The sequence below is a fragment of the Thiobacillus denitrificans DSM 12475 genome (genome assembly GCF_000376425.1).
Taxonomy (GTDB): domain Bacteria; phylum Pseudomonadota; class Gammaproteobacteria; order Burkholderiales; family Thiobacillaceae; genus Thiobacillus; species Thiobacillus denitrificans.
Window position 1 is genome coordinate 1 of the sequence record NZ_AQWL01000011.1, and the last position, 57,091, is coordinate 57,091.

The 57,091-nt window shown below is 62.3% G+C and carries 53 protein-coding genes (1 of these 53 cut by a window edge); 30 read left to right on the plus strand and 23 right to left on the minus strand.

Annotated features, from left to right (window positions below; genetic code table 11):
• Positions 1-199 precede the first annotated feature (199 nt).
• The 3 genes from B059_RS0114785 to B059_RS0114795 are packed head-to-tail and all read right to left on the minus strand — an operon-like array spanning position 200 to position 1,114.
• The gene (locus B059_RS0114785; protein ID WP_018079029.1) at positions 200-607 is read right to left on the minus strand and encodes an E2/UBC family protein; all 408 of its coding nucleotides are present in this window, start codon (positions 605-607) and stop codon (positions 200-202) included.
• A gap of 6 nt (positions 608-613) precedes the next feature.
• The gene (locus B059_RS0114790; RefSeq protein WP_018079030.1) at positions 614-859 is read right to left on the minus strand and encodes a multiubiquitin domain-containing protein; all 246 of its coding nucleotides are present in this window, start codon (positions 857-859) and stop codon (positions 614-616) included.
• 27 nt (positions 860-886) lie between these two features.
• Positions 887-1,114 carry a DUF2188 domain-containing protein gene (locus tag B059_RS0114795; RefSeq protein WP_018079031.1) on the minus strand — a complete coding sequence of 76 codons (228 nt, stop codon included), beginning with the start codon at positions 1,112-1,114 and terminating at the stop codon, positions 887-889.
• A gap of 134 nt (positions 1,115-1,248) precedes the next feature.
• Here B059_RS0114795 and B059_RS0114800 point away from each other — a divergent pair, with 134 nt between their 5' ends.
• The 4 genes from B059_RS0114800 to B059_RS20875 all read left to right on the plus strand — a co-directional run bounded on the left by B059_RS0114800 (position 1,249) and on the right by B059_RS20875 (position 4,132).
• Complete coding sequence (locus B059_RS0114800) at positions 1,249-1,848, plus strand: hypothetical protein (protein ID WP_157273737.1); 600 nt, start codon at positions 1,249-1,251, stop codon at positions 1,846-1,848.
• Positions 1,845-2,276, plus strand: coding sequence for a hypothetical protein (locus B059_RS0114805; protein WP_018079033.1), 432 nt, complete (start codon positions 1,845-1,847; stop codon positions 2,274-2,276). Before B059_RS0114800 ends, B059_RS0114805 begins: the two co-directional genes overlap by 4 nt.
• Positions 2,269-3,030, plus strand: a complete 762-nt coding sequence (locus B059_RS0114810) for an ImmA/IrrE family metallo-endopeptidase (RefSeq protein WP_018079034.1) — start codon at positions 2,269-2,271, stop codon at positions 3,028-3,030. Before B059_RS0114805 ends, B059_RS0114810 begins: the two co-directional genes overlap by 8 nt.
• 151 nt (positions 3,031-3,181) lie before the next feature.
• Positions 3,182-4,132, plus strand: coding sequence for a hypothetical protein (locus tag B059_RS20875; RefSeq protein WP_157273738.1), 951 nt, complete (start codon positions 3,182-3,184; stop codon positions 4,130-4,132).
• An 11-nt stretch (positions 4,133-4,143) separates the two neighbouring features.
• On the opposite strand, the gene B059_RS19995 is transcribed toward B059_RS20875, so the two are convergent.
• From B059_RS19995 to B059_RS0114855, 8 genes are all read right to left on the minus strand, one after another.
• Positions 4,144-5,064 (minus strand): ATP-binding protein, encoded by a 921-nt coding sequence (locus B059_RS19995; RefSeq protein ID WP_211206922.1) that lies wholly within the window; start codon positions 5,062-5,064, stop codon positions 4,144-4,146.
• Positions 5,048-7,276 (minus strand): hypothetical protein, encoded by a 2,229-nt coding sequence (locus tag B059_RS19270; RefSeq protein WP_018079037.1) that lies wholly within the window; start codon positions 7,274-7,276, stop codon positions 5,048-5,050. The genes B059_RS19995 and B059_RS19270 overlap by 17 nt, the downstream gene beginning before the upstream one ends.
• 8 nt (positions 7,277-7,284) lie before the next feature.
• Positions 7,285-9,213 (minus strand): phage integrase SAM-like domain-containing protein, encoded by a 1,929-nt coding sequence (locus B059_RS0114830; RefSeq protein WP_157273739.1) that lies wholly within the window; start codon positions 9,211-9,213, stop codon positions 7,285-7,287.
• Positions 9,214-9,290: 77 nt separating this feature from the next.
• Positions 9,291-10,562 carry a tyrosine-type recombinase/integrase gene (locus tag B059_RS0114835; RefSeq protein ID WP_018079039.1) on the minus strand — a complete coding sequence of 424 codons (1,272 nt, stop codon included), beginning with the start codon at positions 10,560-10,562 and terminating at the stop codon, positions 9,291-9,293.
• A 170-nt stretch (positions 10,563-10,732) separates the two neighbouring features.
• Positions 10,733-11,830 carry a ComEC/Rec2 family competence protein gene (locus tag B059_RS19275; protein WP_018079040.1) on the minus strand — a complete coding sequence of 366 codons (1,098 nt, stop codon included), beginning with the start codon at positions 11,828-11,830 and terminating at the stop codon, positions 10,733-10,735.
• 12 nt (positions 11,831-11,842) lie between these two features.
• A complete protein-coding gene (gene lolD, locus B059_RS0114845; RefSeq protein ID WP_018079041.1) occupies positions 11,843-12,523 on the minus strand; it encodes a lipoprotein-releasing ABC transporter ATP-binding protein LolD in 681 nt (226 codons plus the stop codon).
• Positions 12,516-13,760 (minus strand): lipoprotein-releasing ABC transporter permease subunit, encoded by a 1,245-nt coding sequence (locus B059_RS0114850; protein WP_018079042.1) that lies wholly within the window; start codon positions 13,758-13,760, stop codon positions 12,516-12,518. Before B059_RS0114850 ends, lolD begins: the two co-directional genes overlap by 8 nt.
• Before the next feature lie 43 nt (positions 13,761-13,803).
• A complete protein-coding gene (locus B059_RS0114855) occupies positions 13,804-14,223 on the minus strand; it encodes a secondary thiamine-phosphate synthase enzyme YjbQ (RefSeq protein ID WP_026177564.1) in 420 nt (139 codons plus the stop codon).
• On the opposite strand from B059_RS0114855, the gene B059_RS0114860 reads away from it, so the two are divergent.
• Positions 14,201-15,325 carry a hypothetical protein gene (locus tag B059_RS0114860; RefSeq protein ID WP_211206923.1) on the plus strand — a complete coding sequence of 375 codons (1,125 nt, stop codon included), beginning with the start codon at positions 14,201-14,203 and terminating at the stop codon, positions 15,323-15,325. The genes B059_RS0114855 and B059_RS0114860 overlap by 23 nt on opposite strands.
• Here the strand turns inward: B059_RS0114860 and rimO are convergent.
• The gene (gene rimO / locus B059_RS0114865) at positions 15,270-16,601 is read right to left on the minus strand and encodes a 30S ribosomal protein S12 methylthiotransferase RimO (protein WP_018079045.1); all 1,332 of its coding nucleotides are present in this window, start codon (positions 16,599-16,601) and stop codon (positions 15,270-15,272) included. The two genes, B059_RS0114860 and rimO, sit on opposite strands and share 56 nt — an antisense overlap.
• Before the next feature lie 26 nt (positions 16,602-16,627).
• Here rimO and B059_RS0114870 point away from each other — a divergent pair, with 26 nt between their 5' ends.
• Positions 16,628-16,846, plus strand: coding sequence for a hypothetical protein (locus B059_RS0114870; protein ID WP_018079046.1), 219 nt, complete (start codon positions 16,628-16,630; stop codon positions 16,844-16,846).
• Here the strand turns inward: B059_RS0114870 and B059_RS0114875 are convergent.
• Entirely contained in the window at positions 16,778-17,554 is a 777-nt protein-coding gene (locus tag B059_RS0114875) for a ZIP family metal transporter (RefSeq protein ID WP_018079047.1), read from the minus strand. The two genes, B059_RS0114870 and B059_RS0114875, sit on opposite strands and share 69 nt — an antisense overlap.
• 128 nt (positions 17,555-17,682) lie before the next feature.
• Positions 17,683-19,647, minus strand: a complete 1,965-nt coding sequence (locus tag B059_RS0114880) for a DNA repair helicase YoaA (RefSeq protein WP_038058986.1) — start codon at positions 19,645-19,647, stop codon at positions 17,683-17,685.
• Positions 19,648-19,768: 121 nt separating this feature from the next.
• On the opposite strand from B059_RS0114880, the gene B059_RS0114885 reads away from it, so the two are divergent.
• Together B059_RS0114885 and B059_RS0114890 are read left to right on the plus strand one after the other, a co-directional pair.
• A complete protein-coding gene (locus B059_RS0114885; protein ID WP_038058988.1) occupies positions 19,769-20,623 on the plus strand; it encodes an alpha/beta hydrolase in 855 nt (284 codons plus the stop codon).
• Complete coding sequence (locus B059_RS0114890) at positions 20,620-22,920, plus strand: putative bifunctional diguanylate cyclase/phosphodiesterase (RefSeq protein ID WP_018079050.1); 2,301 nt, start codon at positions 20,620-20,622, stop codon at positions 22,918-22,920. The genes B059_RS0114885 and B059_RS0114890 overlap by 4 nt, the downstream gene beginning before the upstream one ends.
• On the opposite strand, the gene B059_RS0114895 is transcribed toward B059_RS0114890, so the two are convergent.
• Complete coding sequence (locus tag B059_RS0114895; protein WP_018079051.1) at positions 22,906-24,585, minus strand: ABC1 kinase family protein; 1,680 nt, start codon at positions 24,583-24,585, stop codon at positions 22,906-22,908. The genes B059_RS0114890 and B059_RS0114895 overlap by 15 nt on opposite strands.
• Before the next feature lie 196 nt (positions 24,586-24,781).
• The gene (locus tag B059_RS0114900) at positions 24,782-25,471 is read right to left on the minus strand and encodes a DUF6781 family protein (protein WP_026177565.1); all 690 of its coding nucleotides are present in this window, start codon (positions 25,469-25,471) and stop codon (positions 24,782-24,784) included.
• 78 nt (positions 25,472-25,549) lie between these two features.
• Between B059_RS0114900 and B059_RS0114905 the strand changes: the two genes are divergently transcribed.
• From B059_RS0114905 to B059_RS0114950, 10 genes are all read left to right on the plus strand, one after another.
• Entirely contained in the window at positions 25,550-26,023 is a 474-nt protein-coding gene (locus tag B059_RS0114905; protein ID WP_018079053.1) for a C40 family peptidase, read from the plus strand.
• 49 nt (positions 26,024-26,072) lie between these two features.
• Positions 26,073-26,669, plus strand: coding sequence for a hypothetical protein (locus B059_RS0114910; RefSeq protein WP_157273740.1), 597 nt, complete (start codon positions 26,073-26,075; stop codon positions 26,667-26,669).
• Between the two features lie 91 nt (positions 26,670-26,760).
• Positions 26,761-27,774, plus strand: a complete 1,014-nt coding sequence (locus B059_RS0114915) for a Fe(3+) ABC transporter substrate-binding protein (protein WP_018079055.1) — start codon at positions 26,761-26,763, stop codon at positions 27,772-27,774.
• 63 nt (positions 27,775-27,837) lie between these two features.
• Positions 27,838-29,460, plus strand: a complete 1,623-nt coding sequence (locus B059_RS0114920; RefSeq protein WP_018079056.1) for an ABC transporter permease — start codon at positions 27,838-27,840, stop codon at positions 29,458-29,460.
• Positions 29,453-30,520, plus strand: coding sequence for an ABC transporter ATP-binding protein (locus tag B059_RS0114925; protein WP_018079057.1), 1,068 nt, complete (start codon positions 29,453-29,455; stop codon positions 30,518-30,520). The genes B059_RS0114920 and B059_RS0114925 overlap by 8 nt, the downstream gene beginning before the upstream one ends.
• Positions 30,521-30,531: 11 nt before the next feature.
• Positions 30,532-33,051 carry an ATP-binding protein gene (locus B059_RS0114930; protein WP_018079058.1) on the plus strand — a complete coding sequence of 840 codons (2,520 nt, stop codon included), beginning with the start codon at positions 30,532-30,534 and terminating at the stop codon, positions 33,049-33,051.
• Positions 33,052-33,116: 65 nt separating this feature from the next.
• Complete coding sequence (locus B059_RS0114935) at positions 33,117-33,842, plus strand: DUF302 domain-containing protein (protein ID WP_018079059.1); 726 nt, start codon at positions 33,117-33,119, stop codon at positions 33,840-33,842.
• Positions 33,843-33,882: 40 nt separating this feature from the next.
• A complete protein-coding gene (locus B059_RS0114940; RefSeq protein WP_018079060.1) occupies positions 33,883-34,917 on the plus strand; it encodes a GDP-D-glucose phosphorylase 1 family protein in 1,035 nt (344 codons plus the stop codon).
• 367 nt (positions 34,918-35,284) lie between these two features.
• Positions 35,285-35,461: a hypothetical protein gene (locus B059_RS20880; protein ID WP_018079061.1), complete on the plus strand. Its 177-nt coding sequence runs from the start codon at positions 35,285-35,287 to the stop codon at positions 35,459-35,461.
• Between the two features lie 95 nt (positions 35,462-35,556).
• Positions 35,557-35,775 (plus strand): tautomerase family protein, encoded by a 219-nt coding sequence (locus tag B059_RS0114950; protein ID WP_018079062.1) that lies wholly within the window; start codon positions 35,557-35,559, stop codon positions 35,773-35,775.
• 226 nt (positions 35,776-36,001) lie between these two features.
• Here the strand turns inward: B059_RS0114950 and B059_RS0114955 are convergent, their stop codons facing one another.
• The 4 genes from B059_RS0114955 to B059_RS0114970 are packed head-to-tail and all read right to left on the minus strand — an operon-like array spanning position 36,002 to position 40,480.
• On the minus strand, positions 36,002-36,766 hold the full coding sequence (locus tag B059_RS0114955) for an MBL fold metallo-hydrolase (protein WP_018079063.1): 765 nt from the start codon (positions 36,764-36,766) through the stop codon (positions 36,002-36,004).
• A 17-nt stretch (positions 36,767-36,783) separates the two neighbouring features.
• Positions 36,784-39,000 carry a CHASE2 domain-containing protein gene (locus B059_RS0114960; RefSeq protein ID WP_018079064.1) on the minus strand — a complete coding sequence of 739 codons (2,217 nt, stop codon included), beginning with the start codon at positions 38,998-39,000 and terminating at the stop codon, positions 36,784-36,786.
• Positions 38,997-39,950: a M48 family metalloprotease gene (locus tag B059_RS0114965; protein WP_018079065.1), complete on the minus strand. Its 954-nt coding sequence runs from the start codon at positions 39,948-39,950 to the stop codon at positions 38,997-38,999. Before B059_RS0114965 ends, B059_RS0114960 begins: the two co-directional genes overlap by 4 nt.
• The gene (locus tag B059_RS0114970) at positions 39,950-40,480 is read right to left on the minus strand and encodes an SH3 domain-containing protein (RefSeq protein ID WP_018079066.1); all 531 of its coding nucleotides are present in this window, start codon (positions 40,478-40,480) and stop codon (positions 39,950-39,952) included. The genes B059_RS0114965 and B059_RS0114970 overlap by 1 nt, the downstream gene beginning before the upstream one ends.
• An 83-nt stretch (positions 40,481-40,563) precedes the next feature.
• On the opposite strand from B059_RS0114970, the gene B059_RS0114975 reads away from it, so the two are divergent.
• From B059_RS0114975 to B059_RS0114995, 5 genes are all read left to right on the plus strand, one after another.
• Positions 40,564-41,358 carry an MlaE family ABC transporter permease gene (locus B059_RS0114975; protein WP_018079067.1) on the plus strand — a complete coding sequence of 265 codons (795 nt, stop codon included), beginning with the start codon at positions 40,564-40,566 and terminating at the stop codon, positions 41,356-41,358.
• A gap of 56 nt (positions 41,359-41,414) precedes the next feature.
• Positions 41,415-41,807 (plus strand): hypothetical protein, encoded by a 393-nt coding sequence (locus tag B059_RS0114980; RefSeq protein WP_018079068.1) that lies wholly within the window; start codon positions 41,415-41,417, stop codon positions 41,805-41,807.
• Positions 41,804-42,751, plus strand: a complete 948-nt coding sequence (locus tag B059_RS0114985; RefSeq protein ID WP_018079069.1) for an MlaD family protein — start codon at positions 41,804-41,806, stop codon at positions 42,749-42,751. Before B059_RS0114980 ends, B059_RS0114985 begins: the two co-directional genes overlap by 4 nt.
• Positions 42,748-43,425, plus strand: coding sequence for a hypothetical protein (locus tag B059_RS0114990; RefSeq protein WP_018079070.1), 678 nt, complete (start codon positions 42,748-42,750; stop codon positions 43,423-43,425). The genes B059_RS0114985 and B059_RS0114990 overlap by 4 nt, the downstream gene beginning before the upstream one ends.
• 243 nt (positions 43,426-43,668) lie before the next feature.
• Positions 43,669-44,178 carry an SCP2 sterol-binding domain-containing protein gene (locus B059_RS0114995; protein ID WP_018079071.1) on the plus strand — a complete coding sequence of 170 codons (510 nt, stop codon included), beginning with the start codon at positions 43,669-43,671 and terminating at the stop codon, positions 44,176-44,178.
• 117 nt (positions 44,179-44,295) lie between these two features.
• Here B059_RS0114995 and B059_RS19280 read toward each other — a convergent pair whose 3' ends face one another.
• Entirely contained in the window at positions 44,296-44,793 is a 498-nt protein-coding gene (locus B059_RS19280; protein WP_018079072.1) for a MarR family winged helix-turn-helix transcriptional regulator, read from the minus strand.
• Between the two features lie 252 nt (positions 44,794-45,045).
• On the opposite strand from B059_RS19280, the gene B059_RS0115005 reads away from it, so the two are divergent.
• The 4 genes from B059_RS0115005 (at position 45,046) to B059_RS0115020 (ending at position 51,710) form a co-directional block, all read left to right on the plus strand.
• On the plus strand, positions 45,046-46,203 hold the full coding sequence (locus tag B059_RS0115005; protein ID WP_018079073.1) for an efflux RND transporter periplasmic adaptor subunit: 1,158 nt from the start codon (positions 45,046-45,048) through the stop codon (positions 46,201-46,203).
• Between the two features lie 11 nt (positions 46,204-46,214).
• The gene (locus tag B059_RS0115010) at positions 46,215-49,379 is read left to right on the plus strand and encodes an efflux RND transporter permease subunit (protein ID WP_018079074.1); all 3,165 of its coding nucleotides are present in this window, start codon (positions 46,215-46,217) and stop codon (positions 49,377-49,379) included.
• A complete protein-coding gene (adeC, locus tag B059_RS0115015) occupies positions 49,376-50,779 on the plus strand; it encodes an AdeC/AdeK/OprM family multidrug efflux complex outer membrane factor (protein ID WP_018079075.1) in 1,404 nt (467 codons plus the stop codon). The genes B059_RS0115010 and adeC overlap by 4 nt, the downstream gene beginning before the upstream one ends.
• A gap of 118 nt (positions 50,780-50,897) precedes the next feature.
• Positions 50,898-51,710, plus strand: a complete 813-nt coding sequence (locus B059_RS0115020; protein WP_245538813.1) for a DODA-type extradiol aromatic ring-opening family dioxygenase — start codon at positions 50,898-50,900, stop codon at positions 51,708-51,710.
• A 116-nt stretch (positions 51,711-51,826) separates the two neighbouring features.
• Here B059_RS0115020 and B059_RS0115025 read toward each other — a convergent pair whose 3' ends face one another.
• Entirely contained in the window at positions 51,827-52,249 is a 423-nt protein-coding gene (locus tag B059_RS0115025) for an FKBP-type peptidyl-prolyl cis-trans isomerase (protein WP_245538814.1), read from the minus strand.
• Between the two features lie 172 nt (positions 52,250-52,421).
• Between B059_RS0115025 and pgi the strand changes: the two genes are divergently transcribed.
• Positions 52,422-54,074, plus strand: a complete 1,653-nt coding sequence (gene pgi / locus B059_RS0115030) for a glucose-6-phosphate isomerase (protein WP_018079078.1) — start codon at positions 52,422-52,424, stop codon at positions 54,072-54,074.
• Here pgi and B059_RS0115035 read toward each other — a convergent pair.
• Positions 54,064-55,506 (minus strand): DUF4139 domain-containing protein, encoded by a 1,443-nt coding sequence (locus B059_RS0115035; RefSeq protein ID WP_018079079.1) that lies wholly within the window; start codon positions 55,504-55,506, stop codon positions 54,064-54,066. The genes pgi and B059_RS0115035 overlap by 11 nt on opposite strands.
• Positions 55,507-55,607: 101 nt before the next feature.
• On the opposite strand from B059_RS0115035, the gene B059_RS0115040 reads away from it, so the two are divergent.
• Together B059_RS0115040 and B059_RS0115045 are read left to right on the plus strand one after the other, a co-directional pair.
• Positions 55,608-56,900 carry an EAL and HDOD domain-containing protein gene (locus B059_RS0115040; protein ID WP_018079080.1) on the plus strand — a complete coding sequence of 431 codons (1,293 nt, stop codon included), beginning with the start codon at positions 55,608-55,610 and terminating at the stop codon, positions 56,898-56,900.
• A gap of 40 nt (positions 56,901-56,940) precedes the next feature.
• Positions 56,941-57,091 carry the 5' portion of a 3'-5' exonuclease gene (locus tag B059_RS0115045; RefSeq protein ID WP_018079081.1) on the plus strand. 626 nt of this gene lie beyond the right edge of the window, so 151 of the gene's 777 nt are visible here — the first part of the coding sequence; the start codon lies at positions 56,941-56,943; its stop codon lies beyond the right edge, outside the window.

Consider the following 57,091-nt stretch of genomic DNA (forward strand, 5'->3'; position numbering starts at 1 on the left):
ACATCAAGGCTTTCTGGCTTTCCGTGTAATAGATCCGAGGTCTTCGTTTCATCTGCAACACTCCTTCTGCTTACGCAGTCTCTAGTGTGTTGCATCCACCGGTTGAATCCGCCAGCCCTTTCATGACTTTCAGGGTGAGATTCTAGGTAGGTGGTGACGGCATCATGTTGCGAGCCGAGCAATGTGATTCTTGCCCCAGTCATTTCTTGGCGTCCGGATTACCGAGAGCCCACACGATGCGGCCCAGGATCGTGACGACATTGTCCTTGCCGGGCTTCCATATGACTGGCGCATGATTCCAGTGCCGCGACCAGCGGCAGAACTCCTTGCCGTCAAAGGTTCTGTTGTCGCCGCCGCCGGGCCGGTTCATTGCGGGGATGGGCTTGCCATCATTGCGCGTCAGGTGGGGAAACGTCCAGAACATATCGATACCACCTTGGTTGTAGTTCTGCGGGATGATTACAAGAACGTCACAGATCTTCTCGTGGTAGAGCCCTTCGGGCAGAAGAAAGTTACGCAGCACCAGAAAGCGCTGCGCTTCATCTTCTACGTAGTCGAGGCCGCATTCCAGGATTTCCGCATAGTCGGTGTCAAGAAGCAGCGGCATATCGGATCACCCCGCCTGCGAGCCGACCGGTTGCGTCCAGAACCGCTCTGGTCCCTTCTGCTTGGTCAGATCAACGACTGTATCGTCCTTGATTTCTTGGTCAGGATGGCCGGGAACCTTATGAAAAATTTGGACGTCATCCGGAAGCGACGCAAGAACACGAATCTGCCTGCCGGTGATGGTGTCCTCATCCCAGTCGTAACGCTCGTTGTCAATGAAGAGTTCGGGTCGGTTGGATTTTTCAATACTCATGATGCTGGCCTTCTTTACTTTAAGTGTTCAGCCTTTCGGCGGGAAAGGGTCGTGCCCGTGGCTGTCGCGGCTCTGGATCTTGCCGTCACGCCCGTGAACGATGAGCTCGGTTCCTTGGTTTCGGCTGATTTCCCGAGCCCGCCCGACGGCCTGACTCTTTGTGGAGAGGATCTCGGTCGCCCTGCTGGATCCCGCCCCCGTCACCGCCCAATCCTTTCCGCTAGGGACCACATGCTGATTACGCTTAGTTGCCATCTTTTATACTCCTGTGAAAACGAGCAATGCACGCTCAATTACCTAAGGCGCTGTCCTCCAGAAATCCGGACAAGAAATTTATGTCCGGGCATGCGGAACTCCCCGCCTTAGAAATAACGACAGGAGGATTCGCGTTGGAAAGCAACTACGGAGCTCCGGCGACGCTGGAGCAAATCGAGCAGGCCATCGTCGGCTTGAGCGATATCGAGTGGATCCGGCTTCGCAAGATGGCCTGGGGCCACCTGTGGGGAACCCGCTTTGAGGGTCCGGATGAACTCATCAACGAAACTATCGAGCGGATGATCGCCGGCAGGAGGACTTGGAACATCGGGATGGCCTTCGTGCCTTGGATGGATTCGGCGATGAAAAGCGTCGCCAATAACCTGCGCACCCTCAAGCGGCAGCCGAAGGTGGCTCTCGCCGGAGACTTGGTGGATAGCGGCGACGACCCACCGGAAGAGGCCCTCGATATTCTCAGCGAGGACGGAGAAACGCCCTTGGATGCCCTCCTGACGCAAGAGGCTCGCGCCATGGCCGAAAAGGACCTCGCCAAGATCGAAGGGCGGTTCAAGGACGACCAAGAGGTCGGATGGATTCTTATGGGGCTTGAGGATGGGCTGGGGGCGAGCGATATCCAAGCCATGGGCGAGATGACCAAGACACAATACGAGACGGCGAGGAAACGGCTGCGCCGAGAGCGCGAGCGGCTGTTCCCTGGCGGGAGAAAATCATGAAAGAGGCGAAAGGAATGGGGGCAGAAACCCAAATGGCTGCCCTCGAGCGGCTCATTTCCGAGGATCTACTGGCGATGAGCGACGAGGATCTGCTCAAGGAGGCGATCGAGGACGGTATCGATCCCGCCGCAAAAGCTTCCGAGTTGCGGTCCTCCGCATTGGCGAAGATCAACCAAGCCAAGCGCGAGAAGCTGACAGCAGCTCGCCGAGGCTATGACGCCTCTCTCCGGGAATCCCCGGTTGCCAAGGCAAGGCCCACGCTTGAGGAGATCAAGCGCCAGATCCAGGCTCTGATCCGTGGCGGGGCCTCTAATGGGCTGTCGCTGGCGTTCCGCAAAGGGGAAACGATGTCGGATGCCGACTGGGAAAGCCTTTGGGATGACATGGTGGAAAGCGGCCTGATCGGAGACTCGAGGAAGGATGACTGATCATCGAGCGCTTTCGAAAGGCGAACTGATCCTCAAGAGATTCGGGATAGATAGCCCGGAGCAGATCGATCTAGAGGCGATCGCCTTTGACCTCGGTGCGAAGGTTCGCTACCGGAAGATCGATGGGAGTGAGGCCCGCATCGTCGGGAATGGGGCCTCCGCGATCATCACGGTCAATGAGAACCACAAACCGACTCGGCAGCGCTTCTCCATCGCCCATGAGCTCGGGCATTGGGTGGAGCGGCATGGGAAGGGGGGATTCGTCTGCACCAAGGAGGACATCTCGCCCCAAAACGACGCAGCCAAGAGCGCGGAAGCCATCGCGAACGGCTTCGCTTCTCAGCTGATCCTGCCCTCGTATCTGTTTGACTCCATCGCAGCGGGGATGCCAATAACCTTGGATTCGGCAGACAAGATCCGAATGGATTTCAAGGCCGGGCTCACGACCACGGCGCTCAAGCTGGTCAAGGGGACGGGAAAAACCGCCGCGATCGTCTGCCATGGGCTGCAGGGGCGGCAGTGGTTCGCGCTGAGCCCCGGATGGCCCGAATATCTGAGGCTCGCCGCGGAGCTCAACTACGAGACGGAAGCCTTCGAACTTCTCTATGCCGCCGACAAGCGCGGTAAGACGACGCTTCGCCAAGAGGCCGCATCACGATGGATTTCCGGCAGGCAAGGGCAGGAGCTGAAGGTGCGCTCCCAGTCCGTGAAGCTCGCAGATGGTGTTGTGCTTAGCGTGATCGCCGTGACTTAACGTCTTTTCATACAGCAATATACGGACCGAGCAGGGAGGAAATCGTGCAAAAACAACAAAATAGAGGGCCCTTTAGGCATGCCTCCTCGCTAGTAACATACGGCCCCCTGCGTCCGTGTATTAACTGTTGGGGCTCTTAGGCTGAGCGCATATGCAAGAAAAGCTACTTCTACTCACATCGAAACAAGTTGCCCGTCGATTGACCGAGGTATTTGATTTCGTATGGCCCACTGCCACAGCAATCTGGAATCTCCGGTGGCAAGTAGCCGGCTATGTCTCCGCGTCTCCTGCTGCCACGGTGAGTGAATTGGATGGACGCTTTGTTGCTGGAAGCGGTATTCGAGGAGCCAATTTGCGCCGTTCCTGCATTGACTCTTCTTGGGAAGATCAACAGCAGGAGTTTGCTCGCTTTCTACTGTTCGAGTTTTGCTCCCTATATGAAGCTTGGTGCGAAGGCACGCTCAATGAACTCGGTGCTGCCGCATCGCTATCGAAACATCTGCAATTTCCAACAACATTTACAAATGGCGCCCCTACAAAGGGTCTCCGCCATGCTGTCAATTCGATAGTGCAAGGTGGTTCACCGATCATGTCTGGGTCGATCTATCCTGCTATCACCAAGAACAAAAAGAACTCGCCGCTGCATATCGAGCAACTCTTGGTCTGCTACCGCTATTTCAAAGAGGCAAGAAACTCGCTCGTCCACGCCGGTGGTAGCACATCAACCCAATTTGTTTCGGCAGAAGCCGCATATAACCAGCTTACGCCCGTGCAAGTGGGGCTCAAGGAAGTGCCGGTTATCAATGGGCATACGGCGGGCAGTCCGATCGAAATCAGCCTTCGCGGTGTTGTCGGCTTCGGGGATATTGTCCTTCGCCTTGTATCAACGCTTGATGCCGAGTTCTCTAAGTCCCCAGGGGCTGAGCACGCTTTCTTGCAGCGCTGGAGGGCGTGTCACGGCGGCTCTGCCGTTCAGGTATCTGCCAACCCAAACTTATGTCGTGAGCGAATCAAGCGGCTTGTGCGGAAATTGGATCTTCCGACTCCGGCGGTTACGGCTCAGTTTGAAACTTGGCTCCGAAACAACCAATGCATCGTCTGATTCGGTCATTTTTAGCTCCTATCTTTCTTGCCCACGATAGGGTTGACATTACCTTTCGCCGCGACCTTCTTCTTAAGTTGCCGAAGGAGCGCGTCGGTTGGTACCCAACTTGCCTTCATGCCGTGCAGTACGGCCGAAGAAACACCGTGAAGGGATTTCCCGTGTCCCGCTGCCTCGACAACTTCGTAATCAAACCCAAGATCGACGTAGGGCTTGATATCCTCCACCCCGGAAAAGACGTTGGTGACAACCACATGAGCGCCCGCAGCAAGGGTATCCTTGGTCTGTTGCAAGCACCATGCGTGGGCCTCGGGCAGCTTCTTCTCGACAAAGGCGTACTCGCCATCAACCTCAAAGAACATATCCGCCTCGAAGTGCTCATAGCCCTTTTTCTTGTAGCCTTGAGCGCGCGTGGTCTTGCCACTGCCCGGCAGCCCGCGAATCAGTACCAAACGCGGTAACGGCTGGGCTCCTTTGGAAGGCAGGCTGGCTACCTTGTGCAGTTCCCTCAATTCCTTGCGGGATTGCGCAACCACTTTTTCCAATTGCTTGGCGTTTTCTTCGGCGGTCATGCGCGCTGTGAAGTGCGCCGCGATCTGCAACTGCAGGAGCTTTTTCTGCGCTTTCTCCTGAGCGAGATCGGCGCGCAGGTTCTGAATCAGTTGGGTATAGGTAGTCGGATGCGTTGTCTTGCCGCCCTTGGAAAGACGGATCGCTTCCCGCACCTTGGGATAGCGACACTCATGCATTGCAATCAGAGTGCGCGAGTGACCGGCTTCCAGCGATACATTTACAGCATTAACCGCGAGCTTGCCCTTTTTCTTGAGCAAGGCTTTCAGGGTCTTCTGGGTGGGCTTGCCATCTACAAGACGCTGCAGTGCGTCCATAAAGGCCTGCTCGATGGGATCAAGAACTTCAGTGGACTCGGGCAAGGGCATGATCTTCCTTCAGCGTCATCTTCACCTGCCGCTCCAACGCCTTCATGTCTGCGCCCACTTTCTTGAGTAACTTGCCCGCCTGCTGTGCGCGGTCCAGAAAGACGCGGAACTGGCCTCCACTGGTCTCTCCCCGTTTCTCTGCCTGCTTGTAGGTGATCCAGTTCTGTAGATAGCGCTCCTGCCAGAAAGGAATGTGACGGTAATCTATGGCGAAATTGTCACAACCGGCACATAGGCTTGACTCCCGCGTGGCGTAGTTGGGTTTCAGGCGTAGACCAACGGGTGTGTGTGCCTCGTCATGGCAGCGCATGGTTGAAGTGTGAATTGGTAGACAGGTGGCGTAGGGACTAAAGAAGATCGTTAGGCCCTGCTCATCGCAGAACTCGACGGTACGCTGCCAGGCTTCACTTATGGGTAGGTTTTTGAAGTCCTCGGTGAGGCCGCGGGTGGCTCGCTCTATCTGTTCGCCCATTTTTCCTGCGATGGGAGAACGGCCCATTATGGTCTCGAAGACCATAAGGTTACGCTGCTGTTCGGCCACTTGATTCATGCTCGTCATGAGCAGCGGATTGGAGCCAATATAACCCGTATCTGTCATAGCCAGCGAAAGGTGGTGGAACTGCAACTGAATAGCTGGCGCTAGGGCAGGATCGACGGCAAAGACATACTGTGCCCAGCTCTTGCGCAGCATGTGCGTAGTAAAGATTGTCCCTTTGGACTCCCGCCACGCCACTAGATCGTTGTCCCTGATCTTATGCTTGCTTTCGTCGGGTAGACCGGACAGATCCACCCAGCGCTCGAAGAAACGCTTCATTCCCCCTGTCATTGTTTGACTAGTCATAGCAGACTGGCTGGTCGTCTTGAGACGAAATGTTTCTCCACCGGTATCCATTATGAACAGGCGGCTAGTATTGGCCCAAGGCCGCCAGGGCTCATATAAGCGATTCAGCAGGCGCAGTGCGCGCACCGCCAGCGGCTCCTCGGTCGAGTCTTTGGGTCGCAGACCAAGAACCCAGTCGACCTCTCTCGGGAGCCCCTTCTCAGTCTTGGCCAGTTCAGTCCGGATCAAGTAGACGTCATACAGACCCGTAGCCGAGCTCTCGATGCGTACGCCCAACGGCAGATCAGTTACCGGGTCTAGCCCAGCCTTGATACCCATCAATTCTGAGATCCGCATTCCGGTCGTGCCCTGGATGTTGATCGCACAAGCCTCTCTTACCGCCTCAAACAACTGCCGAACGCGCGCCGTCGGCGTCATGCCCCTGCTGGCTTCGTAGTTTTCATTGAGGGGGGGATGCCAGGGATGCGTGTCACCAGGCAGCGTGCTGAACTGGAATGAATCCAGAAACTTCTTTGCACGTCTTTGGCGCGGAGCTGGCCTTTTCCCGGGCTTTCGACGGCGGATATGCTCTTTCCCCTTCATTACCACCACAACCTCTATGCAGTCGGAATCGGCGATTGGGTCACGCACAACATCAAGCAGCTGGATCACATCTTCAGCGGGTGTGTTGAGGAACCAAGCGGCCTTGTTGAACATCGGAATAGCGACTTCATCCGGCAACGGCTGGATCCATCCTCGTGTCTTCGTGGCGATCTGCTTCGCGTGAGAGCCTGCGCTTTTGGTGCCGAACGGATTGACCGGCATCGAGGGGACACCCCACAAGGTGAGGACACGTCTCTCTGTCCAAAGACACGTCAGTATTTTTAGGCCAAGCGCGGCTTGACTGCCAGAAATCCCCTCGCTTTCCTGATGATCCAACAAGATGCGGGGTAGGTCTTCTAGGTAATGACTTACCACGTCTGGCGTCAATTCGTGAGGGTGATGGTAGCCGTGGTTAGACATCCACGAAAGCAGCCACTGGAATCCACGCCTGAAGCTTCCGGTCGACGCGACCGCTGGACCGAAACAGTCGCTAGGCGCCTTAAGTAGCACTGCCATCAGCTTGCGAGCCCACAGGAGGCGCCTAGAATTCTGTGGATCGGTAAGGCGGGTACCGTCAAACAGTTCGATGCCCCAGTTGAGTCTTCCAATACTCTCACGCTGCCCCGCCGTGGTAGGTTTCCGTTCCCAGGTATGGTCGAGGAACGTGCTGAACTCTGTTACGCGGAGCATATGCAACTCCTCGTCGGAATATTCCCACAGCGGCTTTAATTGATCGTCGGCCCGATTCGGGAGGTCTGTGAGGATTCTTGATTCGATAGTCATGCTCGACCTCAACCTACGTTGGGAAGCTCAACGCGGAAGCGCCGCGATTCGACCAGCACAGACTCGGGAACCAGCACTATCAGCGCCTTGAGGTCTGCAGCCACCGGCGCCCATCGCTCCATCCACATGGGCGCAGTCATTGTAGAAACGCTGCGATGGATTGCCCTCTGCAAAGCCTCCCAGTACATGACCGCCGTTGGATTGAAAGGTTTTACTGCCACGAGCGGACAGGCAGGACATTCCCCGTAGGCACGACACAACCGCCCCTTATTTTGGTTAGGCCGTGGCGAATCGAAGGGGTCGAGGCAATCGAAACCGGGGCTCGCGCTCGATTTGTCCGAGCCGATCGGCGTTGTGCGCGGATCGATGCGGCCGCCGGTATCGATCCAGCGCTCACGCGTAAGCAGTATCTCGCCGGTACCCTCCTGCAGTAGCCGGCGCATCAGACCTGATGTGTAGTGAGTCCACGTTGTGATGCGCCCTTCATGATTGCCTACTTGCCGTGAAGCCTCCAAGCTGCCCCGATTGACCAGTTGCACATAATCGAGCAGCGTAAATCGGATTTGCTTTAGGCTGAATTTCGGCAGGTCGTGGTCTTTGCAGAAATTTCGGAGGGAACGACACCAGACGTTATCTCCCGAAGGCGAGTCCCTAGTTCTTCCATATCCTTTGGGTCCACTGTAATTTTTCGAAGCAACGTATATGAACAGCCTGTCTTGGTGATCAGGCAGCAGTTCCGGCCGGATTCGGTCTGTCAAGTCACGCAGTAGATCGAGAACCAAGCTCAGGCTTGCCTGGGATGGATCGCTCGCGGTCGGATCAAGCAGACGACGAAGCATACGGCTGGCACGAGGCTTAACGCCCTGGATAGACAATAGAGGTTCCTCTTCTTGATCGGGCGCTACCGATCCCTCGGTATAACCCTCGACCGCCTCTTCAGCGCAAATTCGCACCGCGGCGGTCCCAAGACGGTCGACCTCTCGGTCGACATTTTTCCATTCGAGTGACAACAGCGTATCCGGGTTAAACGCTGTAGCGAACCCGAGCAGCAAGACCAGTGGCACAAGGTCTCGGCTGGAGGCATACAGGTACCCCGTAATTTCGTCCCGCCCAAAGGCATATTTGACCGAATTCCCCATCGAGAGATTTGTTGATTGAATGCTGGCCAATTCCGGGACGACGCTGGGGAAGGCCGCATCGATCATAGCCAGACAGAGGGCGAGGTTTGCATCAGACGTAGACTCAGCGCTATCTCGTTCCTGCTTCCCAGGATTCGGCACCAACCGGTGCCCTTGCGCCCACAACCGGCGTCCCTGTGTTAGCAACGTTTGACCACGCACCCAACGGTCACGCAGAGCGAAGGTTTCCTTTTCCGCAGCCTTCCAGATCGCCATAAGTATGGGCCACGAAATACCCTCCGTCGGCGTCGTTTTGCGGATAGCCCCGCGCGGACCAGCGGGAACACGTGCGGCGATGGATTCACCCGCTGAAATCGTCCTGAGGGTGGTCCTAACAGATTCGAGCGCTTTGCGGATGGTATTGGGGTGAAGCGGCTGTCCGTTTTTTTTGGTTCTCGTGTGCAGCCATTGATTGAAACCGGCAAGCACGTCCTCCTGAACTCGCGCCGGAGTTATGAAGCGTTGGTCAAAATTGGCCAAAAACACAAACCAATAACGTAATTGTTTTACCCGCTCCAGCCGAGTTCCGTTGGTCTTGCCGCGCCCCCATGCGAGGAATCCCTGGGCAAACAGATCCGTCAATCCCGGGAATTCAAGCAAAAGAGTGATATCAATACGATGTGGTTCACCACCGCCTTTTCTCGGGAAAATGGCCGTTAGTGTTGGATTGCCATTCTCATCGAAGCCTTCTTCCAGGCGGGTTGTGGGTAGTTCGGCGACACGCTGCTCATTTTCCGCGCGCACCTTAGACTGTTTCACCACCGACTCGGCGGATGATCGTTTCTTCCTGCTCCTCGGTTGTTGGAACTGCGGATCGAAGTCGTCGCGCTTTATGGTTATATCCTCAGGAGTCTGCGAATGTCGGTGATGCCGTGCTTCTCCCCAAAGAGTTCGACGTAGGCAAGATAGGTGTCCACGGTGACCTTGAGTGACTTGTGGCCTAACTTGACCTGCACGGTCTTCCATGGCTCGGAATTTCCACGAGCCTTTTCCGCATGGTAGGTTAGCACAGCGCAGTTGTGCCGGAGATCGTGGAAGCTGTGCTTTGGAGCGACCCTCTGAATATTTTTCCCAGTCTCAGGATCTACCCTCTCCACCATCTCGACGATCCCCGCCTTTTGGCAGGCTAGCGCGATCATCTTCTGAATCGCGCTGTGGCTTATGGGTTTCCCTGCACCCCTGCTGTCAGCGTGCCCGAGAAACAGTCTTGTTTCCGCCTTGGCATGCCTGACCTTTGTCGATTTTTCGCGCTCGGTCTCGATGTAATGCTGTATGTCGAGGACCAACCATCCCGGTACACTGACCAATCTAGCGACCTTGCCCTTACTCTTCTCGACAACCACAGGGAAGTCCTGAAACTCCTGCCCCGGCTCAACCGTGAGACTTAAGAACTTTAGCGTGGTCAGGTGCAAGACGTCATTAAGACGCATCCCGCACACCCAGCCGCAGTCTAGGATGATGCGATCTCTTACCCGGCGCATGTCGCCTTGACGATCGTCTGTGCTCGGGCCAACGCTCGCGCGTAGCTTCCTCAATTCTTTCACCAAGAGTGGTCGTACAACGTCATTTCGTCCGATCTTGCGCAGAAGCGGATCTTTCTCAACCCTCCTCCCAGTTGTCGAGCGAATGTGCGCCAATGCGTCAGCGTCAATTGGACTATTCGAAATATGAATCATCTGCACGGATTCCCCGATGTCGCCCGAATACCACCCATGCTGGCGCGCAAAGCCATAGAAGGCGCGAACGGTGGACAGCCTCCGATTTGTCGTTCCCTCCCCGAACTCGTGTCCCGTGCGCGAAGAAATCGACTGCGAATAGTCGTCAGCAAACGCTGCCCGATCGTGCTCGCTAGCATCGCGCCAGTGCCCGCCCCTCGCCTGAATGTACTGAAACCAACACTTCATATCGTGCGCGGCCGCAGCCCAGGTGTGCTTACTCGCAGTACCGGCACGGGTCACATAGTGCTTGTGCAGAAACCACGTTGGCTCCTCAAATAAGGTCACAGCATTAGCTCGCCAGAGAAAAAAAATCGGCTGCCCCTTCTTGACATCTTCCCTTCTCTCTGGCGAGAAGAATATGGAAACCTCAGCGTCAGAAAAATTGTTCATGCGAACGCCATAGCTTTAAGCTTTTGTGTGAACAATGCAACACCAACACGTGACAAAGTCATTACAGTTAGTGGACATGTTAACTTCTATGAACATAATAACGACTTGTTTAATACTAGTTCTGAAAAACTTTTTTCAGTGCCTCGTCCGTTGAAAATAGGCGATATTCTTCACATTGGAGAATTCCACATAACGGCCGACAGCACCGCCCACGGATCGATCAGCAACACGGCAAACAAAGCCCACGCCAGTGCCGAAAAGGGACGCGGTTCGCGGCGCCCCCAGAATGCCAGCGCCAGCACGCCGAGCATGAACAGGGTGCGTTGCGCCGGCACCTGAAAACCGGCCAGCACGGCATAGGCGCACGCCGCCATGACCGCGGCCAGCAGCCCCGCCTGCCGTGCCGGCAGCCGCTCCGCCGCACGCGGCCAGCGCCGCCAGCCGAACGCCAGCACCCAGCCGGCGAGCGCGGCGATCATGGTGACGTGCAGGCCGGAAATCGACAGCAGATGATTGACCCCGGTGCGGGTGAACGCACGCCATTGCTCGTGCGGAATGCCGCGCTGGTCGCCGATCACCAGCGCCGCGATGACGCCGGCATAGGGCGCATCCCCCAGCGTCGAATTGATCCGCTCGCGGATCGCGGCGCGCGTGGCGGCAATCCAGGCAACCGGTGTGGCCGCGCGTGCATCGAGGCGGCGCGGCAGAGGGTGTTCGCGCACGTATCCGGTAGCGGCGATGCCGCGCTCGAGCATCCAGGCTTCGAGATCGAATCCATGCGGGTTGTGCGTGCCGTAAGGCCGTTTCAGCCGCACCGTGAACTGCCAGCGTTCGCCCGCCTGCACGCTCGGCGTGCGCGTCACAGCATCGCGCAGCCAGTAACGCGCGAGCTGGATGCGCCGCAGGTTCGGCGCAGCCGGCGTGACGACCCGCTCGATGTCGAGCTGGAAGCGCTCGCCGCGCGGGTCGGCCTGCGGCAAATCACTCACCACACCAACCACGGTGATGTCCACGCCCTGCCAGTGATCGGGCAGGCGATCGGCCAGTTGCAGTCCGGCCCGCCAGGCCGCCCAGCCAAAGCCGAGCGCGGCGCACAGCAGCGCCACCGCCAACCGGCGCAGCGTTTCCGGCAAAACCCTGGGGAAATTCGGGACCAACAGAACGACCGACGCCAGCGGCAGCAACCACAAGCCGCGCGCGGCAGGCAACGTCGCCTGCTGTTGCAGCAGCCATACGCCGAGACAGAACGCGATGAGATAGGCCCGCATCGCGTCGAACGTTCAGACCGGTTGCAGCGCCCCGTCCACCAGTCTCAACTGCCGGTCCATGCATGCGGCAAGCTCGCTGTCGTGGGTGACGACGATCAGGCTGGCACCCTCTTTGCGGTTGAGCTCGCGCATCAGGCCGAACACGGCATGGGCGGTATGACGGTCGAGATTGCCGGTCGGCTCGTCGGCGAGAATGCACGCGGGTCGCGTAACCAGCGCACGCGCAATGGCGACGCGCTGCCGCTCGCCGCCGGAAAGCTCGCCGGGGCGATGGGAAAGCCGGTGGCCCAGCCCGACTTCGCCCAGCACCTCGGCCGCGCGCGCCAGCGCCTGGGCGTGCTCCAGGCGACGGACGATGAGCGGCATGGCCGCATTTTCCAGCGCCGAAAACTCCGGCAGCAGATGATGGAACTGATAGACGAAACCCAGCGCGGTGTTGCGCAGCTCGCAGCGCGCCGCTTCGGAAATGGCGAACGGATCGCGTCCCAGCAGTTCGACCTGGCCGCAGGTCGGCGCGTCGAGTCCGCCCAGCAGGTGCAGCAAGGTGCTTTTGCCCGATCCCGAGGCGCCGACGACGGCAAGCGACTCACCGGCGCGGACTTCGAGATCGACGCCCGTCAGCACCGGAACGTCATTCTTTCCCTGGCGGAAGGTTTTACCCAGACCGCGGCAGCGCAGCACAGCCTCATTCATAGCGCAGCGCCTCCGCCGGATTGATGCGCGACGCGCGCCAGCTCGGGTACAGCGTCGCAACCAGGCTGATCAGCAGCGAGACCCCGCCGATGATGCCGACATCGCCCCACACCAGTTTGGACGGCAACTGGCTGATGTAATACACGTCCGCCGGAAATAGGTCCATGCCGGCCAGACGTTCGATGAAAGGCACGACGGTTTCGACGTTGAGCGCGAGCAGCACCCCGCTGGCCACGCCGAGCAGGGTTCCGAACACGCCGATGAATGCACCCTGTACGATGAAAATCGCCATGATGGACGCGGGTCTGGCACCCAGCGTGCGCAGGATGGCGATGTCCGACTGCTTGTCGGTGACGGCCATCACCAGGGTGGAGACGATGTTGAACGCAGCCACCGCCACGATGAGCAACAGGATCAGGAACATCATGCGCTTCTCGATCGCCACCGCACGGAAGAAATTGGCGTGGCTCTGCGTCCAGTCGGTGAGGTAATAATGACCGGACAGGCTTTGCGATAGCTCGCGCGTGACAAACGGCGCACGGAACAGCTCGTCAAGCTTCAGCCGCACGCCCGACACTTCGTTGCCCAGCCGCAACAGCTTTTGCGCATCCTGCAGATGAATCAGCGCAAGCCCGGAATCGTATTCGAACATGCCGGCTTCGAAGATGCCGGTGACGGTGAACTGTTTGACCCGCGGCATCACGCCCGCCGGCGTGATATTGCCCTGCGGCGTGAGCAGCACCAGCTTGTCGCCCGGGTAGACATTCAACGCACGCGCCAGCTCCGCGCCCAGAACGATGCCAAAATCGCCGGGCCTGAGATCGGCCAGCTTTCCCGCCTTCATGTGCTGCGCAAAGTCGGCCACCCGGCTTTCCAGGTCCGGCAGCACGCCGCGGATGATCGCGCCGCGCACCAGGTCGCCGTTGGCCAGCATGCCCTGCGCGTTGACATAGGGGGCGCCGGACAATACCTCCTTGTTCTGCTTTGCTTGCGCCAGCACGCCGCGCCAGTCGGCCAGTCGATCCGCCGGGCCGCTGATTTCCAGATGCGCCGCCACGCCGAGAATGCGCGCACGCAGTTCTTCCTGGAAACCGTTCATCACGGAGAGCACCACGATCAGCGCCATCACGCCCAGCGCAATGCCCGCCATCGAGACGATGGAAATGAAGGAGATGAAATGATTGCGGCGCTTAGCGTGGGTGTAACGCAGGCCGACCAGAAGCTCAAAGGGAAGCAAAACGCGACTCGCTGAAGGAATGGCTGGAGTATGCCACAGCCCCCTACTCGCCCAGCAGGTGCAGCACCACAGTGCGGGCCTGCACGGCGCGCCGGTGCTCGAATACGTAAATTCCCTGCCAGGTGCCGAGCAGCGGTCCGCCGCCCGCGACCGGGATCGCCAGATGAGTTTGCGTCAGTGCCGCGCGCACGTGCGCCGGCATGTCGTCCGCGCCTTCCAGCGTGTGTTCGTAGATCAGGTCGCCTTCCGGCACCAGCCGCGACAGGAAGCGTTCCAGATCGGTCTGCACGGTCCGATCGCAGTTTTCCTGAATCAACAGACTCGCCGAGGTATGGCGGATATACAGGGTGAGCAGACCCTGCCTGATGCCGCTCGCCTGCACCCAGTCGCGCACCTGCGGGGTAAAGCCATACAGGCCTTTGCCGCGGGTGGGAACGGTGATGTCATGGAAGATCTGGCGCATCCCCGCCATTCTAGCGAATCCGCTTTGTTACACTCGCCGCATGCTGTTCCTCGTTCCGCATCTGTTCCCGTCTGCGCGCCTGCTGGAAACGGCGACACAGGACCTGCCCCTGCCCGCGCTGGAAACGCTGCTGGCACGCGGCGCCCTTCATTCCGGCCCGGCCGAGGGCGTGGAGGCTGCGCTGTGCGGGGCATTGGGCATCAAGCGCCAGCAGGACTGGCCGCTCGCGCCGATCACGCTGGAAGCGGACGGCGGGATGGCCGGAGACGCATATTGGCTGCGCGCCGACCCGGTACACCTGCGGGTCATGCGCGACCGTATCGTGCTGGCAGACAGCCGCGATCTGGCACTGCCGCTGCAGGAAGCCACAACCCTGGCTGCCGCGATTGGCCGGCACTTCGGCGCAGACCTGAGCCCGATCCCGCTCACCGCCAAGCACTGGTATCTGCGCTTTCCGCAGGCCCCGCGCCTGACCACCACCGCCCCGTCAGTCGCGGTGGGCAGCGATATCGATTCTCTGTTACCGAACGGCGCCGACGCAATGCGGTTCCGCGCGCAATTGAACGAACTGCAAATGCTGCTGCATGAACATCCGGTCAACCAGGCGCGCGAAGCACGCGGCGAATTGCCGGTGAATTCGCTGTGGCTGTGGGGGGGCGGCACCAAGCCGGCCGTATCGGCAATCCGCATGCCCGTATATGCGCGTGATGGCGAGGCGCACGCGCTGGGGACATTCTGCGGCGCGCCGCTGCATCCGCTGCCGCGGCGTCTGGAAAAATCCATGCTTGAAACGGAATGCGTGATCCTGCTCGAGGAATTGACGAACGCCGGACAGTACGGCGATGCCTACGGCTGGCGCGAGGCCATCCGCGAACTGGAAGCAAACTGGTTCGTGCCGCTGCTCGGCAGCCTGCGCACGCTTGGCCGGCCGGGGCTGTGCCTGGCCGACCCGGTCAGCGGCAGAATGCTGCATCTGCAACGAGCGGACTACTGGAAAATCTGGCGGCGGCCGCGCCGCCTGAACGCAATGCCGGATTGCGGGGAACTCAGAGCGGCACCGCCCACAGGTCGTGCTCGTCAGCCTCTTCGACCCGGACCTTGAGGCGCGTGCCCGGCTGCAGATCGAACACGCCCTCAAGATAGACCACGCCGTCGATTTCCGGCGCATCGGCATGGCTGCGCGCCAGCGTGCCCGCCGCGTCTTCTTCGTCGACGATCACCTCGATCTCGCGGCCGATCTTGGCATCGAGTCTGGCCGCCGATATTTCCGCCTGCGCCTCCATGAAGCGCTCAAGCCGCTCCTCTTTCAGCTCTTCAGGCACCGCACCGGGCAATTCGTTGGCAGTCGCGCCCTCGACCGGCGAATACTTGAAGCAGCCGACACGATCGAGTTGCGCCTCCTTGAGGAAGGCCAGCAATTCCTCGAACTCGGCGTCGGTCTCGCCGGGAAAGCCAACGATGAAGGTGGAGCGCAGCGTGAGATCGGGCACGGCGGTACGCCAGGACTGGATGCGATCCAGCGTTTTTTCGACCGCGCCGGGGCGCTTCATCAATTTCAGGATGCGCGGACTGGCATGCTGAAACGGAATATCGAGGTAGGGCAGGACGATGCCGTCGGCCATCAGCGGGATTACGTCGTCCACGCTGGGATACGGATAGACGTAATGCAGCCGCACCCATGCCCCCAGGCTACCCAGCGCGCCTGCGAGCTCGGTCATGCGGGTCTTCAGCGGGCGGCCGTTCCAGAAGCCGGGGCGGTACTTCACGTCCACTCCGTAGGCGCTGGTATCCTGCGACACCACCAGCAATTCCTGCACGCCTGCGCCGACCAGGGCTTCCGCCTCGCGCATCACCTCGCCGATCGGGCGGCTCACCAGATCGCCGCGCAGCGACGGAATGATGCAGAAGGTGCAGCGGTGATTGCAGCCCTCCGAAATCTTCAGGTAAGCGTAATGGCGCGGGGTGAGCTTGATGCCGCCGGGCGGAATCAGGTCCTCGAACGGGTCGTGCGGTTTCGGCAGCGCGGTGTGCACCGCCTCCATCACTTCGTCGAGCGCATGCGGGCCGGACACCGCCAACACCTTGGGATGCGCCTCGCGCACCACGTCGCCCTTGGCGCCAAGACAGCCGGTGACGATGACCTTGCCGTTTTCCGCCAATGCCTCGCCGATCGCCTCCAATGATTCCTGCACCGCAGCGTCGATGAAACCGCAGGTGTTGACCACCACCACATCGGCATCATCGTAGCTGCCGACGATGCCGTAGCCTTCGGCGCGCAGCCGGGTAAGGATGCGTTCGGAATCAACCGTCGCCTTCGGGCAGCCGAGAGAAACAAATCCGACGTTCGGCGAACGGGCGCGTTTAGCTTTGGTTACCATGACGTTCTATCCTGATGGAGCATGAGATGTATATCGTAGCGATTGGCTGGGCCTACGTGATCCTGATGATGGCGATCACTGCCAGCAGTGTCGGCAAGGCGCTGGCCGTCCTGATTTTCCTGGGCGTGCTGCCGCTGGCACTGTTTGTGTATGTAGCCGACCGGCCGCGGCGGCGCTCAGTGGCCGCTTCCAATCAGATGACCGACCAGCCCGACACTGCCGATTCCCAGTCCGATCAACGCTAGCTGCTGCAAGGTTGCGCCGATTTCCGCACGCTTGTGCAGACCCGGTATCAGATCGGACAAGGCCACATACAACATGCTCGCCCCCGCCATCCCCAACAGCACCGGCATCCAGCCTTCCAGCATCGACAGTGCGTAATAACCGACCAAGGCACCGATCAGCGTTGCCACCCCGGTCAGGAAATTGAGCAAAAGCGCCTGAGTGCGGGTATAACCCGAGTGCAGCAGGATGAGAAAATCGCCGATTTCCTGCGGAATCTCGTGTGCAATGATCGCCAGCGCAGTGACCGCTCCCAGGCGGAAGTCGACCAGAAAAGCCCCTGCAATGATGATGCCGTCGACAAAATTGTGGAAGGTGTCGCCCACCGTGATCATCATGCCGGAACGCCCGTGGTCATGGCTGTGGCCATGACTGCCATGGGCTTCGCAGACCTCGTCGTGGCAGTGCCGCCACAACACCAGTTTTTCCAGCAGGAAAAACAGCAAGATACCGCCGAGCAAGGCCTTGGCGACGGTTTCGATGTCGCCCCCCATTTCGACCGCTTCCGGCAATACCTCCAATAGCGATGCCCCCAGCAACGCGCCAATGGCATAACTCACGAGAACCGGCACCCAGCTGGGACGGGCCGAGAAAGCCAGAACCGCCGCCAGCAGCAAGCTCAGCAAGCTGCCCGCGGCAGTTGCGATCAAAATGATGGCGAGGGTGGACATGGGAAACCGGAGAGACCAGGAAAGGGGGGATTATACTGGGCCGGGGCATAAGCGGCCGCCGACTTGCCCGAATGGATGAATCGCCTTTGTATCCCGCAGCATTTGCCGGTCACGGGATACGTCAATGGCTAGCCAGCCTGCTCCACCCCCTGCTGCTGCTTCCCCTCCACAGCAAAAAACCGCTCCACCACCCCCATCTTTCGTGTCCGCGTCATCGCCGGCAACGCATTCAGCAGCAATCGCCCATAGGGCTTGTCCGCCAACCGGGTGTCGCAGATCATCAGCACACCACGGTCGGTCTCGGTGCGGATCAAGCGCCCCGCCCCCTGCTTCAAGCTGATCGCCGCATGCGGTAGCTGGTAATCCATGAACGGCTTGCCACCGTTCTTCTCGGCCTGGGCAATGCGCGCAGCCACCACCGGGTCGTCGGGCGGCTGGAAGGGCAGTTTGTCGATGATGACGACCGACAGCGCGTCACCCGGCATGTCGACACCTTCCCAGAAACTCTGGCTGCCCAGCAATACGGCGTTGCCGGCTTTCTGGAAGCGCGCCAGCAGTTCGTTCTTCGGCGCGTCGCCCTGCACCAGCAAAGGATAGTCCCAGCCGCGGAACCTGAAGGCGTCGGTCAGGAGGCCGCGAGCCTTCTCCAGTGCCCGCAGGCTGGTGAACAGGATGAAGGCGCGTCCCTGGCTGACTTCCAGTACCGGCAAGGCGGCGTTGACGACGGCGTCGGTGAACTTGGGCGTGTTGGGCGCGGGCAGGCCCTGCGGCACATAGAGCACGCCCTGGCGCGGGTAGTCGAAGGGGCTGTCGACACACAGCATTTCCGCCGCATCTATTCCCAGACGGGTTTTGAGATGAGTGAAGTCGCCACCGACGGCGAGCGTGGCCGAGGTGAGAATCCATGCCTGGGCGCGTTCCGTCAGTTTGGCGCCGAACATCGCACCGATCGAAAGCGGCGTCGCGTGCAGCAGCAGTGAGCTCAGCGTGGTTTCGAGCCAGCGCACGCGCGGGGTGTCGGGATCGTCGTCACGCTGCCAGCGGGTCAGGACAGCCTGTATGCCTTGTGCGCGCTCGAAACAGTTCTTCAGCTCGGCGTCGCGCTCGGCCTGGGTTTCGAGCAGCCTGGCCATGTCATCCAGTGCGGCGGACAGGGCTTTCAGTGCAGCCGGCCATTTCTCGTAGCGCGCCAGTTCGGCGAAAGTGGATTTGACAGGGTTCTGCGGAAACGCCAGGCGCAGGTCGCGCGTGGCTTTGGCCAGATCTTCCGCTGCGCTGCGCAGCACCGGGAAATCGCCTGCTTTCACCGCCGCCTGACGCTTGGTGTCGCCCGCCAGATCGAGCAATTGCGCGGTGGACAGCGTTTCGCCGAAGAACTGTGCAGCGGTTTCGGCGAGCTGGTGGGCTTCGTCGAGAATCACGGTGTTGCAGGCGGGCAGCAGTTCGGCGACGCCTTCATCCTTCAGCCACAGGTCGGCAAAGAACAGGTGGTGGTTGACCACCACGACTTCGGCGTCGAGCGCGGCCTTGCGTGCCGCCATCACGAAACAATCCTTGAAATGGCTGCACTCGCTGCCGAGGCAGGTGTCGCGGCTGGAAACCGCGTACTGCCAGGCTGTGGCATCCTCCGGGATACCTGCGGCCTCGGCACGGTCTCCGCTGACGCTGGTTGCGGCGAAGCGGGCGATTTTGGCGAGCCAGGCTGCATCGTCGCGGTGGGCGAAACGGCCGTCGCTCAAGTTACGCTGCAGGTGATGGTGGCAGACGTAGTTGGCGCGGCCCTTCAGTAAGGCCACTTTGACCGGCGATTTGAGCGCGCGCCGCGCCGCCGGCAGGTCACGATGGAAGAGTTGGTCCTGCAAGGCCTTGGTGCCAGTGGAAATCACCACCTTGCCACCCGACAGCAGCGCGGGAATCAGGTACGCCAGGGTCTTGCCGGTGCCGGTGCCGGCCTCGGCCAGCAGCACGCTGTTGCCGGCGATTGCGCGCTCGACCGCTTCGGCCATGGCGAGTTGCTGCGGACGCGAACGCCAGCCCTGCAGCACTGCGGCACACGCACCTTCGGATGAAAAAATGTTTTCCAGATCAAGCATATCGCGATCGACTTCAAGCGCAGTGTAACACCCGGCATCGGCTGCATCGGCTGTGCGCAACCTCAAGTTTGCGCGTATTGCTGCCGTTAGTATCGCAGGTGCGGCCTACTCCATTCTGCTCATGCGCATATCCTTGTTCTGCTTGCTGCTGGCACTCGTCCCGATCTCAACCCACGCTGCGATCGTCCACCTGGAGATGCGCCCCGGAATTGATGCCAGTGCCGAATATCTTGCGGGGCAGCGCAACAAACCTGCAGTACTGCTGCTGCACGGTTTTTTGCAGACACGCGAGTTTCCGACGGTCGCCACGCTGGCGCGCGGCCTGCAGGATGCAGGCTATCCCGTACTGATCCCCACGCTCAGCCTCGGCATTCCCAACCGGGTGCAAAGCCTGGCCTGCGAAGCGGCGCACCAACACGACCTGGATGAGGATGTCGCCGAAATTGCGCGCTGGGTGGGCTGGCTGAAATCGCGTGGCCACCGTTCCATCATCCTGGTCGGCCATAGCTTCGGCAGCATGCAATTGCTGGCCTATCTGACAGCCGGGCCGGACGCCGCGGTAAAAGGTTATATCGGCGCCTCACTGATCGAAGTCCAGATCGGCACGACTCCGCGTGCCTCGCTCTTCGCCCAGCTGGAAAGCCGCATTCAGCGCAGCCAGCGCGACCTGGTCACCCAGCATGTGTCTTATTGCAGAAAATACCGGTCGACGCCGAAAGCCCTGTTGTCGTACGTGCGCTGGGATCAGGCGCGCACGCTGGCGGCATTGAAGCACTCACCGGTCAACGTAAAACTCATCATGGGAGACGCCGACGACACGCTTGGCAAGGGCTGGCTCAAGATGTTGCAGCAGATACAAACCCCCATGGTGATCGTGATGGGCGCCAACCATTTCATGGATGGCGAACACGAATTCGATCTGCTGGAACATACCCTCAAATCCATGGAACCCACCCAGCGGCCCTTGCCTCGATGAAATGGTCTGAATCCATCTCCATCAGGCAGATCGCACTCGCTTTCGTCACCGGGCTTCTGGTGCTGGTGAGTTTGATCGGTGGCTTTGCCGCCTACCAGACGCGCGCCGTCACGCGCAGCCTGGAACAGCACAGCCGGGAAGCCGCGCAGTCCGAGCTTGCCGCCGGGGTCGAGCGCTTGCTGGCGCAGACGGAGGATTTTGCGAACAATCTGGCGCATTGGGATGAAACCCGGCAACAATTGGTGACGCCCGAGTATTACACCTACTGGCGAGACCAGCGGGTATACGAAAGCGGCATGCTGAACAGCCATTTTGCCCGGGCGGCACTGTATACCCGCGACGGCACGCTACTTGCCCCCAGACCGGCAAAAACCAGGCTGCCGTCGAAACTGCCCGCTGGCCTGCCGTTGCGGCAGACCATCAGCTGGCTGAGCAACGAGGCCGGCACCATTGCCCTCTATCACGCGTTTCCGGTATATGGAGACGAGCGTCGGCAAACCCTGCTCGGCCACGGGATGATCCGGATCGATTTCATGCCGGCACTGGTGCGGCAGGCAAAATTCCATTTCACGGACACGTCAAATCTCAAACTGGCACTTGAGCCGGGCGAAACGCTGGCCGCGTCGCAGCTGTTTTCGCGCCTGAACTTCGGCGCCCGCCCCGACCCCGATCAGCTCCGATTCCAGACGATCCTGTCGCGCACCCTGCTCGCGCTGTTTGTGCTGCTGCTAAGCGCTTCACTGCTGGGTTTCGTGGCATACAACCGTCTGTTGGTACGCCCGCTGGGACGCCTGACGCAGGATATCGATGCCATGCAACACGGCCACTTCAGCCACAATCCATCGCGCTCGCAGCCGATGCGCATCAGCGAACTCGAAAACATCCGCCGCTCGCTGCATGATTACCAGCTGCAATTGCGCGAACTGCATGGCTCGCTGGAACACCAGAACCGCGAATTCCACTCGCAGGCGCGGCAGGATGCACTCACCGGCAGCCACAACCGGCGCGCCTATGAAGAAGACTGGGAAAATTTCCGCCAGCAACTGAAAACCGCGCCGCAGGGCGTGGCTTTCCTGTTGTTCGATTGCGACCGCTTCAAGACCATCAACGATACTTACGGCCATGCCAAGGGCGACCGCGTACTCACCATCGTCGCCGATGCGCTGGTGATGGCGCTGCGCGCCAACGATCGCCTGTACCGCCTCGGCGGCGACGAATTCGCCACCTTTCTGTCGCACACCACGCCTGCCCAGGCCAAGCAGATCGCTCAACGCTGCCAAAGCCTGCTCGAAGCGTCCGCCTTCAGCGACCTGGGAATCAGCGAACCGGTCGGGATCAGCATCGGCATTGCTTTCTGCGCGGCCGATCAGCTAGTGCACATCGACGAACTGCCCAAACAGGCCGACATCGCCATGTATACCGCCAAGCAGCCGGGGCGCAGCCGCATCGCACTGTACGGCGAAGACACCGAGCGTGCCGCGCAGGCTCTGGTGGCAAGCCGCGAGACCAGCGCACTATTCCAGGCACTGGCCACGCCCGGCATGGTCGAGCTGCATTACCAGCCCATCCATGGCCTGCCCGGACGCAAAGTGGCGTATTACGAGGCGCTGGCGCGTATCCGCTACAACGGCGAACTCATCATGCCGGGCGCCTTCCTGCCGGTAGTCAGCAGCCGCCGGCTGGAAACCGAATTCGATCTGGCGGTGCTGCATCAAGTCGACGCTGACCTCTCGTCGCAGCGAATGCCGCCAGGAAGCGGCGTCTCGATCAACCTGTCGGCACAAAGCATTTCACGTCCTGAAATCGTGTCGCTGCTGCTGGAACTGTCGCGCCACGGCACCCGCCATCCCCTGATGCTGGAGATCACGGAAACCTCGCTGATCACCCAGATGATCGAAGTGCGCACCTATCTCGATTTGCTGCACACGGTCAACTACCGCATCGCCATGGACGACTTCGGCACCGGTTATTCGCCGCTGCGCTACCTGGTGGATTTGCCGGTGGATGTGGTCAAGTTCGACATTTCGCTGGTGAACAAGCTGGGGCAGGACAACCGCGCCGGCCAGGTGGTGGCCGATTTCGCCCGCATGATGAAAGACGCCGGCTATGCGCTGGTGGCCGAGGGCGTGGAGACCGAAACCGTGCTGCAGAAAGTCGAAAGCCTGGGTTTTGCCCATGTGCAGGGTTATCTGCTGGGGCGCCCGGTCCCCCTGTCGCAGCTGACCGTGCAACCCGGCGCCGCCGGCATGGGAGCGCCGTATCCTCCGCTCGGCGAAGACGGATCAGTGTTTGCCTGAACGCCAGATGGAAAAGATGATCCACAGGCTGTTGAAAAACGCGATCAGGAATCCCATCAGCCCGAAAAAAGGCAGGCCGAACAGTTGAGGGCCGCCTTCCACTGTCATGATGATGCTGGAGCCGACGACCAGCGAGGCGGTCAGAATGCCCATGGTCAGCCGGTTGCTGGCGCGGTCCAGCTGGTGGCCGAACTGGTCCAGCCGTTTCAGGTCGAGATCGACCTTCACCCGCCCGCGCCGCATGTCGCGCAGCAGATGACGCAGGTCGCGCGGCAAGTCGGCCAGCACGTCCAGCGTTTCGCGCATGCTTTTGCGCCCGCGCGCCAGCAATGCCTGCGGCGTGTAGCGCCGCTGAATGACGCGTTCCACGAACGGCGTCACGTGGTCAATCATATGAAACTCCGGATCGAGCTGCTGCCCCAGCCCTTCCAGCGTGATCAGGGTCTTGAATAGCAGGGTCAGATCGGCCGGCAGCATCAGGTTGTTGTCGCGCATCAGCGCCGTGATGTCATTCAGCAATGCTCCGATCTTGACGTCCTTGAGCTGCAGATCGTCGTAGCTGTACAACAGTTCCGCTACGTCGTAGGCCAGGCGATCCTCATCCAGTACCGACTCGCCGCTCCAGTCGAGCAGTATCTGCAGCAGACCTTGCTCGTCCTTGCGCGCCAGCGCGTGCAGCAGGTCGACAATCTGGTGGCGGCGAGGATTGGTCAGCATCCCCACCATGCCGAAATCGATCATGCCGATGCGGTTATCCGGCAGGAACAGCACATTGCCCGGGTGCGGATCGGCATGAAAATAGCCGTGTTCCAGCACCATGCGCAGCACAGTATCGGCGCCGCGCGCAGCCAGCAGTCTGGGGTCGAGTCCGCGAGCGCGCAGCTTGTCGGGCGCCACGCCCGCCATGCCGACGATTTCTTCCTGCACGTTGACGCGGTCGCGGGTGAATTCCCAATACACCCGGGGAATCTTCACCAGCGGATCGTTGGCAAAGTGGCGTGCGAACTGGTCGATGTTGCGCGCCTCCTTGGCCAGGTCGAGTTCGCGGTTCAACGAACGGCGGAACTGCGACACCATGTGCACCGGATCGTAGCGCCGGAAATCCGCAACTTCGCTGTCCAGCAGCTTGGCGGCATGTTCGAGGATGCGTAGATCGGCCCGGATCACCGCCTCGATGCCGGGGCGGCGGATTTTGACGACGACCGGCGTGCCGTCCTTGAGCGTGGCGCGGTGCACCTGCGCGATGGACGCGGCCGCCAGCGGCAGCGGATCGAATCCGGCAAACACCTCAGTAGGCTCGCCCCCGAGCACTTCGACCAGATCGGCGTGCAGAATTTCATAGGGGACCGCAGGCACCTGGCTATGCAGTTTCTCGAATTCGGCAATCCAGTGCGGCGGAAACATGTCCACCCGGGTCGCCAGCAGCTGCCCGAGTTTGACAAAGGTGGGGCCGAGTTCTTCCAGTGCGCGGCGGATGCGCACGGGCGCATCGAGCTGGCTGATTTCGCTGGTGCTGTGCCAGTGCAGCACCCGTCCGGCGCGTTCCAGAACGCCGCTGATACCCAGCAGGCGCACCAGATCGCCCCAGCCATAGCGAATCATTACCGAGGCGATTTCATGCAATCGCGGCAGGTCGCGCACGACCGAAATGGTTTCCCAGAGCATCGTTGGTTGTTGGAATCGGTAATGCCGAGAGTGTACCCGCAAGGGGCACGCCGGATTCGTAAGCCGCTAAACCGGCAACGACTCCGCTGTACCCGCAAGGGGCACGCCGGATTCGTAAGCCGTTAAAACGGCAACGATTCCGCTGCAGCCGCGGGGGGCGCAATGGGCGCGCTTCCTGCTGCCGGGTGGCGGGTCGTCAGGAACGCAGGCGCTCGCTCTGCCGTTTGAGCGATTCGGACAGCGCAGCCAGGATGCCGCTCGCCACCTGCGACAGGCGCTCGGTGGCCGTGCTGGCCGACTCGCCCAGCCCGGCGCGTCCCGCCGTGCTGCTGGCTTTCACGCCGCTCGCCATCTGCCGGAGCGATTCGAGTACCTGCTCGCCGGTACGGGTGCCGCTGATCTTCAGGTGATCGCTCAGATAGCCGAGTTCTTCCTTCAGCTTGCCACCCGACTGGCTGGCGGCCTGCTTCAGCGCCTCGACAATCTGCCCCTCCAGGTCGCGGAGCTGCTCGAGACTGGCTTTGAGTTCGTTGTCCCTGAAGGCCTGACCCTGGGTGGCCGCTTCGCGCAGGGTGTAGGACGCCGCCTGCGCTGCGCTGCCGACGGCCTCGTCCAGGCCGGCTATCGCCTGTTTGAGCCCATCCTTCATTTCGCCGCCGCGCGACGTCAGGCCGCTGCCCACGCCGGAGGCAATCGCGGCGACGATCTCGCGCAGGTCGCCCAATGCCATGCGGCGTTCGTGCAGCGCGCGCGCGGTCAATTCGCGTACGCGTTCGCGCAGGTCGGGCGTGGACACGGCTGCTGCGGCTTCGTCGTGCAATTGCATGAGTTGCGTATTGTCGGGGATACTGGTCTGGCTTGAAACTGGGGTTTGCGCGTCATTCATGGTGCTGTCCTCGGGTCAAGATTCGCTACGCATAGCCGTAATTCGCATTTCAACCACTATAGAGCAGATTGTCATTCGATGAAGTCTGTACTGCTGTTCCTGCTGGCCTTGCTGTCGACATCCCACGCATTGGCGGCACCGGAGGACGATATTCATATGTACGCCGTCAGCCTGGTAGGCAGCCCCTACCGACTGGGCGGCAGCGCGCCTGGCAGCGGACTCGATTGCAGCGGTTTCGTCGGCCACGTATTCAGGCAGACGACCGGCATCCAGCTCCCGCGCGACAGCCGCGCGATCAGCGAAGCGACGCAGCCGCTCGCGCTGGCCGAACTCCAGCCCGGCGATCTGGTCTTCTTCAATACCCTCAACCGCGCGTTCTCACATGTCGGCATTTACCTGGGCGAAGACCGTTTTGTGCACGCTGCGAGCAGCCGCACCGGGGCGGTCATGGTCTCCAGCCTCGGCGACCGTTACTGGCGCGAACGCTTCGACGGTGCCCGCCGCGTCGTCCCGGCCGGTGACGTTTCGCCCGCGATTGCCGCGCTGCAATAAGCGCTGCCTGGACACGCTCCGGCACGGCGTGCTGGCAGCGGTGTTGTTGATGCATTTTGCGCATGCGGCAACCGATCTCAGCCTGGAAAGCGCGGACGCCGTCAACGAGGGGCAGCTGCACTTCCTCGAAACGCCGCCCGCCAAACCCCTCCATCATCACCAGAATCACATCCGCATCGATACCGACAGCCTGGCTACCGGCTGGGTCGGGCTGTATCAGTGCCACGACCAGCTGGACGCCGTGCCGCTCCTGCAGATCACCTTCCGCGAGGACTTTGTGCGCGATCTCAAAATCGACCTCGCCCGCGGCATCGAACACGCCCAGGTCGAAGGTGCCAGCGTGCAGCTGCGCAATATCGAACCCGGTGCGCGGCTGTGCCTGTCTGCGCAAGCCCGTGCCCTGCGCAACACCGGAAACGGCTATTTCAGCCTGTTCAGCGGGCCCTACATGCGCAAATTTCTCGACGGCTATTACCCCATGCGAGTGACGCTCGACGTCGATTACCCCGCTGAGTCGCTCCAGCTGATCGACGCCAGCCCTGCGCAGCAACCCGGACTGAGTTTCGCCGAACGGCCCGGCAACATCCGGCTGGATGCCCTGTTCGAAGGCGAACTGCGCCTCCTGCTCCAGTTCGAACGCCACTGACCGATGCCGGATGATTATATTTACCATGTATTGATAACCGTTCTCATTTTTAGTACGATCGCACGCATCGACCCAACCGAGAAAACCCGAGATGAAACCGATCCTGACCCGGCTGCTTGCCGCCCTGGCATTCACCGCCGCCACCCTGCCTGCGCTGGCCGAGGAAGTCGTGGTGTATTCCGCGCGTAACGAGCAGCTCATCAAACCCTTGTTCGACGCCTATACCCGCGATACCGGCGTACAAATCAAGTTCATCACCGACAAGGAAGGACCGCTGATGGCGCGCCTGAAAGCCGAGGGTAAGAACACGCCGGCCGACATGCTGCTGACCGTCGACGCTGGCAACCTGTGGCAGGCGTCCGAAGAGGGCCTGCTGCGCCCGATCCAGTCGAAAATCCTGCAAGCCAACGTGCCGGCCCATCTGCGCGACCCTGACAGCGAGTGGTTCGGCCTGTCGGTGCGCGCCCGCACCATCGTGTACAACACCGGCAAGGTAAAACCGGCCGAGCTGTCGACCTACGAGGATCTGGCCAAGCCGCAATGGAAAGGCCGCCTCTGTCTGCGCACCTCGAAAAAGGTCTACAACCAGAGCCTGGTAGCGATGATGATCACCGAATACGGCGAAGGCAAAACCGAAGACATGGTGCGTGGCTGGGTCGACAACCTGGCGACCTCGCCCTTTCCCGACGACACCAAGGCAATGGAAGCGGTGGCTGCCGGCCAGTGCGACGTCACGCTGGTCAACACCTATTATTTCGGCCGCCTGATGGAGAAGAGCCCCAATCTGCCGCTGGCGATTTTCTGGCCCAACCAGAATCTGAAAAACAAGGCGGCCGGCGTGCACGTCAACATCTCCGGTGCCGGGGTCACGCGCCATGCCAAGAACCCGGCCGGCGCGCAGAAACTGATCGAATGGCTGTCGTCCGACAAGGCGCAAAACCTGTTCGCCGACGTCAACCTGGAATACCCGGTCAATCCGAAAGTGTCGCCCGACAAGACGGTCGCAGCCTGGGGCGGCTTCAAGCAGAACCTGATCAACGTAAAAGAGGCTGGCAGCCTGCAGACCAAGGCCGTAAAATTGATGGATCGCGCCGGCTACAAATAAGCATCCATCTTGTCTGACACTGTTGCAGTTCCAACAAAAGCGCCCTCAGCGGGCGTTTTTGTTTTGCCTGACGCCCGCCCCCGCATCGGCGGCTGGATGCTGTTCGCCCTGGCGGTCGCCGCGCTGGTGCTGGTGCCGGTGGCGGTCACCTTCTCCTCGTTCGCCCAGGTCGAGGGCGACATCCTCGCTCACCTGACCGAGTTCGTGCTGCCCGAACTGGTGGGCAACACGCTGTGGCTGGTGCTCGGGGTGGCAGTCGGCGTCGGCGTACTGGGCGTGTCGCTGGCCTGGCTCACGGCGATGTGCGAATTTCCCGGCCGCCGCCTGTTCGACTGGGCGTTGCTGCTGCCGCTGGCACTGCCCGCCTACGTCACTGCCTTCGTCGCGATCGGCCTCTTGGACTTCACCGGCCCGCTGCAGACCTGGCTGCGCGAAGGCTGGGGCCTCACCGGCCTGCCCGAAATCCGCTCGCGTGGCGGCGTCATCCTGGTGATGTCGCTGGCGCTCTATCCCTATGTTTATCTCATTGCAAAAAATGCCTTCGCCACCCAGGGCGCGATCGCGCTGGAAGCGGCGCAGTCGCTCGGACTCTCCCGCACCCAGGGCTTCTTCCGGGTGGCGCTGCCGATGGCGCGGCCGTGGATCGCCGCCGGGATGATGCTGGCGCTGATGGAAACCCTGGCCGATTTCGGCACCATGGCGATCTTCAACTACGACACCTTCACCACTGCCATCTACAAGGCCTGGTACAGCCTGTTCTCGCTGCCGGCAGCGGCGCAGCTGGCCTCGATCCTGATCCTGTTCGTGCTGGTCGCGGTGGTGTTCGAGCAGCGCTCGCGCACCCGGATGCGCTACGGCACGGTGGGCCGCAGCGCCGCTTCTCGACGTATCAAGCTGTCGCCGGCGCTGGCCGGGCTGGCCCTGCTGTATGCCGGTGCAGTACTGGCGGTGGCCTTTCTCATTCCGATCACGCAACTGGCACTGTGGACACGCGACGTCATCGCCGACGATCTCGATAGCCGCTACTGGGCATTTGCCTGGCATTCGGTGCTGCTGGCCGGCATGGGCGCGCTGATGGTGGTGGCCATGGCGTTGCTGCTCGCCTATGCCGGGCGCCAGCGCCCCGGTACGGTGATGATGTGGGTGCAGCGCCTCGCCACCCTCGGCTATGCCTTCCCCGGCGCGGTGCTGGCGGTGGGCCTGTTCATCCCGGTGGCGGCGCTGGACAACTGGCTGATCGACACCGGCCGCGCCTGGTTCGGCTTCGACGGCAGCGAAATCCTCAAGGGCACGCTGCTGGTGATGCTGCTGGCCTACCTGGTGCGCTTTCTCGCGGTAGGCTTCGGCCCCATCGACAGCGGACTGCACCGCATCACCCGCAACGTCGACGAAGCCGCGCGCAACCTGGGCACCGGCGCGGCTGGCCTGCTCACCCGCATCCACCTTCCCATGTTACGCGCCAGCCTGCTGACCGCCGGAGCGCTGGCCTTCGTCGACATCATGAAGGAAATGCCGATCACCCTGATGACCCGCCCGTTCGGCTGGGACACGCTGGCGGTACGGGTATTCGAGATGACCGCGGAAGGCGAATGGGAGCGCGCCGCGCTGCCTTCGCTCGCCATTGTCGTTGCCGGTATCATCCCCATCATTCTCATGACCTGGCGCGGAGCGCATTCCCATGGCTGAGTTGATCCTCGATTCGGTTTCGCAGTCGTACGCCAAGCGGCAAATCATCGCCGACCTCACCTTCACCCTGCCGGAAGGCGCGATCGGCTGCCTGCTGGGCCCGTCGGGGTGCGGCAAGACCACGGCGCTGCGCTGCATCTCCGGCTTCGAGCCGATCCAGAGCGGCGAAATCCGTATCGGTGGCGAAGTCGTCAGCCGCCCCGGCTGGATGCTGGCCGCCGAAAAACGCCGCATCGGCATGGTGTTCCAGGACTACGCGCTGTTTCCACACCTCAGCGTGGCCGACAACGTCGGCTTCGGCCTGCGCAACGACGCCAGGGCCGCACGCCAGGCGCGTATCGACGAACTGCTCGTATTGGTGGGACTGTCGGCCCACGCCGATCAGTACCCCCATCAACTATCCGGCGGCCAGCAGCAGCGCGTGGCACTGGCGCGCGCGCTGGCGCCGCGGCCGCGCCTGATCCTGATGGACGAGCCGTTCTCCAACCTCGACGTGGAACTGCGCGAACGCCTGTCGCTCGAGGTACGCGACATTCTCAAGCGCGAAGCCACCACCGCGCTCATCGTGACCCACGACCAGCACGAGGCGTTTGCGCTGGCCGACTGGGTCGGCGTGATGCACCAGGGCCGCATCCAGCAATGGGATACGCCCTACAACCTGTACCACGAACCGGGCAACCGCTTCGTCGCCGATTTCGTCGGCCAGGGTGCGCTGGTGCCGGGAGAGGTGATCAACGACCATCAGGTGGAGATCGAGCTCGGCGTACTGGAAGGGCACATCCCGGTCGAATGCGACGCCAGCGGCTGCGAGCACTGCGTGCGCAACTGCCACGTCGACGTACTGCTGCGCCCGGACGACATCATCCACGACGACGACAGCCTGCTGCTGGCCGAGGTCGAAAACAAGGCCTTCCGCGGCGCCGATTTCCTCTACACGCTGAAACTGCCGAGCGGCCAGCACGCCCTGTCGCTGGTGCCCTCGCACCACAACCATGCCATTGGCGAAAAGATCGGCATCAAGCTGGCGGTCGACCACGTCGTGGCGTTCCGGCGCGAATAATCCTCCAGCCCATGCTGCCCTCTCCGCTGCGCGGCTTGCTGTTCAATGTGGGGCTTGGTTTCACCTCCGCCCTGTTGCTGATGCTGGCGGTGATCGGGCTGGGGGTCACCCAGATGGAGCATCTGAACGCCGAGCTGGCCAATGTGGTTTCGGTCAACAACGTCAAGACCCGGCTGGCCTCGCGCATGCGCGACTCCATTCGCGACCGGCAGATGCTGATGCACAACATCGTAATCGCCGTCGATCCCTGGGAAAAGGACGCGCTCTTCATGCAATTCCAGGATTACGGCGAACGCTACGCCAAGGACCGCGGCCAGTTGGGCACCATGCTCAGCACGCCGGACGAGAAACTGTTGATGGATGAACTCGACGTCCTCACCTCCTTCAACCAGCCGATCATGTTCAACGTGGTCCAGGCGGCTCTCGACGAGAACAATTACAGCGCCCTCAAGCAGTTGCAGGAGGAGGCCATTCCCCTGCAAAACGAGTTGATGGAATCGCTCAACAACATGACCAGCCTGCAGCGCGAGGCCAACGAAGCGGCGCTCGGCAAAACCTTCACCGCCTATCAGGCCACCCGCAACCTGATGCTGGTGCTGGGCATCAGCGCAACCCTGCTGGCGACCCTGGTTGCGGTTCTGGTCAGCCGCCGCATGCTGACGCAGACGCGCCAACTCGAAACTGAAAAGCAGAAATACCAGACCCTGTTCGAAACCAACTCTGATGCCGTCGTCATTCTCGACGACAAGGGTTTCACCGACTGCAACCCCGCCACGCTATCGCTGTTCGGCATGGATTCGGTCGCCACCTTCCTCGGCAAATCCATCTCCCAGCTCGGCACCCCGCTCCAGGCCCATGGCATGAGCGCCCACGATCACGCCATGCAGGCGATCCGCCAGGCACGCAGCCAGGGACATGCGGTGATGGACTGGCAGGGGCGGCGCCAGGACGGCTCCGTGTTCTCGGCCGAGATCGCCATGCACGCAATGCAACTGGAAGGCAGGCCGGTGATCCAGGCGATCATGCGCGACGTGTCCGAACGCCGCGCCGCCGAGGCCGCCAAGGAAGCGGCGCGCGAAGCCGCCCTGCAAATGGCGCATGCCAAATCGGGGTTCATCGCCAACGTCAGCCATGAAATCCGCACCCCCATGCACGGCATCCTGGGGATGAGCGGATTGCTGCTGAAAACCCCGCTCGACGGACAGCAGCGCGAATACGTGGCAACCCTGAAAAGCTCGGCGGAAGGCCTGCTTACCATCATCAACGACATCCTCGACTTTTCCAAAATCGAGGCCGGCAAACTGGACATCGAGCAGGTCGCCTTCTCGCCGGCAACGCTGGCGCAGGGCGTAGCCACGCTGTTCCAGGCGCGCGCACTGGAAAAGAACCTGCACCTGAAGCTGACCCTGCCCGAAGCGCTGCCCGCCGCCCTGCTGGGCGACCCTACGCGTATCCGCCAGATCCTGCTCAACCTAGTCGACAACGCCATCAAGTTCACGCACCAGGGCGAAGTCGAGTTGCGCGCGGAATTCGAGACGGTGGAAGGAGCAGTCAATTGTCTGTTCACCGTCCGGGACAGCGGCATCGGCATGAACGCCGAAACGCAGGCGCGCCTATTCCAGGCCTTTTCACAAGCCGACTCGTCGACCACGCGACGTTACGGCGGCACCGGCCTGGGGCTCGCTGTCAGCAGCCAGCTCGCTGAATTGATGGGTGGACAGCTCACAGTCGAGAGCGAGCCCGGTAAGGGCAGCCGCTTCAGTTTGGCGCTGCGCCTGCCGACAACGACGCTGCCGCTGGTTGAGCTGCCGACGCAGGCCGCCATCCGGCTGCAGGGGCGCATCCTGGCTGTGGAAGACCATCCGGTGAACCAGAAAATGCTGGCGCACCAGCTACGCGAAATGGGTCTGCAATATGCCATTGCGGCCAGCGGAACGCAGGCACTGGACATGCTGGAGAAGGAGCGGTTCGATCTGGTGCTGATGGACTGGCAAATGCCGGAAATGGACGGGCTGGACGCCACCCGGCAGATCCGCCGGCTGCCGACCGACGTCCGCCATATCCCCGTCATCGCGCTGACCGCCAATGCCAACACCGATTTCCGCGAAGTCTGCCTCGCGGCCGGGGCGAACGATTATATGAGCAAGCCCTATACCGAGGCTGCGCTGGCGGCATTGCTGAAGCAATGGCTGCCGCAGGCCAGACCTGCCGCCCCCCCCGTTCCGCTGCTCGACCTGCCCGCCCTGCACGCACGTTACCCAGGCAATCCGGAACTGGTGAACGATCTGGCCACGGTCTTCGCCAGCACCACCGAAGCCAGCCTGGCGGCGCTGAAGCGCGCGATCGGGCAGGGCCATATCGAAGCATGCCGCAAGGAAGCCCATGCCCTGAAAGGCGCTGCAGCCAGCGTGATGGCCACGGCCATCCAGCAAGGTGCCGCCCGTATCGAAAGCAGCGTGCAAAGGGGCGACTTCACCGCCGCCGCCACCGAACTGGCGGCGCTGGAAAACACCTTTCGCAGCCATGCCTGACCGCGCATTGACGCGCGCGCTGCAGCGTGCGTAGGATGAGAAGGTCACAGTCCAGGAGACACGCCATGCTGCGCATCCTTTCATTCCCATTCGTTCTCGCCTGGCTTTGCAGCCTGCCGGCGTTCGCTGCCGAGCCGCCCGCTCCCCCAGTCGACCGCAATCCGCAGGGTGCGCCAGCGCAGGGCTGGATCGGTGTAGAACCGACGCCCTACGGCCCGATGCTGATCCAGCAGGCATCACCGCCACCTTATCGGGACTACCAGATGAATCGCATTCTGACGCCCGAGGAAAAGAAACGCTGGCGGCAGACGATGATGCCCATGATGGCCAACATGGCGCAGATGGATCCGCGTGAAACGATGAACTATTTCACCGTCAAGTACAAAGCCAAACCGGGCGTGTCGTTCGATGAAGTGGTCGAATCGATGATGCTGCGCGCCAACCAGGTGAATCTGAAACACGTCGGCAGCAATTTGATGTGGAAGGATTTCCAGACCGTCCTGGGAGACAACAACGCGCCACGCGTCGAAGTGTTCAGTTTCTGCGACATCGCGATTGGCCGCGAACTGCTGAAGATCATCCCGGAAATGGTGGTTTTTCTTCCCTGTCGCATCGCGGTGATGGAAGACGCCGACAAAAACATCTGGGTGATGATGATGGACTGGGATGTGACCGCGCTGCAGCTGGTAGGCAACCAGAAGGGCATCCCTGAGGAACTGCGCAAAGATGCCATCACGATCCGCGAAAAGATGGAAAACGTGATGCGCGCCGGCGCCAATGGCGAACTCTGAGTTTTCAATTCGCCGAATGCGGTCGCCTGCTCCGAACCCCATGCCGCTGCCCTGCCATCCGTTCGTCTCCGCTGCGCCGCTGCAACAAGGTTTTGCCGACGGACTGGCCGCGATGCTGGAAAAGCATTCAGGACTGGGCGCCTACATCCTCGTGCTGGCCAATGCCGCCTACGACCCGAAGCTGTGGGCGCAGCTCTCGCCGGCACTGTCGGCACGGCATGCCGAACTCGCCACCGCACTCACGGACACGCTCCGGAACGGCCAGGCGCTCACCGAACCGGATGATGACGTGCAGGTCTTTCTCAAGCTCCTCGCCATCGGCTTCGATCATCTGAGGGCCATGGAAAGCCGCCATGCCGGGCCATGGGCGCTGCTCTTCAACCCCATCCGTGCGCTGCGCCCGCCGCGCAGCAGCGGAATGAAGTTTGAAAGCCTGCTGTGTCCCTTCGACACCTCCGGTTTCCATTTCAACAAACCGTTTCTCGCCAAGGAAGTTTTCTGGGAGGGCGAACTTGCCGGCAAACCGGCGCGCCTGCTGTACAACAAATTCCCTTTCGCCCGTCTGCACGGCTTGCTGGTGCCGGAGCCCTTGCGCCAGGCGCCGCAATATCTCACACCGGAACTGCACGGCTGGGCCTGGGACGTCTGTGCGCAGTCCAGCGTGCCCGGCCTGTGCCTCGGCTACAACAGCACCGGCGCCGGCGCGTCGGTCAACCACCTGCATTTCCAGAGCTTCGTGCAAACAACTCCGCTGCCGATACAGGATGCCTGTTTTTCCCACAATGGCGGTGTCAAGCCCTATCCGCTGCCCTGCCGGTGTTTCACCGATGCCGAGCACGCATGGATTCATCTCGACGAATTGCATCAACGCAACCTCCCCTACAACCTCATCTACAGCAAGGGGGGGCTTCACCTCGTTGCACGCGTACCGCAGGACAGCAGCACTCTCAGTCCGCAAAACCGCGGCTATGGCTGGAGCGAAATGGCTGGCGCCGTCACCCTGTTCAGCCGGGAGGCGTTTGAAGGCTTGAATGCGGCGGCGTTTGAGGCGGAACTGGCGAGCTTTGCACCCTGAAAGGGGGCGATGTGTCCTTATTATCACCGGGCCCAAACGGACCATAACCCACACATCGCCGTGTCAAGATCCCACCGATAAGCTCCTCCGGCCCTACCTGAGGAGAAACGGCCATGCGCGAAAGAATGCATGCCCTGACGCTGATGCGCGCGCTGAGCGCAGCTTTCCCTTCGGCTACCTCAGCCATCAGCATTGCAGGTGCCAATGGTCCATTTGCCTCCCTTCCTGCAGTGGCCACCTCCATTACGGGCGCAGACGGTCCGCTTGCACCTGCCGCTGACTACGCCCTGCCCTACCGTGCCGCTGGCATTTTGATTTATCCGCGATCGATCTTGGTGCCGGCATCACGCTCCGCTTCGATTCGCAGATGCAGCGCGTGAAGCTGCTTTCGCTGGGCACCATCATGATCGCCGGCGTGATCGATACCACTGGAATCAACCTTGCACGGGAAGCGCCAGGGCAAGGTCTTATCTCGGGTTCGATCTCGACGGACACCTTTTCGCTTATGGCGCCTCCGACGGGGGCGATCACGTGCGTGCAGTAAAAGCGTATTTATACGTATTACAGCCCTCACTCGGATGCCTTATAAAAACCGCTCGCAGCGTATTTTTTTGCGATAACCCTCAAAGGAGACAAGACATGCCGTTTATCAATATCAAGATTATCGAAGGGGTTTTTACCGACGCGCAGAAGCAGGAAATCATCAAAAAAATGACGGATACCATGGTCTCGATCGAAGGCGAGAACATGCGGGGGGTGACCTGGACGGTAATCGAGGAAGTTAAGAGCGGAGACTGGGGTATCGGTGGAAAAGGATTGACGTCTGAGGACGTCAAATCGCTGGCTGCGGGTAAATAGTGTTTCCCGCCGCAGACAGATAGGCTTCCCGGGCAACGAGCCAAAGTCTCTCGACAGGCAACGCAAACGCTCTATCGATAGGTAACTCGAACCAGTAGAAAATTTGAGTGATTACCCTTAGGCTTGCGAAACTCGTGCCCGGGGCCGGCCTCTGCAAAGAACCTCGCACCAACCATGTCACCTGGCATGGTTGGTACTGCGGAAAGTCCGGCTACGCGCATCTTCCCTATAAGACAATTACCTGTCCTTGCTGCAAAGCCTCCAGCCCCCAATTTGGCGCAGCGATGCGCAATTCATCCATGATCGCCGACTCGTTGCCGGGTTTCAGATGCGTGATCCAAACTTCTGGACGGACGCTGAGCATGTGCAGTTCCGCTGCCAGCGAATCCGGCCAGTGATGTTTCGACACCTTGGCGATCTCGACCAGTTCGTTTTCGAATGAGGTTTCGATGATGAGATGGCGCAAGTCGGGGATGGCGTTGAGCGCGGCGACGAAGGCGTCGCTGTGGGTCGTGTCGCCACTGAATGCCAGGCTGCCCGCTGTCGTCGCTACATGCAAGCCGCATGCCGGCACCACGTGATTGGCCGGCAATGGCCGGAACCTCCGTCCTTTCAGGGTGAACGCTTCGCCCGGTCCGAGCGGTTCGAAGCGCAGCCACGGTGCCTCCTCGCTCGGTATCTTGCGAAAATCGGGCCACAGCTGCCAATTGAACAAGTGGATAGACAGCACGTCCAGCACCTCGGGTAGCGCATGCACCGTCACCGGCGTACTGCGCAGGTCGCCGACGCTGTCGAGCAGCAGCGGCAGGCCCAGCACATGATCGAGGTGGGCATGGGTGAGGAACACGTGGTCGATCTTCAGCAGCTGTTCGAAGTCGAGCGTAGTGAGGCCGCTGCCGGCGTCGATCAACACGTCGTCGTCGACCAGCAGGCTGGTGGTGTGGCGTCCGCTGCCGATGCCGCCGCTGCAGCCCAATACGGTGAGTTTCATCGCTGTTTTTATCGTGGCTATTTGGTTGTGTAGACGAACACGCCGTCCCAGTCGGCGGGCGGCGGCGTTTCGCGGAAATGCGCGATGCGTTCGAGATAGATATCGTACAGCGTGCGTGGCGTGCGGGCATTGAGCGCGGTGAGCGCCGATTCGGCCGCAACCCAATCCTGTGACTGATAGCGCGCGAAGGCAAGCTCGAAATCGGCGGCGCCCTGACGCACCGACTCGTCAAGGCTGGCCTTCCCGCCCAGCGGTTCGTATATCGCCACCGGAGTTTCCTTGCCCTTGACGCGCACGTCGTCGATCTTCATGAAGACATGATCCGGATCGGCCTCGACCGTCGTCTGCGTGACCAGGATGCCGACGCCGTATTGCTTGGTGATGCCTTCGAGGCGCGAGCCGAGGTTCACCGCGTCGCCCATCACTGTGTAGGCCATGCGGAATTCGGAGCCCATGTTGCCGACGCTCATGCGCCCGCTGTTGACGCCGACGCCGATCTTCACCTCGGGCCAGCCGCGCGCGGCGAACTCCCGATTCAGTTGGGGCAGCGCAGCCTGCATGTCGAGCGCGGTCTGCACCGCGCGGGAAGCGTGGTCACTCAGATCGACCGGCGCGTTCCAGAACGCCATGATGGCGTCGCCGATGTACTTGTCGATGGTGCCGCGCTGCTGCTGCACGATGCGTGTCATGGTCGACAGGTAGGCGTTGAGCACTTCGGCGAGTTCGGCCGGCGGCAGCTTTTCGGAGAAATTGGTGAAGCCGCGGATGTCGGAAAACAGCACGCTCATGTCGCGCGACTGTCCTTCCATCGTGTAATGCGCGGGGTTCTGGCTCATTTCGGCCGCCAGCTCGGGCGGCACATACTGGCCGAACAGTTTGGTGATCTGGCGCTTGCTGCGGGTGGCGGCAAAAAAACCGTAGGCGGTGTTGAGCGCATACAGGCCGAGCAGCGTCAGCATCGGCGCCGCCATCGGCACCACCATGAAGCGCGACCACGCTGCGCCATAGGCGGCCAGCAGCAATGCCAGCAACGCAATACTGGCTGCCAGCCCGATGGCCGGCCCGAACCGTAGCAGCACTGCCGTCAGCAAGGCACCCAGCAGCAGCACGGCGATCAGCCGCGCGTCGTCCGCCCACGGCGGGGTGGCGCGGGTGGTGCCGTCGAGCATGCCGGTGATCAGGTGGGCATGGATCTCGACTCCCGGGAAGGCGTTGGAAAATGGCGTCACACGCAGGTCGGCCAGTCCCGGCGCGGTCGAGCCCAGCAGCACGATGCGGTTTTCCAGCTGCTCCGGCGGCGCCTTGCCGTCCAGCACCCGGGCCACTGAAATGTAGGGGAAAGGCGAACCGGAACGGTACGGCACATGCACACTGCCGTCCGCACTGAGCGGGACGCGAAGGCCGCCCACCTCCACCCACGGCGCAACGTACTGCCGCCCCAGCAAGGTCTGCCGATCGACGCCGGCATGAACCGGCTCGCCGCCGAACGCCACCCGCAGGGTAGCGGCCGACAGCGCCAGGTAGTAGCCTGCGCCATACGGGCTGACCAGATTCATCTGGCGCGCCGTGCCATCCTCGTCGGCCCGCATGTTGAAAAATCCCGCGCCCTGGGCCGCATTCTGGAAAACCGCCAGGTTCGCGCCGTAACCCGTCGGCGGCGGCATACCCGGCCGCAGCGGCGCGAACGCCGCGGCAGGCAGGGAGGGCGGCGGCAACACGCCGCTTTTGGCGTTGCCGTAGCCCTGCGGAATGAAGTAATAGCCCAGCGACAGCGGGCGTTCGGCGAGCATCTGCGCGAAGCGGGCGTCGTAATCGAGACGCGGCGCAAGCCGTTCGAGCGCCGCCCGGAAATCGCGGCTGCCCGCCAGATCGCGTTGCGCCAGTTGTTGAAGGGTGGCGAGCCCCGAGCTCGTGTCCGGCTCGGCAAACACCACGTCGAAGCCGACCGCCGCCACGCCATAGCGGTCGAACAGCTGCCCGACCAGCGCGCTCATGGTGTCGCGGCTCCACGGCCAGCGGCCGAGGCTTTTCAGGCTGGCCTCGTCGATGTCGAGGATGGCGATGCGGTCGTCCGCCCCGGTTGGCGCGGTGCGCTTCAGCCAGGCGTCATACAGCCAGGCCTCGGCGCGCTGCATCGGCGCGATGTGGATCAGTCCCGCGACATGCGCCGCTATCAGCAGGACAAACAGTGCAGACAGCCCGGCCTGCACCAGCCTGGATAAAACGCGCTTCACCGAATGCGGTAGAAACGGTCGGCCAGTTCCTTGCCGCGAACGGCATCGAAACGCCCATCCACGGCTTCACCCAGCGCAGCGAGCCGCTCAGCCGGATGCGGATGGGTTTTGTAGAGCAGGCTGGTGCGGTTGTCCTTGGCAGGCAGCCCTGCCATGTCCTGCAGCACTTCTGGCAGGCCCCACGGGGTATAGCCCGCGCGTGCGGCATAGACGACGCCGATGCGATCAGCCTCGAATTCGGCATTCTTGTCGAGCCCGCGCGCCATGATTTCGGCGCCGTTGCCGATCAGGTTCTGCACCGCCTGATCGCTGCCCTTCGCCTTGCTGCTGGCGGCCTGCCCCAGCGCACCGATCAGGCTGGATTGTTTCAGTACCTTGAGATGATGCTTCTGGCTGACATGGGCGATTTCATGTCCCAGCACGCCGGCCAGCTCGGCCTCGTTGGTGAGGCGCCGGTACAGGCCCTTCGTCACGAACACATAGCCGCCGGGCGCGGCGAAGGCGTTGATGTCTTCGGTGTCGAGCACGCCGAAGTGCCAGGCAATGTCCTTGCGCCCGCTCTGCAGCGCCACCCAGTTGCCCACCAGGTTGACGTAGCGTTGCAGTTTGTCGTCTCGCACCAGCGGCACCGCGCCCAGCAGGTTGCCCGAAATCTGCTTGCCGATGCGCATTTCCTCTTCGGGAGAGTAATCGCCGAACAGGGCAAACCCCAACTGGCGGGCATCGATTTTCTGCTTGGCCGGAGGCGGGGGGGCGGCGGCGTCTTGTGCCGTTGCGGGAGCCTGAGTTGGGGACGGCGCCGGCTGCTGCGCAGGCGCCGGCTGGCTTTGCTTGTCCTTGTTCAATTCCTGCTTGATGCGCTCTTCCAGCAATTTTCCCAGATCGAGACCGGCGGACATCCCGCTGAAAGAAGCCAGCGAAACCGCCAATACCATCAATTTGATTTTCATCAGTTGTTCTCCCACGGTGACGACGCCTGTTGGGGTCTGGGCTCGGGTAAGCCCGGCACATTGACCGCCGCCAGGCCGGACTGGCCGGCAAAACTTCTGGCCTGTGCGGTCGTCGCCGCCCAGTTGTCCAGCCGCGCCAGTTCGTCGCCATTGAACTTGGCCTGCTTCAACTCTTCGTCATTCAGGCCGCGCAAGCCGGCCACCGCGACCACGCGGCTGGGATCTGACTTGGTGGTGGCGGCGCCCACCACGTCGCCCAGCCCCGCGCCGCCGATCCCGCCGGCACCGGCACGCACCGACAGCAGGCGGATCCAGCCGGTGGTTTTGCCCGAGCTCACGCGCAGCCAGCCGCCCTGCTTGGCGAGGATGTTGACGCTGGCGCCCTTGGCCGCGCTGCCCGTCACCGTGGAGGTGGCGCTGGGTTGACTGTAGAGCTTGTCGTTGCGCAAGACCGTGCCGGACGCAGCCCAGGCGGATGCGGCGCTCACGCACAGCGTCAATGCCGTTAGCGGAATCAGGAAATTTTTCATGGTGTGTCTTCTCCGTCTGAGGCAAAACTGTATGGCCTGCCACCCGATGGCGCAAGCGCCTTTGATGACGTTATGATGCCGCGATGAGTTTTCTTGCGGCTTCCATCGAATCGCTCGGCGCCAAAGTCGCCGGCTGGTTCACCGTCGGTTACGGCATGTTCGCCTTCCTGGCCAAGGCCGCTCTGCTGCTGCTGGACCGCACCACCTGGAACCGCGCCACCTTCGACGTGGTGGTGAAGCAGGTCTACTTTACCGCGGTGCAGATTCTGCATGTTTTTCTCGGCTACGCGCTGGTCATTTCGTGGCTGATCATCACCATCATCCTGTCGACTGCACGCGACTTCGGCCTCACCGAATTTGCCAGCGAAATGACCATCCGCGTGCTGGTGCTGGAACTGCTGCCCTTCCTCACTGCACTCTTCATCGCACTGCGATCCGGCAGCGCCATCAACACGGAAGTCGCGCTGATGCAGGTCAATAACGAATTGGATGCGTTGGCACATTGCAAGGTTCCGCCGATGCAGTTCGAGTTCCTGCCACGGCTGATCGGCGGCGTCATCTCAGTCGTCACCCTGGCAAGCCTCGCCGGCCTGCTCGCGCTGCTGATGGGCTACCTCGCGATTTACGGTACGAACGCAGCGGGTTTTGCGCCATTCACCCAGACCATCGCCAAGATTTTCGACTTCAAGATCATGGCCGGACTGCTCGTCAAATGTGCGCTGTTCGGACTGGCCGTCACCCTGATCCCGGTCACCGCCGGCCTGGAAACACCGAAAAAGCTCTTCATGGTTCCGGTCTCCGTATTGCGCGGCATGATGCGGGTGTTCTTCGCCATCGTGGCGATCGAGGTGGTGTCATTAGCGCTCAAATACGTCTGATCCCGTTTGCCGACCGTACCGCACTGCTGGCAGCGACCGCCGCCCTGCCCGACGACGTGGCGCGCGTTGCGCCCGATCTGCCGCTGCGTGCCAACCTGTCTGCGCTCGACAACATCGCGCTGATCCCGCTTTATCAACGCCATTACAGCGCAGCGGAATCGAACCGTCAGGCACAGCAATTTCTGGAACAGCTCGGCCATGCCGACATCGCACTGCTGCGTGATCCCGACATGACGGCGGCGCAGCGCTTCATCGCCAAGCTGGCGCGTGCGCTCATCCTCAGGCGTCCCCGCCTGGTCATCGACCACCCCGGCGCCATGCTTTACGATGTGCCCTACCCGAGTTTCATCCGGCAACTGGCGGCGCAGGAAGAGATAGCCGGCACCTGGGAAATTTACGACTTCAGCTGGAACCAGACTCTATACAACCAGGCACTTCATCCGGAATGAACAAACTGCATTTCAAAGTGGGATTGTTTGCTGCGGCATCGCTGCTGCTGGCAGGCGCCTTCATCGTTTACCTGCTGCATGCGCGCGGATTTTTCGAAGACACCTTCCACCTGCAACTGGCGGCATCGAGTGCCGACGGCGTCGCTCCCGGCGTGCCCATCGTGTTTTCCGGCATCGAAATCGGCCGCGTCACCACGCTGGGGCTGAACGACGCCGGCGGCATCGTCATCCATGCCGAATTCCTCGGCCGCAACGCCAAATGGCTGAAGCAGAACAGTACCTTCACGCTGGACAAACCTCTCGTCGGCGGCGCCAGGATCCGCGTTGACTCGCCCGACCTCGACGCGCCCGCCCTGCCCGACAATTCCACCATGCTGCTGCTCACTTCCGACATCAGCAAGGAGATTCCGCTGCTGGTCGAGCGGGTCAAGGCGATTCTGGCCAACGTCGAGCATCTCACCCGCAAGGATGGCGAAATCAACGCCACGCTGGCCAACGTGAAGACCGTAACCGGACGCATGACCGGCGAATACGGCGTGCTCGAAGGCGTGCTCGGCAGCCCCGAAAAAGCCCGCGCCGTCACCGATTCGCTCGACAAGACCCGCGCCCTCATCGGCAAGCTCGACAGCCTGGCCCTGAAAGTGGACGGCATGGCCGGCAAAACCGACCGATGGCTGTTTGCACCCGACGGCGTGGCCGAGCAGACGCGCGAATCACTGGCCCAGGTGCGGCTGATGCTGGACGATGCACAATCCAGCCTGAAGAAAGCCGACGCCCTGATGACGAACGCGGTGGCGATTTCCGCCGACGTCAAGGGCGGCACGCAGGATATCGCCAGGCTGCGTGCCGAGATCGACGATGCGGTGCGCAAGGCCAACGCGCTGGTCAACGAGATCAACAAGAAGTGGCCGTTTGCGCGGGATCCCGAGGTGAAACTGCCATGAAGACCCTCCTGCTTGCACTCGTCAGCCTGCTTGCGCTCGCTGCCTGCGGCAGCGGCGGCCCGCCGCCGCCGGACTGGAAAACCGATGCAGCCGACCTGATCGGACGCTATCAGAGGCACGCGCTGATGGGCGAAAACAGTCTGGCCGAGCGCTATTTCCAGCAGGCCGTCGCCGCCACCGGTGGTGCCGGCCGCGTCGCCGAGACGGCGCGCCTGTGGCTGGTGCGCTGCGCCACCCGCCGCGCCATGCTGATCGACGATGCCTGCAGCGAGTATGCCGAGCTGGCGCCACTCGAACCCAACGCCGCCGATCAGGTTTACTACCATTTCGTCACCCTGCGCTGGGAAGCCGTCGCAACGGCCCAGTTGCCCCGCCAGCACCGCGATCTGGTGAACGCAGCGGCCGGCAAGCGGCACGAGGTGCTCGGCAGAATCGAGGATCCGCTGGCGCGCCTGCTCGATGCCAGCCTGCTGGTGATGCGCAGGGAAGCCGATGCCGCCACGCTGGCGCTGGCTACGGAAACCGCTTCCGCCCAGGGCTGGCGGCAGCCCCTGCTGACCTATCTGAAGCTGCAGGAAAAACAGGCCGTGGCCCAGGGCAACGCCGCTGAACAGGCCCGGCTTGCCAGACGCATCCAGCTGGTCGAGCAGAGCTTCGCGCCCGGCGACAAGTAAAGTCCGCCTTCAAACGCGGGCCACCATGACATGCCTTGGCGACATTCTTACGCCGCATTTTAAGTGCTGGTGGGCTGCGCCTGGTTTCCCGGCGACCGAGTGGCTTCCACTGCCCCGCCTGCGGGCTGGCAGGCCGCATTGACAAGCCTGCACGGCATGATTAACGTGCAGCCTCGGAGAGTTTCCTCTTCGTATATACAAATAAGTTGTAACCCAACATTCAATCAATAAGGAGGAGGTACCATGAAATACACGCCAATCGCACTGGCCGCCCTGGCAGTATTCGCCACCGCTGCGCACGCTGCACCCGCCATGATGTCCACCGACTGGACCGCGCAGGCCTGCGACGCCTGGAACAAGGATGCTGCCCTGACCGGCGGCCTGGGCGACAAGTGGATCAAGAACGACAAGGAACGCGGCTACAAGATCATTCACCTGTATCGCACCGACTGCGGCGAGGCAACCCAGACGGAACTGAAGATCGTCCACAAGGACGGCAAAGCCATGTGCGTCTACGGCGGCGCGGTACAGAACGCCAAGATGGATTACGCAGTCGACTACACCATGCACGCCACCACCGAGCGCTGGAATGAAATGGGGGCGGGCGAATACGGCCCGATGAAAGCGATGATGTTCGGCCGCCTCAAGTTCACCGGCCCGAAAATGGAAGCCATGGGCGTGATGGGACCGTTCGAGGCCTTCCTGCGCCTGCCGGGCAAAATCCCCGGCGACCAGGCCTGCCCTGCCAAGTAAGCTCGCCGCACTACAAGAAAGCCGGGGGATTTTCCCGGCTTTTTTTACGTCGGTACAACAGGAGGTGGTGCCAGGCGCATGACCGGGAACCGGTTCGGCAGGATCCCTGGCCGTTCGCTAATCCGAGGCGGCCGTATTCACCAGCTTGGTGAGAAGCGAGACCAGTCGGTGGTTCTCGGCGCCCGTCAATGACCGGCGCATCCAGTCGCCTATAACCGTATGCAGTTCAGACATTGCCTTCTCCAGAACGGGCATCGCCTGAGCGGTAAGCGCAACGGGCTTGACGCGACGATCGGCGTGCTGCATCGAGCGGGTGACCAGGCCCCGTGTTTCCAGTTGCCGCAATACCTTGGTCAGCCCGCCGGAGGTGATCAACACCGCGCGTTGAATCTCCGACGGCGTCAGCGCATGGGGCGGCGGGGTGCGGCGCAGACTGGCCAGCACATCGAACTCAGCCGGGCTCAAGCCGTTGGCAGCCATGACCCTGGTCGCGCGGGAATGTTGTGCCGTGTAGGCCTGCGTAAGGACGAGCCCTAATGGCAGCATCTGTGCATCGTAGGATTCGGGCCAGTGCTGACGGTGCATATCAAGGGGATTGGCGATTCTGTCGGCCATGTCGGGGGCGCTTGTTCATGGAACGGTAATGCAGTTAATTATCTTGCTAGATAAATAATTATGCAATATGCTTTACCGCTTGAAGCGGCTCTCAATACCAGTGACCATACAGACACCAGATACACCGTTTTGCCACCCTGCTTCAAGCCCTGCAGCACAAATAGACTCTATCCTGCCCAACGCCCACCAAGGCCAAGACCGATGATTACCCATCCCGAGCCCGCCCTCACCCCCCGCCAACAAGGATTGTCCATGACCAAGCCGGGCCTCATGCTGCTGAGTGCCTTATTGCTCACTGCCTGTGGCGGTAAAACGGAACCCGGTGCGGCTCCCGGTGCCACAGTCCCTGCCGTGACGGTGGTGACGGTGCAGACCGAATCGGTGCCGGTGACAGCCGAACTGCCCGGACGCACGTCGCCTTACCTGGTGGCCGAATTGCGGCCGCAGGTGAGCGGCATCGTCAAGCAGCGCCTGTTCAAGGAGGGCAGCGATGTCAAGGCGGGCCAGGTGCTGTACCGGATTGATCCGGCAACGTATCAGGCAGCCTACGACAGCGCCCGTGCCAATCTGGCCCGGGCCGAGGCGAATCTGGAGGTGGCGCGTCTGAAAGCCGGCCGCTACGCCGAACTGGTGAAGATCGAGGCCGTGAGCGCCCAGGCCAACGACGACGCGCAGGCCGCACAGAAACAGGCGCAAGCCGAAGTCGGCGCGGCGAAAGCAGCGCTCGACAAGGCGCGCGTCGATCTCGATTTCACCCGCGTTACGTCGCCCATCGCGGGCCGCATCGGGCGCTCGACGGTGACCGCGGGCGCGCTGGTCACCGCGAACCAGGCTGCGGCACTCGCCACCGTACAGCAACTCGATCCCATCTATGTCGATCTGACACAGTCCAGCACCGAACTGCTGGGACTGAAACGCAACCTCGATTCCGGCAAGCTGCAGCGCGCAGCGAGCAACACGGTGCCGGTAAAACTTGTGCTTGAAGACGGCAGCCTCTACGGCGCCGAAGGCAAGCTGGCATTCTCGGAAGTGACGGTCGACCAGGCCACCGGCAGCGTGACGCTGCGCGCGGTGTTCCCCAATCCCAAGGGCGAGCTGTTGCCCGGCATGTACGTGCGCGCGCGGCTGACACAGGGCGTGAACCGCGATGCGGTGCTGGTGCCGCACGCGGCAGTCAGCCGCACGCCGCGCGGCGAGGCGCAGGTGATGGTGGTGAACGGCGAGGCCAAGGTCGAGGCGCGCAGCGTCAAGGCGGAGCAGTCGGTCGGCGACAAATGGGTGGTGACCGGGGGCCTGGCCGCCGGCGACCGCGTCATCGTCGAAGGCTTGCAGAAGGTGAAACCGGGCGCACCGGTGCAGGCACAGGAAGCCGCCGCTGCAGCGGCGCCCGCAGCGCCCGCGGCGAAGTGAGGTAACGGACCATGGCCCGCTTTTTCATCGACCGGCCCATCTTCGCGTGGGTCATCGCCATCGTCATCATGCTCGCCGGCGGGCTGTCCATCCTGACGCTGCCGGTATCGCAGTACCCGGCCATCGCGCCACCCACCGTCGCCATCAACGCCTTCTATCCCGGCGCCTCGGCGAAGACGGTGGAAGACTCCGTTACCCAGATCATCGAGCAGAAGATGACCGGCCTCGACAACCTGCTCTACATGAGCTCGTCGTCCGACTCCTATGGCCGCGCCACGACCACGCTGACCTTCGACGCCGGCACCGACCCCGACATCGCCCAGGTGCAGGTGCAGAACAAGCTGCAGATCGGTTTGCCGCTGCTGCCGCTGGCGGTGCAGCAGCAGGGTGTGCAGGTGGCGAAATCGACGCGCAACTTCCTTATGGTGCTCGGTTTCGTCGCCAAGGATGGCAGCCTGAGCCGGGAAGATCTCGCCGACTTCCTCACCGCCACGGTGCAGGATCCGCTGTCGCGGGTGACCGGCGTCGGCGAGGTGCAGGTGTTCGGCGCCCAGTACGCCATGCGCATCTGGCTCGACCCGGCCAAATTGACCAATTTCAAGCTTACACCCGGCGACGTGGAAGCCGCGCTGCGGGCGCAGAATGCTCAGGTCTCGGCCGGCCAGCTCGGCGGCACGCCGGCGGTCAAGGGCCAGGGCTTCACGGCCTCGGTCACGGCGCAGAGCCGGCTGCAGACGGCGGAGCAGTTCGAGCAGATCCTGCTGCGCAGTTCGGCGCAGGGGGGCGAGGTGCGTCTCAAGGACGTCGCCCGCGTCCAGATCGGCGCCGAGAACTACGGCATCGTCGGCCGCTTCAACGGCCAGCCCGCCTCCGGCATCGGCATCAAGCTCGCCGCCGGCGCCAACGCACTCGAAACGGCGGATGCAGTGCGCGCCAAGGTCGAGCAGATGAAGCCCTACTTCCCCGCCGGCATCGAGGTCGTGGTGCCCTACGACACCACGCCCTTCGTCAAACTCTCCATCATGGGCGTAGTGCAGACGCTGGCCGAAGCGATTCTGCTGGTATTCCTGGTGATGTATCTGTTCCTGCAGAATTTCCGCGCCACCATCATTCCGACCATCGCGGTGCCGGTGGTGCTGCTCGGCACCTTCGGCGTGATGGCGGCGTTCGGCTTCTCGATCAACACCCTGACCATGTTCGGCCTGGTGCTGGCCATCGGCCTGCTGGTCGACGACGCTATCGTGGTGGTCGAGAACGTCGAGCGCGTGATGAGCGAGGAAGGCCTGTCGCCGAAGGAGGCGACCAAGAAGTCGATGCGCCAGATCACCGGCGCGCTGGTCGGCATCGGGCTGGTGCTGTCGGCCGTGTTCATTCCGATGGCCTTCTTCGGCGGCTCGACCGGCGTCATCTACCGCCAGTTTTCGATCACCATCGCGGCAGCGATGGGGCTATCGGTCCTGGTGGCGATCGTGTTCACGCCGGCGCTGTGCGCAACGATGCTGAAGCCGATCGAAAAGGGCCATGAACACGGCGAGGGGGGCTGGTTCTCCGGCTTCTTCCACTGGTTCAACGGCATGTTCACCCGCAACACCGAGCGCTACGAATCGGCGGTCGGCAAGATCCTGCAGCGCAGCGTCCGTTTCCTGGCGATCTATGCCGCGATCATCGGCGTGCTGGCGCTGCTGTTCCTGCGCATGCCGACCTCCTTCCTGCCGGAGGAGGACCAGGGCGTGATGTTCACCCAGATCATGCTGCCGGCCGGTGCGACCCAGGAACGCACCGTCGAGGTGTTGAAGAAAGTCGAGCATCATTTCCTCGTCAACGAGAAAGACAACGTGAGGTCGATCTTCACCGCTGCCGGCTTCAGCTTCGGCGGCAGCGGCCAGAACATGGGCCTCGGCTTCGTCGGCATGAAAGACTGGGACGAACGCCAAGAACCGGGGCAGGACGTGAAGTCGGTCGCCGGCCGCGCGATGGCTGCGTTCTCGCAAATCCGCGAGGCAATGGTGTTCGCCTTCGTGCCACCGGCGGTGATCGAACTCGGCACCGCGAGCGGCTTCAACGTGCAGCTACAGGATCGCGCCGGCCTCGGCCACGACGCGCTGATCGCGGCGCGCAACCAGTTCCTCGGCATGGCCGCGCAGGACACGCGCCTGGTGGGCGTGCGTCCGAACGGCCAGGACGATGTCGCCGAGTACCAGCTCGACATCGACCATGCGAAAGCCGGAGCGCTCGGCGTCTCGGTCGCCGACATCAACGACACCCTCGCCACCGCCTGGGGCGGCACTTACGTCAACGACTTCATCGACCGCGGCCGCATCAAGAAGGTGTATCTACAGGCCGACGCCGAGGCGCGCATGAAGCCGGAGGATCTGGCCAAATGGTACGTGCGCAACAAGCAGGGCGACATGGTGCCGCTGTCGGCGTTCACGACCGCGCACTGGGCCTACGGCTCGCCGCGGCTGGAGCGCTACAACGGCCAGCCGTCGGTCGAGTTGCAAGGCCAGGCCGCGCCCGGCCTGTCGTCGGGCGAGGCGATGGCGGTCGTCGAGGAACTCATCGCCAAGCTGCCGCCCGGCATCGGCTACGAATGGACCGGCACCTCGTTCGAGGAGCGGCGCAGCGGCTCGCAGGCACCGGCGCTATATGCGCTGTCGCTGCTGGTGGTGTTCCTGTGCCTGGCGGCACTCTATGAAAGCTGGTCGGTGCCGTTCGCCGTGATGCTGGTGGTGCCGCTCGGCGTGCTCGGCGCGCTGCTCGCTGCGACCGGGCGCGGCCTGTCGAACGACGTCTATTTCCAGGTCGGCCTGCTGGCTACCATCGGCCTGTCGTCGAAAAACGCCATCCTGATCGTGGAATTCGCCAAGGCGCAGATGGAACAGGAAGGCAAGGATCTGATCACGGCAACACTGGAGGCGGTACGCATGCGGCTGCGCCCGATCCTGATGACCTCGCTCGCTTTCGGTCTCGGCGTGCTGCCTCTGGCGATCGCCACCGGCGCCGGCTCGGGCAGCCAGAACGCGATCGGTACCGGGGTGCTCGGCGGCACCATCGCCGGCACCCTGCTCGGTCTCTTCTTCATCCCGCTGTTCTACGTGGTGATCAAGCGGATATTCAAGGGCAAGCCGCAGGCGGCAGACGCCGCCCCTGCTGCCGCCGCGCAGGAGGCCGAATGATGTTCCCGTTACGCACTCTGACCGTCGCTCTCGTCGCCACCCTGGCGAGCGCCTGCAGCCTGATCCCGGATTACCAGCGCCCAGCGGCGCCAGTACCGGCAAGCTTCCCCGGCGCAACGCAGGCTGCTGCGGCAACACCGGCGGCCGACACCATCGCCTGGCGCGATTACTTCGCCGATACCCGACTGCGTGAGGTGATCGCGCTGGCGCTGACCAACAACCGCGATCTGCGGGTCGCCGCGCTCAATATCGAGAAGGCGCGCGCACAATACCGCATCCAGCGCGCCGACCTGTTCCCTGCGATCGGCGCCAACGGCAGCCAGACCGCACAGCGCCTACCGGGCGATCTGACGTCTAGTGGCGAGGCCGACGTCACCCGCCAGTACAGTGCCACGATAGGCTTTGCTGCCTACGAACTGGATTTCTTCGGCCGCATCCGCAGCCTCAACGCGCAGGCGCTGGAACTTTACCTCGGCACCGAGGAAGCGCGCCGCAGCGCGCAGATCAGTCTAGTGGCGGAAGTCGCCAACGCCTGGCTGATCCTCGCTGCCGACCGCGAGCGCCAGGCGCTGGCGCGCAGCACCTATGAAACGCGGCAGAAATCCTACGATCTGATCCGCCGCAGTTTCGAAGCCGGCGCGGTCTCGGCGCTCGACCTGCACCAGTCGCAGACGCTGCTGGAAAGCGCCCGTGCCGACGTTGCGCGTTACCGCACCTTCGTCGCGCAGGACGAGAACGCGCTCACACTCGTCGCTGGCGCCCCGGTGCCCGCCGAGCTGCTGCCCGGCACGCTCACCGGCAGCGTCAGCGCGGTGGCTGAATTGCCGGCCGGCATCCCTTCCGACGTGCTCGCCCGACGCCCCGATATCCTGCAGGCCGAACGTGCGTTGCGCGCAGCCAATGCCAGCATCGGTGCCGCACGCGCGGCCTTCTTCCCGAGCATCAGCCTGACCGCTGCCGCCGGTACCGCCAGCAGTACGCTCGGCGGCTTGTTTGACGGCGGATCCGGCACCTGGAGCTTCATGCCGCAGATCCGCATCCCGATTTTCGAGGCCGGCCGCTTGCAGGCGAGCCTCGACGTGACCGAGGTGCAACGCGACATCAACGTGGCGCAGTACGAGAAAGCCATCCAGAGCGCGTTCCGCGAAGTGGCCGACGCGCTGGCGGAACGCACCACGCTTGCCGAGCGGGTCGACGCGCGGCGGCGCCTGGTCGAGGCCACCCGGGCGAGTTTCCGCCTGTCGGAGGCACGTTACCGGGGCGGGGTGGACAGCTACCTCGGCCTGCTCGACGCCCAGCGCACGCTCTATCTCGCCGAGCAGGAACTGATCGCCGTGCGGTTGCTCGATGCCTCCAATCGCGTGACACTGTACAAGGCGCTGGGCGGCGGCTGGCGGTGAGCGCCACGCTCCGCTAGTATCGTTTTGAGCGCCGGTGGTTCCTGCCGGCGCGATCCGTGCGTGCTCACCGCCATGAATGCAACCGCAGCATCCCGTCCTGTGCCGAATGGAGCTCGACATGAAACGACTGCCTACCTGCTTTCTGTCCCACGGCGGCGGCCCATGGCCGTATCTCACCGGTGAGTTCCGCGCGCACTATCGCCTGCTCGAAGCGTCGCTGCAGGCGTTTGCGCGGGAACTCGGCGCCAAGCCCCGCGCGGTTCTGATGGTGTCTGGCCACTGGGAGGCGAATGAATTCACTGTGATGGCGAGCCCGCGCCCGCCCATGGTCTACGACTACTACGGTTTTCCGGAGCACACCTACCATGTCCGCTACGATGCGCCCGGCTCGCCCGAACTGGCTGGCAGCGTGAAGAATCTGCTCGAAGCGGCAGGGCTCGGAGCCCGGCTCGATGCAAACCGCGGCTTCGATCACGGCTGTTTCACCCCGATGGCCGTGATGTATCCGGAAGCCGACGTCCCCATCGTGCAACTATCGCTGAAGACCGGCTACGACCCGCAAACCCATCTTGCTGCGGGCCGGGCGCTCGCGCCCCTGCGCGACGAAGGCATATTGATCGTCGGCAGCGGTTTGAGCTATCACAATCTGCGGGAGTTCGGCGAGCAGGCCAAGACGGCATCGGAGGCATTCGATGAATGGCTGCAGGAGACCCTCGTGCGCACGCCGCCGGGACAGCGTTCGCAACGCCTGCTGCAATGGGAACACGCGCCATCGGCCCGGCGCGCCCATCCGCAGGCAGACCACCTGATCCCGCTGATGGTGGCAGTCGGCGCAGCCGAAGACGAAGCGGCCGCCTGCATTTACCACGAGCAGGGCTTCTTCGGTGGCGTGACGGCATCGAGCTTCCGCTTCGGCCAGACGGCGGAATGACGGCGCGTTAGCCGATACCCGCTACTGCTCGAAGATAAACGCGCAATAAAGCACCTCCGGCCCGGCCCGGCCCGGCCGGAAATCCTGGGCGATCGCTCCCGCCTCGTCCTGTCGCCTCAATGCATCGTGCCCGCGGCCGCGTCGAGCGGGCGGCCATTACGGATTTCCTCCGGCGTGGCATCGCGGATGTCCATCACATTCACCAGGCAGGTCACGCTCTGCCCGGCCAGCGAGGGATTGCCATCCAGCCTGAGTTTGCCATCCTCGATCGACGTGACGTAAAAAACCTTGGTCTCGCCCGACCCGTTTTCAAACATGACTTCGGCCCCAACCCGGCGGAATTGCGGCGGCACATTGTCAAGTTCCTCGACGAAAACCAGGCTCTCGTCGCGCAACCCGTACCCCTCCTCGGGCGCCAGCGTGATCTCGACCCGGTCGCCCACCTTGCGGCCCGTTACCGCCGATTCGATCGCCGGCAAAATACCGCTGTTGGCACCGTGCACAAAGCCGACCGGAATGTCGTGCTGCTCGACGACCATGCCGCGCGCATCGAGTATTGAATAGGTGATATATACGAGTTTGTTGTGTGTCACGGTAACCATGCTGTCCCATCCCGAACCGTCAAAGAAAGCGCTGCGCCCTGGCCTCGCTGGCGTCTGTGCTGCCTGCTGCTTATGATACCTTCGAAGCCTGCCCCACACACCGCCAGCCATGAAACCACTCAAACACCTGCCCGCCTGGAAAACGCTGGAACAGCACTTCAAGGACATGCGCGCATTCGACATGCGCAACGCATTCCGCGAAGACGCCCATCGCTTCGAACGCCTGTCGCTACGCTGCGGCAACCTGCTGCTCGACTATTCGAAGAACCGCGTCACGACGGATACGATGCAGCATCTGATGCAACTGGCGCGCGAGTCCGATCTGGAGGGCATGCGCAATGCCATGTTCAGTGGCGAGCGTATCAACTTCACCGAGCGGCGCGCGGTGCTGCATACCGCCCTGCGTGCGCCGGTGCGCCCGCCGCTGGTAGTGGAAGGGATGGATGTCGAGCGTGAAGTCGCAGCCGTGCTCAACCGCATGCAGCGCTTCGTCGAATCGGTCCACAACGGCGGCTGGCGCGGCCATACCGGCAAGCCGATCCGCGACGTGGTGAACATCGGCATCGGCGGCTCCGACCTGGGGCCGGCGATGGTGTGCCACGCGCTCGATCATTACGCGGTGGAAAGCGTGCGGGTGCATTTCGTCTCCAACCTCGACCCCGCGCATCTGGCCAGCACGCTCGCGCAGATCGACCCCGAGACCACCCTGTTCATCGTCGCCTCGAAAACCTTCACCACGCTGGAAACGCTGGCCAACGCCAATTCGGCCAAGGCCTGGCTGCTGGCTGCGCTGCGTACCCCCGCCGCGGTGGCACGGCATTTCGTGGCGCTGTCGACCAACGTGCAGGCAGTCGAGGCTTTCGGCATCGACCCGGACAACATGTTCATCTTCTGGGACTGGGTGGGGGGACGCTATTCGCTGTGGTCGGCAATCGGCTTGTCGATAGCGCTGCAGATCGGCTGGGGCAATTTCCAGGCGCTGCTTGCCGGCGCCCACGCAATGGACATCCATTTCAGGGAGGCGCCGCTGGAAGCCAACATGCCGGTCATCCTCGGCATGCTCGGCATCTGGTACGCCAACTTCTGGGGCACCGACACCTACGGCATCTTCCCCTACGACCAGCGCCTGCGTCTGCTGGTGCCGTTCCTGCAGCAGCTCGACATGGAGTCGAATGGCAAGAACGTCAACCGTGCCAACAAGCGGGTCAACTACAACACCGGCCCCATCGTGTGGGGCGCCCCCGGCACCAACGGCCAGCACGCGTTCTTCGAGCTGGTGCACCAGGGCACGCGGCTGATTCCGACCGACTTTCTGGCAGCCGCGGTCAACCCCACGCCGCTGGCCGACCAGCACGAATGGCTGCTGGCCAACTGCCTGGCGCAGACCGAGGCGCTGCTGAAAGGCAAGTCGCGCGCGGTGATCGAGGCCGAGCTGATCGCCCAGGGCATGAGCCGCGAGGCCGCGCGCGCGCTGGCGCCGCACAAGGTGTTCCCCGGCAACCGCCCGAGCAATACGCTCCTCTACCAGAAACTCGACCCGCACACGCTGGGCATGCTGCTCGCGCTCTACGAACACAAGATTTTCGTACAGGGCGTGATCTGGCAGATCAACAGCTTCGATCAGTGGGGCGTCGAACTCGGCAAGCAGCTGGCGCCGCCGATCCGCGCCGCGCTCAGCTCCGTCAGGGTCATCGGCGAGCACGACGGCTCCACCCTCGGGTTGATCACCGACATCCGCCGGCGGCGCGGCCTCAGTACCTGACGCGCACGCGGTAGTTGAGCGTCGCCCTGCCCTCGGCCGGCACCCGCACCCGCCATTCGGCAGTGCCGGCAGCCACCTTGGTGTGCGGCTGCGATTCGGAGAGCATCGTCCAGTCGCCCGGCATCGGCTCGCGCACTGTAACGGTGACCGCTTCCGGCTTGGCATTCTTCAGCACGATCTCGTAGGCCGACTCGAACACGTAGTTGGTGCGGTCGGTGCCGGCGAGCTTCCTGAAGTCGGTCTGTTTCCTGTCGGCGGTGACGTCGAAGGCGTCGCCCAGCTTGAGGCGTACGATCTCGTTCTTCGGTGTGTGGTCGATGCGATCCTCGCCGACAAACTGCGCGTTGCCCTGGCTGTCCTTCTTGTAAACCCGGACGATTCCCCGGGGCAGCGGCACGCCCATACCTTCGCCCTTGTTGTCGAATTCGACGAACACGCCCACCTTGATTTTCTGTCCCAGTTCGCCGTGCTGGCCCGAGTAGTAATAAGCCGCGCCTTCGAGCAGGAATGTCTTCTGCAGCGGCACCCGGCCGGCCGACATCAGCGCCACCTGCTTGGTCTGGTTTTCCGCCAGCGTGGTGGGACGTTGCAGCGTATAGAGGTGATATTCGAACAGGGATTCCTGCTGCATCTCGGCAGCGTCGGCCGTTTTCGCCGCCATCGCCATTGTCGCGCGCGGCACCGGCTGGGCGTCACGCACCCGGTTGAGATCGCCCGCCACCAGTTGCAGCCTGGCGTTGGGATAGGCTGCGCCGCTCTGGTTGGTCAGCGTCACCCAGCCGTTGAGATCCATCCGGTCGTCAGCGGCATTGAGCTCGGCGACATAATCGGCCCGCCACGACAGCCCGCCGGTCAGATAGGACAATTCCAGATCCTGTACGCCCGCCGACGGGTTGAGCAGCGAAATGACGAGTGTGGGCTTGTCGCGCAAGGTATCGGGCACACCCGCAAACGCCAGCCGCCCCGGCACGCCGGTTTCGATACGGTCGGCGAACTTGAGCACGACGCCGCCGTTGGTCGCCAGCACGCTCGCCGTTTCGCGGGTTTCCGTGCCGCTGGTGGGGTGGGTGCGGATAACGCCAACCTCGCGTCCGACGTATTTTTCGAGCAGCTTTTGCGGCGTCAGCAAATCGAAATCGAAGTTCTGCTCCAGCAGGCGGAATCCGGCGGGGCTCGACACATTGCGCAGTTGAGCCGTCTCCGGGCGCATCTGCGCCGAGACTTCGCGCCACGCCAGCCGGTTGAAGTCGCGCCCGAGCCTGACCCGCCGCGCATCCTTAATCAAAGCCAGATTGTCGTTGTAGATGGTGACCGCGACGCCCTGCTGATCGGCTGCCGTACTGCCGATCTCATCGCCCGGCGCGCCCCAGCCTGGCTGAGAAGTGGCGAGCAGCCCGGCCATCATCACATGCAGCAGCAGCTTCTTCGTCATGTCGCCTCCTTCATGTCTTGCGGCAACCGGCATGATGCCCGATACACGCGAAAAATGGTTCGCAGCGCTAGAATGACCGGACACACTTTGCACCGACAGCCATGAGCGTAGACGACTTCCATTCATCCCGCATCGTCGGCGGCGGCATCAATACCCGCGAATCCGATCAGCCCGTGGCGGTGACGCAAATGCTGGGCATCGCCAGCAGCAGCCCGGTTCGCGAGGAAGCCCTGCGGGAGCGTTTCCTGTCGTTCGATCCCCTGTTCGATGCCGCTTCCAGCCTGGTCGCCCACCAGCTGGTGCTGCGCGGACGCACTGCGGGTGCCGATGCGCCGCCCGAACTCCGGCAAATGGACGAGGACATGTTGCTGACCGGCCTGTATTCGCTGACGCAGGACGGCCTGACCAGTGAATTGCCCCTGCTGGTGCGGATCAGCGCCGACGTGCTGTTCAGCGACATCCCGCAGCAACTCGATCACCGCCAGCTGATCTGGTGCGTAAGCCTTGATAACGAACAGCATTTGGCGCGCGCCCTCGCCCTGCAGGACGCCGGACTGACGTTCTGCCCCAGCCTCGACCGCAACCACGCGATGGTGCAGGACAGCGCTTCCGCCTGGCGCTATCTGGCCTGCCGCGCCGACGATATTCCACCCGCGGTGTCTGCGCGCCTGATCGTGGAAGGGGTACGGCACACCCATTCCCAGGCACGCTGGCCTGCAAACGCCTGGTTCAAAGGCAGCCTGTTTTCGGGCGACACCCAGCCTGCCGCCCATACCCACGAGCAGGCCGTACAACTCGACTTGCTGGCGATCGCGCTGCGTCATTCGCTCGATACGCTGATCCAGTTTTTCCGGCTGAACCCGGACATGGCGCCACGTCTGCTCGCGATCGCCAATTCGCCGGTCGGTGGTCTGAGCCGCCCCGCCGAATCGGCCGCTCATGCACTGGTCATGCTGGGCCCCCAGCGCGCCGCCCGCGTGGCGATACTGCTGGCCCTGACCGGCAGGCAGCCTGGCGAAGCCACGCGCAACTATGCCGTGACCGCGCTCACGCGCGCACTCTTCATGGGCAAAGTCACGCGTCTGGGCGCGCCGGCCGAGAGCGCTGCCGCCGCATTCGAGATCGGCCTGCTGTCGGCCGCCCCCCATGCGCTGTCGCTATCGCTAGAGGCGCTGATCCGCAAGCTGGGGCTGGCGGCGACCAGCGTGCGGGCCTTGAGCGCACACCCCTCCCCCGAAGGCGCCATGCTGCAACTGGCGCACGCCTGTGAAAACAACGATGCCGGGATACTGGCCCACTATGCGCAGCAGCTGGATATCCCGTTGCATCAGATTTCGGTGGCCTACCTGGATGCCCTGATCGCGGCCTCGGCGCTCGACACAGCATTGCATTGAAGCAGCGTAAAATGGCGATTTTTGTCCGCACGCCTGTTCCATGCACCCCACCCTGGTTTTCGACATTGAAACGATCCCCGACCTTGCCGGATTCGCCGCGGCCAACGGCCTGATCGAAGCGGCCCTCCCGCACGCCGAACTCGCCGAACTGGCACTGCTGAACCGTCGCCAGAAAACCGGCGGCGACTTCA

Bases quoted from the DNA above. Each gene is read 5' to 3' on its own strand.
- B059_RS0114785 (WP_018079029.1), bottom strand. From the start codon at position 607: ATGCCGCTGCTTCTTGACACCGACTATGCGGAAATCCTGGAATGCGGC.
- B059_RS0114790 (WP_018079030.1), bottom strand. From the start codon at position 859: ATGAGTATTGAAAAATCCAACCGACCCGAACTCTTCATTGACAACGAG.
- B059_RS0114795 (WP_018079031.1), bottom strand. From the start codon at position 1,114: ATGGCAACTAAGCGTAATCAGCATGTGGTCCCTAGCGGAAAGGATTGG.
- B059_RS0114805 (WP_018079033.1), top strand. From the start codon at position 1,845: ATGAAAGAGGCGAAAGGAATGGGGGCAGAAACCCAAATGGCTGCCCTC.
- B059_RS0114810 (WP_018079034.1), top strand. From the start codon at position 2,269: ATGACTGATCATCGAGCGCTTTCGAAAGGCGAACTGATCCTCAAGAGA.
- B059_RS20875 (WP_157273738.1), top strand. From the start codon at position 3,182: ATGCAAGAAAAGCTACTTCTACTCACATCGAAACAAGTTGCCCGTCGA.
- B059_RS19270 (WP_018079037.1), bottom strand. From the start codon at position 7,276: ATGACTATCGAATCAAGAATCCTCACAGACCTCCCGAATCGGGCCGAC.
- B059_RS0114835 (WP_018079039.1), bottom strand. From the start codon at position 10,562: ATGAACAATTTTTCTGACGCTGAGGTTTCCATATTCTTCTCGCCAGAG.
- B059_RS19275 (WP_018079040.1), bottom strand. From the start codon at position 11,830: ATGCGGGCCTATCTCATCGCGTTCTGTCTCGGCGTATGGCTGCTGCAA.
- lolD (WP_018079041.1), bottom strand. From the start codon at position 12,523: ATGAATGAGGCTGTGCTGCGCTGCCGCGGTCTGGGTAAAACCTTCCGC.
- B059_RS0114860 (WP_211206923.1), top strand. From the start codon at position 14,201: ATGTCATGGAAGATCTGGCGCATCCCCGCCATTCTAGCGAATCCGCTT.
- B059_RS0114855 (WP_026177564.1), bottom strand. From the start codon at position 14,223: ATGCGCCAGATCTTCCATGACATCACCGTTCCCACCCGCGGCAAAGGC.
- rimO (WP_018079045.1), bottom strand. From the start codon at position 16,601: ATGGTAACCAAAGCTAAACGCGCCCGTTCGCCGAACGTCGGATTTGTT.
- B059_RS0114870 (WP_018079046.1), top strand. From the start codon at position 16,628: ATGTATATCGTAGCGATTGGCTGGGCCTACGTGATCCTGATGATGGCG.
- B059_RS0114875 (WP_018079047.1), bottom strand. From the start codon at position 17,554: ATGTCCACCCTCGCCATCATTTTGATCGCAACTGCCGCGGGCAGCTTG.
- B059_RS0114880 (WP_038058986.1), bottom strand. From the start codon at position 19,647: ATGCTTGATCTGGAAAACATTTTTTCATCCGAAGGTGCGTGTGCCGCA.
- B059_RS0114885 (WP_038058988.1), top strand. From the start codon at position 19,769: ATGCGCATATCCTTGTTCTGCTTGCTGCTGGCACTCGTCCCGATCTCA.
- B059_RS0114890 (WP_018079050.1), top strand. From the start codon at position 20,620: ATGAAATGGTCTGAATCCATCTCCATCAGGCAGATCGCACTCGCTTTC.
- B059_RS0114895 (WP_018079051.1), bottom strand. From the start codon at position 24,585: ATGCTCTGGGAAACCATTTCGGTCGTGCGCGACCTGCCGCGATTGCAT.
- B059_RS0114900 (WP_026177565.1), bottom strand. From the start codon at position 25,471: ATGAATGACGCGCAAACCCCAGTTTCAAGCCAGACCAGTATCCCCGAC.
- B059_RS0114905 (WP_018079053.1), top strand. From the start codon at position 25,550: ATGAAGTCTGTACTGCTGTTCCTGCTGGCCTTGCTGTCGACATCCCAC.
- B059_RS0114910 (WP_157273740.1), top strand. From the start codon at position 26,073: ATGCATTTTGCGCATGCGGCAACCGATCTCAGCCTGGAAAGCGCGGAC.
- B059_RS0114915 (WP_018079055.1), top strand. From the start codon at position 26,761: ATGAAACCGATCCTGACCCGGCTGCTTGCCGCCCTGGCATTCACCGCC.
- B059_RS0114925 (WP_018079057.1), top strand. From the start codon at position 29,453: ATGGCTGAGTTGATCCTCGATTCGGTTTCGCAGTCGTACGCCAAGCGG.
- B059_RS0114930 (WP_018079058.1), top strand. From the start codon at position 30,532: ATGCTGCCCTCTCCGCTGCGCGGCTTGCTGTTCAATGTGGGGCTTGGT.
- B059_RS0114935 (WP_018079059.1), top strand. From the start codon at position 33,117: ATGCTGCGCATCCTTTCATTCCCATTCGTTCTCGCCTGGCTTTGCAGC.
- B059_RS0114940 (WP_018079060.1), top strand. From the start codon at position 33,883: ATGCCGCTGCCCTGCCATCCGTTCGTCTCCGCTGCGCCGCTGCAACAA.
- B059_RS20880 (WP_018079061.1), top strand. From the start codon at position 35,285: ATGCAGCGCGTGAAGCTGCTTTCGCTGGGCACCATCATGATCGCCGGC.
- B059_RS0114950 (WP_018079062.1), top strand. From the start codon at position 35,557: ATGCCGTTTATCAATATCAAGATTATCGAAGGGGTTTTTACCGACGCG.
- B059_RS0114955 (WP_018079063.1), bottom strand. From the start codon at position 36,766: ATGAAACTCACCGTATTGGGCTGCAGCGGCGGCATCGGCAGCGGACGC.
- B059_RS0114965 (WP_018079065.1), bottom strand. From the start codon at position 39,950: ATGAAAATCAAATTGATGGTATTGGCGGTTTCGCTGGCTTCTTTCAGC.
- B059_RS0114970 (WP_018079066.1), bottom strand. From the start codon at position 40,480: ATGAAAAATTTCCTGATTCCGCTAACGGCATTGACGCTGTGCGTGAGC.
- B059_RS0114975 (WP_018079067.1), top strand. From the start codon at position 40,564: ATGAGTTTTCTTGCGGCTTCCATCGAATCGCTCGGCGCCAAAGTCGCC.
- B059_RS0114985 (WP_018079069.1), top strand. From the start codon at position 41,804: ATGAACAAACTGCATTTCAAAGTGGGATTGTTTGCTGCGGCATCGCTG.
- B059_RS0114990 (WP_018079070.1), top strand. From the start codon at position 42,748: ATGAAGACCCTCCTGCTTGCACTCGTCAGCCTGCTTGCGCTCGCTGCC.
- B059_RS0114995 (WP_018079071.1), top strand. From the start codon at position 43,669: ATGAAATACACGCCAATCGCACTGGCCGCCCTGGCAGTATTCGCCACC.
- B059_RS19280 (WP_018079072.1), bottom strand. From the start codon at position 44,793: ATGGCCGACAGAATCGCCAATCCCCTTGATATGCACCGTCAGCACTGG.
- B059_RS0115005 (WP_018079073.1), top strand. From the start codon at position 45,046: ATGACCAAGCCGGGCCTCATGCTGCTGAGTGCCTTATTGCTCACTGCC.
- B059_RS0115010 (WP_018079074.1), top strand. From the start codon at position 46,215: ATGGCCCGCTTTTTCATCGACCGGCCCATCTTCGCGTGGGTCATCGCC.
- adeC (WP_018079075.1), top strand. From the start codon at position 49,376: ATGATGTTCCCGTTACGCACTCTGACCGTCGCTCTCGTCGCCACCCTG.
- B059_RS0115020 (WP_245538813.1), top strand. From the start codon at position 50,898: ATGAAACGACTGCCTACCTGCTTTCTGTCCCACGGCGGCGGCCCATGG.
- B059_RS0115025 (WP_245538814.1), bottom strand. From the start codon at position 52,249: ATGGTCGTCGAGCAGCACGACATTCCGGTCGGCTTTGTGCACGGTGCC.
- pgi (WP_018079078.1), top strand. From the start codon at position 52,422: ATGAAACCACTCAAACACCTGCCCGCCTGGAAAACGCTGGAACAGCAC.
- B059_RS0115035 (WP_018079079.1), bottom strand. From the start codon at position 55,506: ATGACGAAGAAGCTGCTGCTGCATGTGATGATGGCCGGGCTGCTCGCC.
- B059_RS0115040 (WP_018079080.1), top strand. From the start codon at position 55,608: ATGAGCGTAGACGACTTCCATTCATCCCGCATCGTCGGCGGCGGCATC.